Annotated in this window: 63 protein-coding genes (1 of these 63 only partly in view); 20 read left to right on the top strand and 43 right to left on the bottom strand. The window is 45.0% G+C overall.

The genetic code is table 11. The features are described from left to right. The 11 genes from smc to MKX34_RS14030 all read right to left on the bottom strand — a co-directional run. Nucleotides 1-2,655 carry the 5' portion of a chromosome segregation protein SMC gene (smc, locus tag MKX34_RS14080; RefSeq protein ID WP_036686496.1) on the bottom strand. 915 nt of this gene lie to the left of the window's left edge, so only the first 2,655 of its 3,570 coding nucleotides appear in the window; it begins with the start codon at nt 2,653-2,655; the stop codon falls past the left edge of the window. A gap of 273 nt (nt 2,656-2,928) precedes the next feature. Beyond that, entirely contained in the window at nt 2,929-3,633 is a 705-nt protein-coding gene (gene rnc / locus MKX34_RS14075) for a ribonuclease III (protein ID WP_038570606.1), read from the bottom strand. Between the two features lie 15 nt (nt 3,634-3,648). After that, a complete protein-coding gene (gene fabF, locus MKX34_RS14070) occupies nt 3,649-4,884 on the bottom strand; it encodes a beta-ketoacyl-ACP synthase II (RefSeq protein ID WP_076101782.1) in 1,236 nt (411 codons plus the stop codon). Between the two features lie 218 nt (nt 4,885-5,102). Then, nucleotides 5,103-5,336, bottom strand: a complete 234-nt coding sequence (locus MKX34_RS14065; protein WP_036686493.1) for an acyl carrier protein — start codon at nt 5,334-5,336, stop codon at nt 5,103-5,105. A 125-nt stretch (nt 5,337-5,461) separates the two neighbouring features. Beyond that, the gene (gene fabG, locus MKX34_RS14060) at nt 5,462-6,211 is read right to left on the bottom strand and encodes a 3-oxoacyl-[acyl-carrier-protein] reductase (protein ID WP_036686492.1); all 750 of its coding nucleotides are present in this window, start codon (nt 6,209-6,211) and stop codon (nt 5,462-5,464) included. A gap of 54 nt (nt 6,212-6,265) precedes the next feature. Next, complete coding sequence (fabD, locus tag MKX34_RS14055) at nt 6,266-7,189, bottom strand: ACP S-malonyltransferase (RefSeq protein ID WP_076224162.1); 924 nt, start codon at nt 7,187-7,189, stop codon at nt 6,266-6,268. 21 nt (nt 7,190-7,210) lie between these two features. Further along, nucleotides 7,211-8,200, bottom strand: coding sequence for a beta-ketoacyl-ACP synthase III (locus tag MKX34_RS14050; protein WP_139329841.1), 990 nt, complete (start codon nt 8,198-8,200; stop codon nt 7,211-7,213). Between the two features lie 8 nt (nt 8,201-8,208). After that, nucleotides 8,209-9,198 carry a phosphate acyltransferase PlsX gene (gene plsX, locus MKX34_RS14045; protein ID WP_038570599.1) on the bottom strand — a complete coding sequence of 330 codons (990 nt, stop codon included), beginning with the start codon at nt 9,196-9,198 and terminating at the stop codon, nt 8,209-8,211. After that, on the bottom strand, nt 9,182-9,778 hold the full coding sequence (gene fapR, locus MKX34_RS14040; RefSeq protein WP_036686484.1) for a transcription factor FapR: 597 nt from the start codon (nt 9,776-9,778) through the stop codon (nt 9,182-9,184). Before fapR ends, plsX begins: the two co-directional genes overlap by 17 nt. Before the next feature lie 358 nt (nt 9,779-10,136). After that, on the bottom strand, nt 10,137-10,310 hold the full coding sequence (gene rpmF / locus MKX34_RS14035) for a 50S ribosomal protein L32 (protein ID WP_019911234.1): 174 nt from the start codon (nt 10,308-10,310) through the stop codon (nt 10,137-10,139). Between the two features lie 69 nt (nt 10,311-10,379). After that, a complete protein-coding gene (locus MKX34_RS14030) occupies nt 10,380-10,892 on the bottom strand; it encodes a DUF177 domain-containing protein (protein ID WP_036686482.1) in 513 nt (170 codons plus the stop codon). Nucleotides 10,893-11,101: 209 nt separating this feature from the next. Between MKX34_RS14030 and MKX34_RS14025 the strand changes: the two genes are divergently transcribed. Further along, nucleotides 11,102-12,340 carry a nucleotidyltransferase gene (locus MKX34_RS14025; RefSeq protein WP_036686480.1) on the top strand — a complete coding sequence of 413 codons (1,239 nt, stop codon included), beginning with the start codon at nt 11,102-11,104 and terminating at the stop codon, nt 12,338-12,340. Here MKX34_RS14025 and MKX34_RS14020 read toward each other — a convergent pair. Then, nucleotides 12,330-13,367 carry a SepM family pheromone-processing serine protease gene (locus MKX34_RS14020; RefSeq protein ID WP_036686478.1) on the bottom strand — a complete coding sequence of 346 codons (1,038 nt, stop codon included), beginning with the start codon at nt 13,365-13,367 and terminating at the stop codon, nt 12,330-12,332. The genes MKX34_RS14025 and MKX34_RS14020 overlap by 11 nt on opposite strands. Nucleotides 13,368-13,519: 152 nt before the next feature. Between MKX34_RS14020 and MKX34_RS14015 the strand changes: the two genes are divergently transcribed. Then, the gene (locus tag MKX34_RS14015) at nt 13,520-14,746 is read left to right on the top strand and encodes a nucleoside recognition domain-containing protein (protein ID WP_051491461.1); all 1,227 of its coding nucleotides are present in this window, start codon (nt 13,520-13,522) and stop codon (nt 14,744-14,746) included. Here MKX34_RS14015 and coaD read toward each other — a convergent pair. The 11 genes from coaD to nirB form a co-directional block, all read right to left on the bottom strand. Next, entirely contained in the window at nt 14,724-15,236 is a 513-nt protein-coding gene (gene coaD / locus MKX34_RS14010) for a pantetheine-phosphate adenylyltransferase (RefSeq protein ID WP_036686476.1), read from the bottom strand. The genes MKX34_RS14015 and coaD overlap by 23 nt on opposite strands. Continuing rightward, nucleotides 15,220-15,828 (bottom strand): 16S rRNA (guanine(966)-N(2))-methyltransferase RsmD, encoded by a 609-nt coding sequence (rsmD, locus tag MKX34_RS14005; RefSeq protein WP_036686473.1) that lies wholly within the window; start codon nt 15,826-15,828, stop codon nt 15,220-15,222. The genes coaD and rsmD overlap by 17 nt, the downstream gene beginning before the upstream one ends. A gap of 363 nt (nt 15,829-16,191) precedes the next feature. Beyond that, nucleotides 16,192-17,148, bottom strand: a complete 957-nt coding sequence (locus tag MKX34_RS14000; protein WP_036686471.1) for an alpha/beta hydrolase — start codon at nt 17,146-17,148, stop codon at nt 16,192-16,194. Nucleotides 17,149-17,376: 228 nt separating this feature from the next. After that, nucleotides 17,377-17,481, bottom strand: coding sequence for a sporulation protein YjcZ (locus MKX34_RS13995; RefSeq protein WP_080742482.1), 105 nt, complete (start codon nt 17,479-17,481; stop codon nt 17,377-17,379). Nucleotides 17,482-17,604: 123 nt separating this feature from the next. Continuing rightward, nucleotides 17,605-18,027, bottom strand: coding sequence for a hypothetical protein (locus MKX34_RS13990; RefSeq protein ID WP_036686469.1), 423 nt, complete (start codon nt 18,025-18,027; stop codon nt 17,605-17,607). A 112-nt stretch (nt 18,028-18,139) separates the two neighbouring features. Then, the gene (locus tag MKX34_RS13985) at nt 18,140-18,424 is read right to left on the bottom strand and encodes a holin (protein WP_036686468.1); all 285 of its coding nucleotides are present in this window, start codon (nt 18,422-18,424) and stop codon (nt 18,140-18,142) included. Nucleotides 18,425-18,444: 20 nt separating this feature from the next. Beyond that, nucleotides 18,445-19,254, bottom strand: a complete 810-nt coding sequence (locus MKX34_RS13980) for a glycoside hydrolase family 73 protein (RefSeq protein WP_036686466.1) — start codon at nt 19,252-19,254, stop codon at nt 18,445-18,447. A 437-nt stretch (nt 19,255-19,691) separates the two neighbouring features. Continuing rightward, a complete protein-coding gene (gene cobA, locus MKX34_RS13975; RefSeq protein WP_036686464.1) occupies nt 19,692-20,459 on the bottom strand; it encodes a uroporphyrinogen-III C-methyltransferase in 768 nt (255 codons plus the stop codon). After that, nucleotides 20,456-21,331 (bottom strand): formate/nitrite transporter family protein, encoded by an 876-nt coding sequence (locus MKX34_RS13970; protein ID WP_036686462.1) that lies wholly within the window; start codon nt 21,329-21,331, stop codon nt 20,456-20,458. Before MKX34_RS13970 ends, cobA begins: the two co-directional genes overlap by 4 nt. A 28-nt stretch (nt 21,332-21,359) precedes the next feature. Then, nucleotides 21,360-21,677, bottom strand: a complete 318-nt coding sequence (gene nirD, locus MKX34_RS13965) for a nitrite reductase small subunit NirD (RefSeq protein ID WP_170914222.1) — start codon at nt 21,675-21,677, stop codon at nt 21,360-21,362. Between the two features lie 13 nt (nt 21,678-21,690). Then, nucleotides 21,691-24,117: a nitrite reductase large subunit NirB gene (nirB, locus tag MKX34_RS13960; protein WP_141118497.1), complete on the bottom strand. Its 2,427-nt coding sequence runs from the start codon at nt 24,115-24,117 to the stop codon at nt 21,691-21,693. Nucleotides 24,118-24,400: 283 nt separating this feature from the next. Here nirB and MKX34_RS13955 point away from each other — a divergent pair, with 283 nt between their 5' ends. Then, complete coding sequence (locus MKX34_RS13955) at nt 24,401-24,997, top strand: ANTAR domain-containing protein (protein WP_036686455.1); 597 nt, start codon at nt 24,401-24,403, stop codon at nt 24,995-24,997. A gap of 9 nt (nt 24,998-25,006) precedes the next feature. Next, nucleotides 25,007-26,062: an anthranilate phosphoribosyltransferase gene (locus MKX34_RS13950; protein ID WP_076224159.1), complete on the top strand. Its 1,056-nt coding sequence runs from the start codon at nt 25,007-25,009 to the stop codon at nt 26,060-26,062. 441 nt (nt 26,063-26,503) lie between these two features. On the opposite strand, the gene MKX34_RS13945 is transcribed toward MKX34_RS13950, so the two are convergent. After that, nucleotides 26,504-27,112, bottom strand: coding sequence for a pentapeptide repeat-containing protein (locus MKX34_RS13945; protein WP_036686451.1), 609 nt, complete (start codon nt 27,110-27,112; stop codon nt 26,504-26,506). Between the two features lie 123 nt (nt 27,113-27,235). Here MKX34_RS13945 and MKX34_RS13940 point away from each other — a divergent pair, with 123 nt between their 5' ends. After that, nucleotides 27,236-27,616 (top strand): PilZ domain-containing protein, encoded by a 381-nt coding sequence (locus MKX34_RS13940; RefSeq protein WP_036686449.1) that lies wholly within the window; start codon nt 27,236-27,238, stop codon nt 27,614-27,616. 111 nt (nt 27,617-27,727) lie between these two features. Here MKX34_RS13940 and MKX34_RS13935 read toward each other — a convergent pair whose 3' ends face one another. The 5 genes from MKX34_RS13935 to MKX34_RS13915 are packed head-to-tail and all read right to left on the bottom strand — an operon-like array spanning nt 27,728 to nt 31,237. Continuing rightward, nucleotides 27,728-28,456 carry a hypothetical protein gene (locus MKX34_RS13935; RefSeq protein ID WP_036686447.1) on the bottom strand — a complete coding sequence of 243 codons (729 nt, stop codon included), beginning with the start codon at nt 28,454-28,456 and terminating at the stop codon, nt 27,728-27,730. Continuing rightward, nucleotides 28,450-29,151, bottom strand: a complete 702-nt coding sequence (locus tag MKX34_RS13930) for an ABC transporter ATP-binding protein (protein ID WP_170914223.1) — start codon at nt 29,149-29,151, stop codon at nt 28,450-28,452. The genes MKX34_RS13935 and MKX34_RS13930 overlap by 7 nt, the downstream gene beginning before the upstream one ends. 13 nt (nt 29,152-29,164) lie before the next feature. Then, on the bottom strand, nt 29,165-29,539 hold the full coding sequence (locus tag MKX34_RS13925) for a GntR family transcriptional regulator (protein WP_036686443.1): 375 nt from the start codon (nt 29,537-29,539) through the stop codon (nt 29,165-29,167). A 2-nt stretch (nt 29,540-29,541) separates the two neighbouring features. Beyond that, nucleotides 29,542-30,288: an ABC transporter permease gene (locus MKX34_RS13920; RefSeq protein ID WP_076297746.1), complete on the bottom strand. Its 747-nt coding sequence runs from the start codon at nt 30,286-30,288 to the stop codon at nt 29,542-29,544. Next, the gene (locus MKX34_RS13915) at nt 30,281-31,237 is read right to left on the bottom strand and encodes an ABC transporter ATP-binding protein (protein ID WP_235219535.1); all 957 of its coding nucleotides are present in this window, start codon (nt 31,235-31,237) and stop codon (nt 30,281-30,283) included. The genes MKX34_RS13920 and MKX34_RS13915 overlap by 8 nt, the downstream gene beginning before the upstream one ends. Nucleotides 31,238-31,432: 195 nt before the next feature. Between MKX34_RS13915 and MKX34_RS13910 the strand changes: the two genes are divergently transcribed. The 3 genes from MKX34_RS13910 (at nt 31,433) to MKX34_RS13900 (ending at nt 33,234) form a co-directional block, all read left to right on the top strand. Then, on the top strand, nt 31,433-31,804 hold the full coding sequence (locus tag MKX34_RS13910; protein WP_036686439.1) for a hypothetical protein: 372 nt from the start codon (nt 31,433-31,435) through the stop codon (nt 31,802-31,804). A 101-nt stretch (nt 31,805-31,905) separates the two neighbouring features. Beyond that, nucleotides 31,906-32,742 (top strand): sulfurtransferase, encoded by an 837-nt coding sequence (locus MKX34_RS13905; RefSeq protein WP_076104273.1) that lies wholly within the window; start codon nt 31,906-31,908, stop codon nt 32,740-32,742. Nucleotides 32,743-32,790: 48 nt separating this feature from the next. Continuing rightward, nucleotides 32,791-33,234 carry a DoxX family protein gene (locus MKX34_RS13900; protein ID WP_256717701.1) on the top strand — a complete coding sequence of 148 codons (444 nt, stop codon included), beginning with the start codon at nt 32,791-32,793 and terminating at the stop codon, nt 33,232-33,234. Nucleotides 33,235-33,504: 270 nt separating this feature from the next. Here MKX34_RS13900 and MKX34_RS13895 read toward each other — a convergent pair whose 3' ends face one another. Further along, a complete protein-coding gene (locus MKX34_RS13895) occupies nt 33,505-34,197 on the bottom strand; it encodes a Crp/Fnr family transcriptional regulator (protein WP_076104274.1) in 693 nt (230 codons plus the stop codon). Between the two features lie 171 nt (nt 34,198-34,368). On the opposite strand from MKX34_RS13895, the gene MKX34_RS13890 reads away from it, so the two are divergent. Genes MKX34_RS13890 through MKX34_RS13880 form a run of 3 tightly spaced genes read left to right on the top strand, consistent with a single transcriptional unit; the run spans nt 34,369 to nt 35,840 of the window. Further along, the gene (locus MKX34_RS13890) at nt 34,369-34,707 is read left to right on the top strand and encodes a cupin domain-containing protein (RefSeq protein WP_076104275.1); all 339 of its coding nucleotides are present in this window, start codon (nt 34,369-34,371) and stop codon (nt 34,705-34,707) included. Between the two features lie 16 nt (nt 34,708-34,723). Then, on the top strand, nt 34,724-35,071 hold the full coding sequence (locus tag MKX34_RS13885) for a cupin domain-containing protein (RefSeq protein WP_038570575.1): 348 nt from the start codon (nt 34,724-34,726) through the stop codon (nt 35,069-35,071). Nucleotides 35,072-35,084: 13 nt separating this feature from the next. Further along, nucleotides 35,085-35,840 (top strand): class I SAM-dependent methyltransferase, encoded by a 756-nt coding sequence (locus MKX34_RS13880; protein ID WP_036686429.1) that lies wholly within the window; start codon nt 35,085-35,087, stop codon nt 35,838-35,840. Between the two features lie 375 nt (nt 35,841-36,215). Here the strand turns inward: MKX34_RS13880 and MKX34_RS13875 are convergent, their stop codons facing one another. After that, nucleotides 36,216-36,683, bottom strand: coding sequence for a hypothetical protein (locus MKX34_RS13875; protein WP_076104277.1), 468 nt, complete (start codon nt 36,681-36,683; stop codon nt 36,216-36,218). An 84-nt stretch (nt 36,684-36,767) separates the two neighbouring features. Here MKX34_RS13875 and MKX34_RS13870 point away from each other — a divergent pair, with 84 nt between their 5' ends. After that, entirely contained in the window at nt 36,768-37,148 is a 381-nt protein-coding gene (locus tag MKX34_RS13870) for a hypothetical protein (protein WP_076297745.1), read from the top strand. On the opposite strand, the gene MKX34_RS13865 is transcribed toward MKX34_RS13870, so the two are convergent. From MKX34_RS13865 to MKX34_RS13855, 3 genes are all read right to left on the bottom strand, one after another. Further along, complete coding sequence (locus MKX34_RS13865) at nt 37,149-37,607, bottom strand: hypothetical protein (RefSeq protein ID WP_076101754.1); 459 nt, start codon at nt 37,605-37,607, stop codon at nt 37,149-37,151. A 208-nt stretch (nt 37,608-37,815) separates the two neighbouring features. Continuing rightward, nucleotides 37,816-38,001, bottom strand: coding sequence for a hypothetical protein (locus MKX34_RS13860; RefSeq protein ID WP_076273836.1), 186 nt, complete (start codon nt 37,999-38,001; stop codon nt 37,816-37,818). Between the two features lie 257 nt (nt 38,002-38,258). Beyond that, complete coding sequence (locus tag MKX34_RS13855) at nt 38,259-39,257, bottom strand: ABC transporter substrate-binding protein (RefSeq protein ID WP_339205242.1); 999 nt, start codon at nt 39,255-39,257, stop codon at nt 38,259-38,261. Nucleotides 39,258-39,485: 228 nt separating this feature from the next. Between MKX34_RS13855 and MKX34_RS13850 the strand changes: the two genes are divergently transcribed. Beyond that, entirely contained in the window at nt 39,486-41,549 is a 2,064-nt protein-coding gene (locus MKX34_RS13850; protein WP_036686418.1) for a methyl-accepting chemotaxis protein, read from the top strand. Nucleotides 41,550-41,715: 166 nt separating this feature from the next. Here MKX34_RS13850 and MKX34_RS13845 read toward each other — a convergent pair whose 3' ends face one another. Then, the gene (locus MKX34_RS13845) at nt 41,716-43,956 is read right to left on the bottom strand and encodes a M56 family metallopeptidase (protein WP_076224153.1); all 2,241 of its coding nucleotides are present in this window, start codon (nt 43,954-43,956) and stop codon (nt 41,716-41,718) included. Nucleotides 43,957-43,961: 5 nt separating this feature from the next. After that, nucleotides 43,962-44,339: a BlaI/MecI/CopY family transcriptional regulator gene (locus tag MKX34_RS13840; protein ID WP_038570550.1), complete on the bottom strand. Its 378-nt coding sequence runs from the start codon at nt 44,337-44,339 to the stop codon at nt 43,962-43,964. Nucleotides 44,340-44,541: 202 nt separating this feature from the next. Here MKX34_RS13840 and MKX34_RS13835 point away from each other — a divergent pair, with 202 nt between their 5' ends. The 5 genes from MKX34_RS13835 to MKX34_RS13815 all read left to right on the top strand — a co-directional run bounded on the left by MKX34_RS13835 (nt 44,542) and on the right by MKX34_RS13815 (nt 49,607). Beyond that, nucleotides 44,542-46,032, top strand: a complete 1,491-nt coding sequence (locus MKX34_RS13835) for a 4-hydroxyphenylacetate 3-hydroxylase N-terminal domain-containing protein (protein WP_076297744.1) — start codon at nt 44,542-44,544, stop codon at nt 46,030-46,032. Between the two features lie 212 nt (nt 46,033-46,244). Continuing rightward, nucleotides 46,245-46,904 (top strand): response regulator transcription factor, encoded by a 660-nt coding sequence (locus tag MKX34_RS13830; RefSeq protein WP_036686413.1) that lies wholly within the window; start codon nt 46,245-46,247, stop codon nt 46,902-46,904. Between the two features lie 61 nt (nt 46,905-46,965). Beyond that, nucleotides 46,966-48,279 carry a HAMP domain-containing sensor histidine kinase gene (locus tag MKX34_RS13825; RefSeq protein ID WP_339205239.1) on the top strand — a complete coding sequence of 438 codons (1,314 nt, stop codon included), beginning with the start codon at nt 46,966-46,968 and terminating at the stop codon, nt 48,277-48,279. A 60-nt stretch (nt 48,280-48,339) separates the two neighbouring features. Then, the gene (locus tag MKX34_RS13820) at nt 48,340-49,149 is read left to right on the top strand and encodes a hypothetical protein (protein ID WP_076297743.1); all 810 of its coding nucleotides are present in this window, start codon (nt 48,340-48,342) and stop codon (nt 49,147-49,149) included. Nucleotides 49,150-49,229: 80 nt separating this feature from the next. Next, nucleotides 49,230-49,607, top strand: coding sequence for a PilZ domain-containing protein (locus MKX34_RS13815; protein ID WP_036686410.1), 378 nt, complete (start codon nt 49,230-49,232; stop codon nt 49,605-49,607). A 134-nt stretch (nt 49,608-49,741) separates the two neighbouring features. On the opposite strand, the gene mnhG is transcribed toward MKX34_RS13815, so the two are convergent. The 7 genes from mnhG to MKX34_RS13780 all read right to left on the bottom strand — a co-directional run bounded on the left by mnhG (nt 49,742) and on the right by MKX34_RS13780 (nt 56,326). Further along, nucleotides 49,742-50,140, bottom strand: coding sequence for a monovalent cation/H(+) antiporter subunit G (gene mnhG / locus MKX34_RS13810; RefSeq protein ID WP_036686408.1), 399 nt, complete (start codon nt 50,138-50,140; stop codon nt 49,742-49,744). Continuing rightward, nucleotides 50,115-50,408, bottom strand: coding sequence for a Na(+)/H(+) antiporter subunit F1 (locus MKX34_RS13805; RefSeq protein WP_036686407.1), 294 nt, complete (start codon nt 50,406-50,408; stop codon nt 50,115-50,117). The genes mnhG and MKX34_RS13805 overlap by 26 nt, the downstream gene beginning before the upstream one ends. Beyond that, complete coding sequence (locus MKX34_RS13800; protein WP_076101747.1) at nt 50,408-50,881, bottom strand: Na+/H+ antiporter subunit E; 474 nt, start codon at nt 50,879-50,881, stop codon at nt 50,408-50,410. Before MKX34_RS13800 ends, MKX34_RS13805 begins: the two co-directional genes overlap by 1 nt. Nucleotides 50,882-50,885: 4 nt before the next feature. Beyond that, nucleotides 50,886-52,364, bottom strand: coding sequence for a Na+/H+ antiporter subunit D (locus MKX34_RS13795; protein WP_076101745.1), 1,479 nt, complete (start codon nt 52,362-52,364; stop codon nt 50,886-50,888). After that, nucleotides 52,361-52,696, bottom strand: coding sequence for a Na(+)/H(+) antiporter subunit C (locus MKX34_RS13790; protein WP_036686402.1), 336 nt, complete (start codon nt 52,694-52,696; stop codon nt 52,361-52,363). The genes MKX34_RS13795 and MKX34_RS13790 overlap by 4 nt, the downstream gene beginning before the upstream one ends. Beyond that, a complete protein-coding gene (locus tag MKX34_RS13785; RefSeq protein WP_038574415.1) occupies nt 52,696-55,560 on the bottom strand; it encodes a Na+/H+ antiporter subunit A in 2,865 nt (954 codons plus the stop codon). The genes MKX34_RS13790 and MKX34_RS13785 overlap by 1 nt, the downstream gene beginning before the upstream one ends. A gap of 127 nt (nt 55,561-55,687) precedes the next feature. Further along, nucleotides 55,688-56,326 carry a universal stress protein gene (locus MKX34_RS13780; protein WP_232061321.1) on the bottom strand — a complete coding sequence of 213 codons (639 nt, stop codon included), beginning with the start codon at nt 56,324-56,326 and terminating at the stop codon, nt 55,688-55,690. Between the two features lie 348 nt (nt 56,327-56,674). On the opposite strand from MKX34_RS13780, the gene MKX34_RS13775 reads away from it, so the two are divergent. Beyond that, complete coding sequence (locus tag MKX34_RS13775; protein ID WP_036686399.1) at nt 56,675-57,007, top strand: metalloregulator ArsR/SmtB family transcription factor; 333 nt, start codon at nt 56,675-56,677, stop codon at nt 57,005-57,007. Nucleotides 57,008-57,058: 51 nt separating this feature from the next. Next, a complete protein-coding gene (locus tag MKX34_RS13770) occupies nt 57,059-57,595 on the top strand; it encodes an SRPBCC domain-containing protein (RefSeq protein ID WP_038570543.1) in 537 nt (178 codons plus the stop codon). Nucleotides 57,596-57,671: the final 76 nt, after the last annotated feature.

The following is a 57,671-nucleotide window of genomic DNA, read 5'->3' as shown; positions in this document are numbered from 1 at the left end:
CTTCTTCAACCGGTAACTGTTCAAATCTTCCTTCTGCTTCACAGCTTCCAAAGCATTGTTAGCCAGATCTTGTTCTATCGTATGTAACAGATTTCGATTCTGGCGCAGCTCCTTGTCCTGTGAACCCACATCTTGTCTAAGGCGACGTAACTGCTCCTCCAGGGAGAATATCTCCTGATCAAGCTTGCCTTCCGAGACTTTCATACTGGTCAACTTGCCTTGCAGCTCTTCCTTAGCTGATTCATTCGCTTTACGCGCAGATTCAGCGTTACGGATACCCTCATGGGCTTCCTTTTCTTCCTTTTCAAGGCGTTCAAGCTCAGCAGTGGCTTGTTTCCGCGTCTCTTCAAGCGCACGTACTTCACTCTCAAAGCCGCTGCGTTCCGCACCTGTGCTCTCCACTTGCTCCTGCACATGCCGAAGCTCATGCTCGAGCTGCTTCAAATCACCGGAGACTCTTTGCTCTTCCAGTCTCTTCTCGTCACCATCACGGCGCAGGTCCTCCAGCTTCACGCTAGCGTTCTCCTGCTCCTCACGAAGTCTGGCAATGCCTTGCTTCAGCTTCACTATTTGACGTTCGCTTTCTTCAATTTCACTGCTTAATTGATCCAGCTGACGTTTGCGGCTAAGCAAGCTATTGTTCTTCTTATGCTGGCTACCCCCGGTCATCGAACCGCCGGCATTAACTACATCGCCTTCCAGTGTAACTACCCGATAACGATATTGGCATCTAGCGGCAATGCGGTTCGCTTGCTCCAAGCTCTCCGCAATAACCACATTGCCGAGCAAACTGCCGATAATGCTAGTATATTTATCATCGTAACCAACGAGTTCGGAACCAATTCCAACAAATCCGTCAGCATCACCCACCATACCACGGTCACTGCCAGAAATCTGGCGCGGCCGGATAACATCTAGCGGAAGAAAGGTAGCTCGTCCCAGCTGACGTTGCTTTAGAAATGATATCGCTTGGCGGGACACAGTCTCATTATCCATGACCACATGCTGAAGTGATGCACCTAGAGCAGTCTCAATCGCCATTTCCAGCTTCTCCGGAACGGAGATCAGCTCTGCAACCGCACCATGCACTCCGTTGAGCTGTCCTTTCCGGGCGCCCTTGAGCACTTCTTTAACCCCAAGCATGAAGCCATCGAAATCATCCTGCATCTCTTTCATGGTCTCATGACGAGAGACTTGCGCTTCCCGCTTCTGTTCCCACTTCCGAAGACCGGACTGTGTTTCTTCAATCAGCTTCTGACGTTTACTGAGCTGTTCACTTTCAGTGATGTAAGCCCCGCGAAGATTGCTAAGTTCCTTCCCTAGCTGGGCAATCTTGTCCTTCAGCCCTTTCTGGTTGGCAGACAACTCTTCATGCCGGGCTGTCCATTTGCCGCTTTCTTCTTCACTGCGGCTCATACGACGTTCCAGATTCTCCTTCTGTTGATCCGCGTAACGAATTTCGTTACGTGCATTCGCCATAAGGTTCATTAACTCCAAAAGAGCACTTTTGAGCTTTTCTTCCTGGCTCTGGCTAATCCCGTCTGCCACACCTTCAAGCCTTGTCTCTTCATCTTCGATCTGTTTCCGAAGATCCACAAGCTTAAGCCGCGATTGTTCAAGCTTAAGCTCCAGATCCACGACTTCACGCTGACGATCTGCAGAACGCTCGCCAACCGAACCTAACGTGAGCATTAACTGCTCACGATTGCTTTCCAGATTTCGCTTGCGTTCCCTCAGCACTTCACCGTAACCTTCGCTCTTCTCAAATGCTTCGCTATAACGCAGCAATTGCTCTTGCTGCTTCTCGATCTGTGCTTCGAGTGTGCGCAGTTCAGAGCGTCCGCTCTCCAGCTTGGCATCATGAGCCGAAACAACGGTAGACAGCTCCAGCTGCTCGTCCTTCAACGTTTCAAGCTTTGCGTTACCTTCCTGCCAAGCGGTATGAATGCCTTCAATCTGGTGTACGTATACTGAAATTTCCTGATGTTTTAATTGTTCGCGAAGTTCCTTAAAGCGGATAGCTTTCTCGGACTGATCCTTAAGTGGCCCAATCTGATCCTCAAGCTCACTGATCAAATCATGAATACGAAGCAGGTTCTGCTCGGTATCATCCAGCTTTCGACTTGCGTCTTTCTTGCGCGATTTATATTTTACAATACCTGATGCTTCTTCAAAGATGCCTCGCCGATCTTCGGAACGAGTACTTAGAATTTCTTCAATCCTACCCTGCCCGATAATCGAATAGGCTTCACGTCCGATACCGGTATCCATAAACAGCTCTGTGATATCCTTCAGACGGCAGGATTGCTTATTAATTAAATATTCACTATCTCCACTGCGATGAACTCTCCGAGTCACTGTAACTTCGCTAAAATCCAGCGGAAGTGTGTGATCTTCATTATCAAGCGTAAGTGATACTTCGCCATAATTCACGGCTTTACGCGCATCACTTCCAGCAAAAATGATATCCTCCATCTTGCCGCCACGCAGTGATTTAGCACTCTGTTCGCCGAGTACCCAGCGTATGCCGTCAGAAATATTGCTTTTGCCGCTTCCGTTCGGGCCAACTACAGCCGTTATACCGCGCACAAACTCCATTTCTGTTTTGTCGGCAAATGATTTAAAACCAGCTAATTCTATCCGTTTCAAAAACATACTTGCCAATCACCTCTGACCCATTATACCATAGCGTTTGTACCCTAAAAAACCATTAAGATGCAGCTTATTCTATCCTTCAAGCATAAACGCTTTCGCTTAACTTCCCTATAAGGACGGCAAGTGTCTAAGCGAGAAATAGAAGGCTACTTTATAACGTGGACATATAAGTTCTTATATTGTCGAAAAAGAGCAGCAACGGTCTGAGCTCCGCCTAAACGCCGGTATTCAGACCTTTGCTGCTCTCCTCCGCTTGTCCCCTTGATGCAAAACTCAGGCACCGTCCTCTTTCAGATGCAAGAGTGCAGCTGCCGCTGCCTGCTGCTCTGCTTCCTTCTTGGACCGGCCGCTTCCTTTACCAAGTGAACGGTTAGCCATATACACCTCTGAGACGAATTCACGCTCATGTGCGGGTCCCCGTTCTTCTATAATTCGATATTCCAATGTACCCATATTGTGCTGCTGAATTAGCTCTTGCAGTTCCGTCTTATAATCGGTCATCTGCATTTGCAATTTCCCATCCGTTTCCACCAGAGGAAATACGTGATTATCAAGAAAACTTCGCACCGTTTCCAGTCCTTGGTCGAGATAAAGCGCTCCCACGAAGGATTCGAATACATCAGCCAGCAGGGCCGGGCGAGTACGTCCGCCCGTAAGTTCTTCCCCTTTGCCCAACAGTACATAACGGCCAAAACCTAAACTCTCCGCAAATTTGACCAGTGAAGGCTCGCATACAATAGCGGCCCGCAGCTTGGTCAACTCTCCCTCAGGTCGGTCTGGCAATAGATTGTACAAATATTCAGAAACCGTTAACTCCAGAACTGCATCCCCAAGAAATTCGAGACGCTCATTGTCCTGATGCTGATTGAAACGGTGTTCATTCACATAGGATGCATGGGTAAAGGCCTGCTTCAGAAGCACAGAATCGTGAAATTGGATTTGAAGTTGCTGTTGTAACTGCTTCAGTTCTCCTTTCACCGCACTGTCCCCTTACTAATTATATTTTTTTAGAATAACTGTTGCGTTATGTCCCCCGAAGCCGAACGAATTCGACATTACAATATCAAGATCAGCTTTACGTGGCACATTTGGTACATAATCCAGATCACATTCCGGGTCTTGGTTGTCCAAATTAATCGTTGGCGCAATCATCCCTTTTTGCAAGGAAAGGCCACAAATAATAGCTTCTACTCCACCAGCGGCACCCAGAAGGTGACCTGTCATGGATTTCGTTGAACTGATTGCCACTTTATATGCATGATCACCCAATGCTTTCTTAACAGCAGCAGTTTCTGATCTATCTCCTACAGGCGTTGAAGTACCATGAGCATTGATATAATCAATATCTTCAGGAGAGATACCAGCATCCCGGATTGCCATCTTCATGCAGCGAGCTGCACCATCTGGATCAGGCTCAGTCATATGATGAGCATCTGCGCTTAGACCATAACCGATAACCTCAGCATAGATCTTCGCTCCGCGCTTTTCAGCATGTTCGAGTGATTCCAGAATAAGAATCCCGGCGCCTTCACCCATAACAAAACCATCGCGATCCACATCAAACGGACGACTTGCCTTCTCAGGCTCATCATTGCGAGTGGACATTGCTCTCATTGCACAAAAACCAGCCATACCTGTTGGACGAATGGTCGCTTCGGAACCACCGCAGATCATTGCATCTGCGTCTCCACGTTGAATCAAGCGGAAGGATTCCCCAATGGAGTGACTTCCTGTAGCACAAGCAGTTACTGTCGTCGTATTAGGACCCTTTGCTCCAAGGTTAATGGACAACTGTCCAGAACCCATGTTAGCGATCATCATCGGAATGAAGAACGGACTAACCCGCTTCGGTCCTTTTTCAAGCAACAAGTTATGATTGTCTTCCCAAGTTCCAAGACCACCAATACCTGATCCTACAGATACACCTATTCTTTCGGCATCAATATCTTCACCGATCTTAAGTCCGCTATCTCGCAACGCATCCTCACCGGCAGCCACTGCAAATTGTACAAAACGGTCCATTTTGCGGGCTTCCTTACGACCAAAAAGTGCCTCTGGATCAAAATCTTTAACAGAGGATGCTATTTGCGTAGTATACTCACTGACATCAAAGGTCTCAACCTGTGATACACCGGATTTGCCGCTCATAAGATTATCCCAGAACGTCTCCAAATCTTTGCCCAATGATGTAACTACGCCCATCCCGGTAACAACCACTCTATGACTCAAACACAATCACCCCATCTATAGGTTGTATACATTATATTCAGAACTTATATACTTTCTGTTGCTACTATATGAACAGCGATAACCGCATCAATAACCATCCTGCGGTTCTGTTATATCCCTTATATAGTTGCTCAAGGCAACCTTTGATTCCTCTTTAATGCTCTATAAATGAGGAGAAGTCCCGCCCTAGCAGGAACGGGACTCTCAATCATATGACTCTAGGTATGAGATTGTATGTACTTCACAACTTCACCCACGGTCGTAATCGTCTCTGCATCTTCATCAGAGATTTCCATATCGAATTCATCTTCCAATTCCATAACCAATTCTACTACATCAAGAGAATCAGCACCTAAATCATCTTTGAAAGACGCTTCTAATGTTACCTCAGCTTCATCGGCACCTAAGCGGTCGATGACAATGCGTTTTACACGCTCTAATACATCGGACATCCGGTTCACCTCCTCTTTTGGTATTATACGAGATATGAGTTCAAAATACCATAGAGCGTCAAAAACGCTTTCTTTATCCCTCACATTTCAGCATTAAAACAGTGTAATTTCTCCTTGACGGAGAGTTACATATACATCCCGCCATCCACGTGTAGTGTCTGGCCGGTCATATACGCAGCGCCTTCAGAGGCCAGGAAGACTACAGCCATAGCAATCTCTTCAGGGCGCCCCAGACGAGCAAGTGGAATGCCCTTCTCAAGCTCACTGCGCACTTCCTCAGAGAGCTCACGCGTCATATCTGTATCAATGAAGCCAGGAGCGATACAGTTCACCGTGATCCCCCGTGAGGAAAGCTCACGAGCCGATGCCTTCGTTAAACCGATGACACCTGCCTTAGCTGCGGAGTAATTAGCTTGTCCAGGATTTCCTGTTACACCTACTACGGAAGAAATATTGATAATTCGCCCGTAGCGTTGCTTCATCATAGGGCGTGTAGCTGCCTTTAGGCAGTTAAACACCCCTTTTAGATTCGTTTCGATCACTTGATCGAACTCTTCTTCTTTCATGCGCATAATCAGGTTGTCTCTGGTAATGCCGGCATTATTGACAACAATGTCAATACGTCCCCAGGTATTCAGAACCTCTTTGACAAGGTTCTCGGCCTGTTCACTATTGCCGACATCGCCACGAAGGGCAATACCCTCCGAGCCAAGCTCGACAATCCGAGCTACGGTCTCTTGTGCGGCTGCTTCACTGCCCGCATAGTTCACGGCCACCTTCACGCCATGTTCCGCGAGAGCAAGTGCAATACTGCGGCCGATGCCGCGAGAGCCACCAGTTACAAGGGCCGTTTGACCCCGCAATGCTGAGAACATCATTTATTCCCCCTTCGATCATATTGCTATTGATAAACAATGTTTGAACGTATCTTACAAGACAGCTTGCACACTTTCTAGCGTGTTAATGTTGATTACTTTGACCGTTTTGTCTATTTTGCGGATCAGACCTGCCAGAACACTGCCAGAACCAATTTCCACAAAAGTATCCACACCATCAGCAATCAGCCATTCAATACTGTCTTGCCAGAGCACAGGGGAGTACACCTGGCGGACAAGCAGTTCACGGATTTCTTCAGGATCCGTTACAGGTGCTGCGGTAACATTGACAATAACAGGTACAGCCGGAGCATTAAAAGTAACACTCTTCAGCTCGTCTGCCAAGCGGTCTGCCGCAGCCTTCATCATCGAAGAGTGAAAAGGTCCACTTACTTCCAGCGGAATAGCCCGCTTTCCGCCTGCTTCCTTAACACGCTGCACAACACCGTTAACCCCGGCTTGTGAACCAGAAACAACAATCTGTCCCGGGCAGTTCACATTCGCCAGTTCTACCACGCCGCTCTCCTCGGATACGCTCCGGCATAATTCTGCCAGAGCATCCCGCTCCGCACCAAGCACTGCAGCCATAGCTCCCTGTCCACCTGGAACAGCTTCCTCCATAAAACGACCGCGTAAACGCACAAATCTTACAGCATCTTCATAGGACAATACGCCTGCCGCAACCAGTGCGCTGTATTCTCCTAGGCTATGACCAGCTACATAATCCGGCTTCATCCCTTGATCACGTAATGCTTCCAGATAAGCCACACTTGCTGTTAGCAGAGCTGGTTGCGTATTTACGGTCTGTTTCAAATCACTGTCAGGTCCTTCAAAAATCAGCTGGCTCAGTGGAAATCCGAGCACCTCATCACCTTTTTCGAATACCGCGCGGCTGTGCGGAAGAGCTTCATATACATCTCTACCCATTCCAACTGCCTGTGCACCCTGACCGGGAAAGACAAATGCGATTTTACTCATAAGTAAGAACTCCTTCCTCTATTACCAGATCAATACGGACGCGCCCCAAGTCAAGCCACCGCCGAATCCAACCATCAGAACCGTGTCGCCTTCCTTCATGCGTCCTTCTTCCGCTGCTTCAACTAGAGCTAAAGGAATAGAAGCTGCTGATGTATTAGCATATTTATCAACATTGATTACACATTTCTCCGGTGGCAGGTCAAGCCGCTGCATAGCGGATTGAATGATACGAATATTCGCTTGGTGCGGTACGAACAAATCAATATCTTCTTTACCTAATCCGGCTTTAGTAAGCACACGTTCTGTAGCTGAGCCCATAACACGAACGGCAAACTTAAACACTTCACGGCCATTCATATAGATAAAATGTTTCTTGTCTTCAACCGTCTGCTGAGATGCAGGCAAGCGCGAGCCCCCAGCTTCCAGCTTAAGCAAGTTTCCTCCAGAACCTTCAGCACCCAGATCGAAGGATTGGAAACCGCGTCCCTCTGGAACCTCACCGATGATTACTGCTCCTGCACCATCGCCAAACAGTACACAGGTGTTACGATCCGTATAATCAGTGATGCGGGATAAAGTGTCCGCACCAATTATGAGTGCATTATTGTACATTCCGTTCTGAATAAAGCCAACCGCAGTAGCTAGGCTGTATACAAAACCAGAGCAGGCTGCTGACAAGTCAAATGCCGCAGCACCTTTTGCTCCAAGTTTATCCTGCAAAATGCAGGCTGTGGAAGGAAAGGAGCTATCAGGGGTTACCGTTGCAATAATAATAAGATCCAGATCTTCGGCTTTCATGCCTGCAGAATCCAAAGCTTTAAGTGCAGCTTCATAGGCTAAATCAGAAGTTGCCTCATGTGGTGCAGCGATATGTCTTTCACGGATCCCTGTCCGACTGACGATCCATTCATCGTTAGTCTCCACTATTTTTTCTAGATCACTGTTTGTTAAAATTTTCTCAGGTACATATTTACCCGTACCGATAATCCCAACCGGCCGCAACTGTTTCATTTCGTCACTCACTTCCCGCTAATTTCCTTGGATATACTTGGCACAAGATCGGCTTGCAGAGCAATCCGCGCTTGTCTTACCGCATTTTTAACCGCATTTCCGTCTGAAGATCCGTGCCCCTTAACTACCAATCCGCTAAGACCAAGCAGCGGTGCACCACCATGCTCTTTGTAATCCATCTTGCCCTTCAGGGCTCTAAGCTCCGGCATCAGCATAGCCGCTCCAAGCTTAGTTTTCAGAGAACGACTGAATTGCTCCTTCAGCAAAGAGAACAATGCACCTGCTGTACCCTCAAGCGACTTCAATAGGATATTACCAGCAAATCCATCGCAGACAAGCACATCGCAGTTTCCTGTCAGTACGTCGCGTGCCTCAACATTACCGATAAAATGAATGCCTGGCAAGTTCTCCAGCAGTGGATAGGCTTCTTTGGTCAGCTCGTTGCCTTTCCCAGGCTCCGTTCCTACATTTAGAAGTCCAACCCGCGGCTTAGCAATACCGTGCACTTTATTCCGATAAATGCTGCCCATCAGCGCATATTGCACCAGATGTTCAGGTTTCGCATCCATGTTAGCACCAAGGTCAAGCGCAAGCACGCCAACATCATCCAGCGTCGGAATCATAGGTGCCAGCGCAGGACGTTCAATCCCCTGCATACGGCCCACTACGAGTAACCCTGTAGTCATAAGCGCCCCTGTGTTACCTGACGAAATCATAGCATCTGCTTCGCCCTCACGCACCATACGTCCAGCTACAACCATGGATGAATCTTTTTTGCGGCGAACCGCCTTAACCGGCTCTTCATCAGAACCAATAACATCTCCTGCATGCCGCACACTCAGGTTGGACGGCTTGTCCTTCAGCAGCGGCTCTAGTCTGGCTTCGTCACCTACGAGCACAATCTGCGTATCTTTCCATTCCGCGGCCGCGGACAACGCCCCCTCGACATTACATTCAGGAGCGTTGTCCCCGCCCATGGCATCAATGGCGATCAGCACTACGGTTACCCCCTTCACTATACTCTTCATTAGCGGAACGATACACTATAAAGTGGCCTTGAAATACCAATTCTTCTCCGACATAGGTGAATACGTCCACCTCTGCTTTGCCACCTCTGCCTGCAAGTGACCGCACTTGAGCTTTAGCAATGCACTTCTCACCAAGCAGAACCATACGAACAAAGCGTATGTCGGCTGAAGCAGTCAAGGCAATTTCATCGTTAATCACAGCAACCGCAAGCGAGTTGGCTTGAGCAAACACGTAGTGGCCACGGGCGATCCCATTTCTGGAAAAGACATGATCCTCACGAATTTCAAAGATCGAAATCCCGCTCTTATCGAGCTGTAAATCCACAATATCTCCGATCACTTCATCCGCAGGCAAAGAGCGCACCTGATCATAGGAATGCTCTGCCATTTGTTTCATTCTTTCACGCAGTTCTGGTATTCCCAGCTCCATCCGGTCTAACCGAATCGTCTGAATGCTCACCTTCAGCTGACGAGTCAACTCCCGATCAGTCACAAAAGGATTGCCTGCAATTATATGTAGCAGCTGTTGCTGACGTTCTTTCTTGGACATCCGCTCGATAGCGGCTCACCTCCTGGCACATGCCAAGCGTAAACGCCTTCGGCGTCCTAATAAGGACGGTAAGCGTTTAAGCGAGAAATATAAGACATAAAGTATAGGTGCATAACTTATACTTCCTTATATTTTAAAGAAAGCATCCGGCCTCTTGAATGGCCGCTGTTATATTAGGTCAAACAATCATAAATATTATTTAGAACCAGGTACTAATATGTAGTATAAAGCATGCCGCACCAAAAATAAAGCATTGACTTCTGAGCGGAACATAAAGTATAGGTGCAAACCCTATCTTTATTAGATTTGGACAAAAAAATAGTACCTCACCGAAGTGAAGTACTACTTATTTTTGAAACTATTGTTTGATGATTTCTCTTGCTTTGTAAGTTCCGCAAACTTTGCATACGTGGTGAGCTAGTTTCAACTCTCCGCATTGTTCACATTTCACCATGCCCGGCACAACCAACTTAAAGTGGGTGCGACGTTTGTCACGGCGTGTTTTAGACGTTCTACGTTGTGGTACTGCCATGTGTTCCACCTCCTCGTGATATTTCTGTCAGCCTGCTCCTCAGAGCAGGATGTGTTTTGTTGTAATGTTTCATTTGAAAAAGTCTTTCAACCCAGCGAGTCGAGGATCGATCACTGTGTTGTCGCAACTGCAGGTGCCTTCGTTCAAGTTCTGTCCGCATTTCTGACAAAGACCAAGACAGTCTGCCTTGCACAATACCGAATCCGGTAAGTGCAGTACGAAATTTTCTTCCACATACGGGATAAGATCCACAACCTCATCCTTGACGTAAATGAGATCCTCATCTTCGTCATCATCTGGAAGAACTGGCTGCTTAAGCCACTTGAAAGTCTCAGCAAAAGGAATGTTCAAATCACTTTTGACCTCCGTGAGACAACGTGAACATAACATGTCCACATCTCCACTCAGTTTCCCCACCACGTTCACACAATCGGTTCCCGCGGGCAGCGCTTTAAGGTCTACTGAGAGCGGAGCAACAGTTAGAATATCCTTGCGCCCTTTGACTACCTCGCTGACATCCACAACATCGTGAATATGTAACGGTTCGTCGGCATTCGCTAATTTGCGAAAGTGAATCTGCATACTTATCACTCCCAAACAAACAAAATTTATTATACCTAGTATTCTATACCTTTGTCAACCATTTTCCCTTTATATTGTTTCAGAAAATGCGGTGAATTATGATATAACTATTAGTGTAAATCAAAAGATCAGCTTGTGCTAACAGTATCTCTAGAAATCTACCCTACTAAACTCAATAAATATACCTTACTTATCGGAGGGAAGCCACAGTGACAACGGTTGGAATCATCGCAGAATACAATCCTTTACATAACGGACACGTGCATCACTTCACAGAAGCCAAAAGACTCTCCGGCGCAGAGCGCACCATCGTCGTCATGAGTGGTCCCTTTACCCAGCGCGGCGAGCCGGCGGCGGTTAGCAAGCAGGCCCGGACAGAGATGGCGCTGCATATGGGCGCCGACCTCGTCATTGAGCTGCCGGTGGCCTATGCCGTCCAGCCAGCCGAGTGGTTCGCGTTCGGAGCAGTTGCACTGCTGGAAGCGACCGGGGTCGTGGACAGCTTGTGCTTCGGCTCCGAAGCCGGCACTTTGGGCTCGCTGCTCCCGCTGGCCAGATATCTGGCTGAGGAAAGTAGCGAGCTTCAGAGCGAGATCCGCCGCCGCATGGCGCTCGGAGCAAGCTTTCCCGCCGCCTACAGCGCAGCGGCGGCGGTGGCCTTTGAAGGGACTCTCCCGGAAACGGAGAGTCCCGGAGATGCAGGCGAGCTGCTACGCCAGCCGAATAACAGCCTTGGCCTGCATTATCTTATCGCCTTGCAGCGGCTGCACAGCAAGATAATGCCACTAACCGTTCCGCGCACGGCAGCAGGCTTCCATGATCCATTACAAGCCGACTCTTCTATTGCAAGTGCGACGGCCATCCGCAAGCTGCTGCAAGAAGGTGGCTCTCCTGCTGCTTATATGCCGGATTATAGCGTGTCCATTTTGGAAAGAGAGCATGCAGCCGGAAGGGGTCCTCTGAGCTTAGAGAGCTTCAATATCCCTCTCCGCCATCTGCTGTCTACCCATACCGCTGCCGAGTTACAAGCAATCCACGATATGAATGAAGGCTTGGAAAACCGGATACTGCGGCTTTTACCTGAGTTGGAGCAATTCTCTGTTTCAGGCCTGCTTCACACCCTTAAGAGTAAGCGCTACACGCATACACGGCTCCAACGGCTGCTGCTACATGTTCTGTTAAATCATTCTAAAAAAGAAATGACCCCTTCCATACTAGCAGAGGGGCCCGGATATATTCGCATTCTTGGTTTTAGAGAAAGCGGACGAGCACTGCTTAAAGAGATGAAACAAAAAGCTACGTTGCCCATCGTCATGCGCCCGTCCCTTTGTTCCCATCCGCAGCTTGAGCGAGATCTTCAAGCCGCTTCCGCTTTCGCGGGAGCTTTTAAGGAACCCCGCAGAATTGATATGTACCGCGATTATTTGGAACCTCCGGTCATGGTTTGACCGGCAGTTCCTCCATATACTTCAGCGCCTCATCCAGCGTAGATACAGGCACCAGCTTCATAGATGTGCCGATTTTATCAGCTTTTGCTTTGGCTTCGTCATAATTCTTAACAGGCACGAAAAAAATCTCCGCCCCTTCTCGGTCCGCAGCCACGATCTTGTGTTTCACTCCACCGATAGCACCTACCACACCCTCAGCGTTAATCGTACCCGTCCCTGCAACCCTATGGCCTTTAGTTAAATCACCAGAAGTAAGGCGATTGTAAATTTCCATAGTGAACATTAGCCCTGCCGAAGGTCCGCCAACATTTGTATCTACAAAACTGACAGCTTTCCCTGCTTCTTTTGGTTTTACTTTTTGAACGGCGGCAATAGTGACTCCAAAACCAGGTCGAACGGCCGCGCCCTCTTTATCCTTTATTTCAACCAGCGTCACTTGTTCTTTAACTTCCTTGCCATTTCTTTGCAAAACAACAGCGACTTGATCTCCGATTTTTTTAGTGGAGAGCAGTTTAGACAGTGCTTCAGGATCGGGCACTTTTTGTCCTTCTACGCTAATGATTTTATCACCCGGCAGAAATTGTCCCTTATTACTTTCTACAGGAACCGAAAAGACGTAGAGATAATCCACTACATCCTCATATGGAATTCCCGCTGCATGATAAGCGGCCTGAACAGAATAAGACTGTGAGCTATTCATGTAAAAAACCTGCTCCGCAGCATATTCGTCTTCTGACTTATCCCCTAGCCGGGTTTCTTTTCGCACAACCTCTGAATTGGAATTAAAAGCAGAGGCGACCAATAAGGCCACATTAGCATAACTAGCAGACACCGTAGTCATCATAAACGTTCCTTCTTCAGCCGGATCGGCATTCTCCACCTTAATCATAGGGGCAACTTCAGATGCACTGCCTGGCTGATATACGATGTACGGGGTGTTCATAAAGACAAATACATACACGATAACTACAAACGTAAACAGATAAGCTGTGGCGCGGAAACCCGGCCGATGCTTCAGTTGCTTCACTGCTCTTCCCTTCTTTCCCGCGGCACATTTAGGATATGAATGATTGAACTTCATTACCGCTTCGACTAGTGGTTTGGCATGATGGTTGTCTACTCTGCATAAATTGATAACACATCGTCCATGCCTTAAGTTATGAAGAGGTGATCTGAGAAATGAAAAATATTCAAATACGCCGACTAGCTACACGCTCCACACCATTTATACCCGGGATTATGGCAATCCTGATAGCCATTGCAATTATTATCTCACCGGAGAGCTCCTTTGAGGCTTCACTCCAAGGATTGAAGCTTTGGTGGACACTCGTATTCCCTGCCCTGCTCCCCTTCCTGATGCTGTCAGAGATGCTTACCGCTTCGGGTTTCGTGCATGGTTTTGGAGTGCTTCTGGAGCCATTGATGAAAAAGGTCTTTCGTCTGCCCGGTGCCAGCGGCTGGACCTTGGCACTCGGAATCACAGCCGGATTCCCCGGTGGAGCTGGAGGGGTCATGCAGCTACACAAGCAGAACAGCATCTCTGACAAGGAAGCCGCTCGACTTGCAGCACTTACACACTTCGCCAGCCCAGTAACCATGCTTATAGTAATTGGCATAGCTTTTCTACACAGTAATTCAGCAGGTTATTTCCTGCTGGCCATCCATTGGATCTCTGGACTTCTAGCCAGCTATACCGATGCTCTGTTAAAGGGACGGTCAGCGAACACGAAACCAGTTGATAAGATTTCTGCGGACACCAAACGTCCTTCTTTATATAGTCGTGTTCAGCTTGCAGCAACAGATGCCAGAGCAAAAGACGGTCGCAGCTTCGGCAAGCTTCTCGGTGAGTCCGTAGCTAATGCCGTGCAAAGTCTGATGGTCGTGGGCGGTTACATGATTATGTTCGCTGTAGTCATCAATATCATCACTACTGTACTTCCCGCATTGCCAGCTGCTCTGCCAGCAAGCCTACTGGAAATTCATTTAGGCGCCGACGCAATCAGCAAAGGGCTGGAAAGCATTGGAACAGGTCCCTCTAGTATGCTCGGGATAGCTTTGCTGTCTGCTGCACTGGGCTGGAGCGGACTATGTGCACAACTACAGGTGCTGACCATGCTCAAACAAGCCAGAGTCAGATTTCTACCCTACGCTACGGTTCGTCTGATGCATGGACTTTATGCTTTTCTGTTAACTTTATTGCTCTGGAAACCATTGCTGGCTATCCGTAAAGCTGCTTTACCAGCACTTGCAGACTCACGCCCGACTCCAACCGGCACCATGAATGTTACGGACATATGGAGCTCTTTTCCACAGCTGCTAAGTCTGCAAGCACTTCTGCTCATCATACTGTTGGGATTATCTGCTGGAACTTATCTGGTAAGTACTATTCGCCATCGACTCGGTTAAATTTACGCTTCATCGCTTGTTCAACCTCAGGCGTCACAAAATCAGTCACATTCCCGCCGAAATGGGCGATCTCTTTAACAACACTGGAACTTAAGTAGGAATATTTCGGATTAGTCATCATAAAAATCGTTTCCGCATCGGGATCCAGGCTATGGTTGATCGATGCGTTTTGCAGCTCATATTCAAAGTCAGTAACGGTACGGATACCCCGAACTATGACCTGAGCATCTTTTTGACGAACATAATTCACTAACAGATCACGGAAGCTGTCAATTTCCACATTGGGAATATCAGCGGTTGCCTGTCTTAATAGCTCTGTCCGTTCATCTACAGTAAACAGCGGGTTTTTACTCAAATTATTAAGCACCGTTACAATCAAACGGTCGAATTGCTTGGATGCGCGCCGAATAATATCCATATGTCCCATAGTCACGGGATCAAAGGTACCTGGATAAATGGCAACACGTTCTTTTCTAATTTGCTGACTCATTCTCTACCTCCTCACCAGCTTCACTTTCCTCTGTAGGATTAGCTTCATACTGGTAAATAGAAATTGTCGTTTCTCCGTATACGGCCTGACGCAGCCTATAAAATCCTGGAATATCTTCAGGATAGGCATAACTTGATTCATGCTCCAGAACAATAATCGCGTCCTCTTGCAGCATTCCTTTTTCGACCATCATAAGCATAAGCTCATCCCCGTGCTTCAAGCGATAGGGAGGGTCCAAAAAGACCAAATCAAAAACTTTTCCCCGCTTCTCCAGCGCACCTAGCGCCCTTCCAGCTTCATTACGGTACACCTGCGCTTGTTCTTCCAGCTTGGTAGCCTTCAGATTGGCGCGGATCGTGTCGATACTTTTAGGATCCATATCAACAAATACACCGCTTTCCATCCCTCTGCTTAAGGCTTCGATCCCCAAACCGCCAGTACCGGCGAACAAATCCAGCACCGCTCCACCTTCGAAATATGGGCCTACCATGCTAAATACAGCTTCCTTCACCTTATCGGTCGTAGGCCTTGTCCCACTTCCCGGAACACTCTTCAGTGGCCTTCCTTTTGCACTTCCCGATACCACTCTCACTGTTATTCACCCGCTCTATATCTCTGTTTGTTATGCCCAAAAGGGCATAAGTCCACGCCTATCGTAACACATTTGCGCGATGAAATAAAAAATTTGTCTAGATATGAAATAAGAAGGCGAAACAGCTTATTCAGAGAAATAAGTCATCTTAATGTATAAGATTGGACTTCCAGGGACATCATGTAATTATCGACACCACAAATGTCGTAGACAACCGCGGAGCAGGCTTACGTTTCCCCATAAGCTCTTCGTCCGGTTTCTCCTCTCCCATGAAAGGGGCCCTAGAGATAGGGCCCCGAATTTATGTTTAACGGTTTTATAAACACAAAAAGACTACCCTTTCGGCAGCCTTTTCAGCAGCAACTATTTCACAAATCTTCCGATAAACTCAGAAACTACGCTCTCATACTTAACCGGATCCATGCGGAAAGCTTCTCCGTGACCCGCATTAGGAACGATGTAAAGCTCCTTCTCGACCGGACTATTCTCATATACCGTATGAACCATTTCCGTAGGAACAAAAGTATCATTATCGCCATGAATAAACAGGGTTGGCGTTTTAGATTTCTTCACCTGTTCTAAGGCTGAGGCTTCACCAAAGGAATAACCTGCCCGAATCTTTGTTAGCATACTGGTCGTATCTACAATTGGAAAGGCGGGGAGATGGTACATTCTTTTTAATTGAAAGGTAAGCTCGTCCTTCACTGAGGTATAACCGCAATCTTCCACAATTGCTTTAACATTAGCTGGTAAATCCTCTCCGCTTGTCATCATAACGGTAGCTCCCCCCATGGAAACACCGTGCAGGATGATCTGTGTATCCTCACCATTTGCTTTTAGGGCACTCTGAATCCACTTCAGGTAATCCTTACGTTCAGGCCATCCAAATCCGATATAGTCACCGCCACTTTCACCATGTCCTCTGGCATCCGGCAGCAAAATATTATATCCAAGTCTCTCATAATACATTCTGGCATATCCACTCATTTGAGTTGCATTTCCAGCATACCCATGAGCAACAATAACTGTCTTATCGGAATGTTCAGGGGCAGCTAAATAGTACGCTTTAAGCTGTATTCCGTCATCAGAATCTATCTCCCATCTATCAAAGCTCTGGGTATCCCACCACTCTTGGTCTGCCTTCGAGGTATCTTTAGATTGTTCTACCTCTGGACTGGACTGCAGGTCAGGGCTTTCATTTAAGAAATCCTTTGAAGCACGTGCAATAGCAACATGATAGAAATAAAAACTTCCCACAGTCACAACAATGATTAAAAGTACAATAACAGAAGAAATTCCGATCATCATTTTTTTCTTCAAACTAGCTCTCTCCTAAATAAAATTTAACAGTATTAATCTATGTTATCAGACTAAGATACCATGTATATTTGAATATTCAAAATCACAGTATTGTAAACTCATGTTATTCACTACGTGATTAGTATTCTTTTAATTCATTAATTTATATAGCTTTAATGGACACAACATTTACAAAAAAAAGCCCCAAGTCGGCAAAATGCCAACATGGAGCCCTGCTATTTTAGAAATTTAGAACATACATGCACTTGTAATAATTACTAATAAGATGAACAATACTAAGATTGCGCCTGTAGAAGTAAAAGCGCCACCAACCTGACCATATTCAGCACCCATGAGAAGACCTCCTCCGTATTTAGAATACAATATATAATATGTATTTATCCCCCTAGAAGATTGGGCGTACGGTTAAAAAAAAAGACCTCCACTGGGCTACCAGCGAGGTTATGAGCTCAACATCTAATCAGAAACTAAAATACCATCAAAGCTTTCCGGACCCACACGTACTGTACCGAGAAGATTAGAAGATACAAATGCTGTATAAGTGAGCTGAGGTGTAATGGCTGGTAAGAAATCCGCTGCTGAAAAGGTTATTACTTGCGGAGCCAGAAGACTAAGAGAAAAAGTAGAAGTAGCAGAATACACTTTTGGATCAGTAGCCAAGGTTCCTCTTACAATCGTAATTGTGATACCTACTAAAGCTAACGGAAGCGTTACAGATATCGTTCCTTTAAGAAGAACGCGTGGATTGGTAGTCACTCCAGCCGTTAACAACCCAATCTGTCCAAAGAGCTGCGGCGTGTTAAGTACCGTAATAGGAATAGATATAGAGTTGGCGAGGCTGGCATTTTGAGATGTTCTTGCATCAAGGTAAGTTCCCATCGTTGCACCCCCTTTATATATTGGCATACCATAATATATTAGTGTTCTCGATAGAATGCATAGCCACATTACCAGTGTAAAACGATTGTTTTATAAAACTCATAGGCAAAATCTATTTATCATCTTTTTTCGTCCCATCCCTTTTATTAAACGCCAGTTCAAACAACCCGGTCGCTGATAGTCCCGCAAGCCCCCCCGCCCAGAGTCGCAGAATCAGATTCATATCAGTGAACGGATAGGCAACTGCTCCAACCAGCAAGCCAATACCCAACCCCACAACTGGCACAATGTTCCGCGGAAGTTCAATGCTATTCTTCACAAGTTGTACTAGTGCCATTACAAAAACAGCTAGGACTGAAGCAAAGGCAAGCACACTGTTGAGAGCATCGTTATACATGTTTTTTAATCCTCCTTATTTCATTTTTTACTTTCTGTTACAAGTAAACCTGCACGGTTCAGAACCGTTAATATGCGATAGAAATCGTAACTGCCACCCGATGGAGTATCGAGAAGTCCTGCCGCAGTCGCTGTTTTCACAGCCGCCTCAGCCCATGCAGGGACATTCATGACTGCTCGATTTTCAATTAATGCCACCCGATCTCTAAGCTTAGTGATCGACTGCCCCTGTTCTTGCACACCTGTTTTCAGCGTATCCCTGCTAGCTGTAAGAACTGCAATAAGGGCACGCAGTTCCTTTACTTCCGATTCTAGACTAACAAGCTTTTGCTTATCCTCTGCGGACATCTCATCATCTCCTCCCATGGATTTGTCGTCATATTGATACAGATTATAGGTATTCATAATTTGAATCAGCTTAGCTGCATAGTTCGGATCAGTAGCGTAGCCAGCTGCGGCAATCTCTTGTGCGGCCGCCTTGCCACTCGCACCGAGAACCTTGCTGTAAAGGTTGCGATTCCATGAGACTCCATTCACAATCAATTCGGAGTGATCCGCGATAGATTCTCCCCAGTTGTTGTAGGCTCGAAAAGGGGCATTAACTTTAACAGCTTTACCGTTAATATATTCAGTAGTTTGTACAGTAATGCTGCCAGCAGGTCCACTTCCTTTGATCCCAAACAAATTATTCGCTTTCACAGTCAATCCACTGCTGCCCCAGCCTGACTCCAGAGCCGCTTGAGCAATGGTTAACGAAGCGGGAACCTTAGTGAGCTGCATGTCCTTTACAGCAAAATTTGCAATCTTCGCTATAAACTCGCCTTCTGTCATCTCATCACATCCTCTCCATTTATTAAATGCGAGGCATCATAAAATGACTGTGCTTATCCCCTACTAACATTGTGTTTTTACTAGATTCGTATCCGCTATAGGACTCAGCTGACCTTATACGCAGCATTAGCTCACATTTGGAATGTTAACGGACTCCATAGCCGCAATTGGCACCAAAATCACTCAATATCATGCTCTTCATATGGAATAGTGTCACTGGGGTCCGAAACCATGCTCAAATGGTTAAATACATGCTAATAACGTCATCCGGGTCCTTAAGCTTAAGCAGACTGAATATGACTCGGCGGTGTAAAAGCAGCCAAACAACGCTCCAAAAAAGGAGCAGCGGTTCTCCTATTATTGGAGAACCGCTGCTCCTTTATCTTTTCATGACATCGACATCTGCTATCCACTGTGATCAAGCACTTTTCCCGTGTTTAGCTAATTTCCGATCTCACTAATCCCTGTAAATGTATCAGTTGCTCTCTCACCTTCACAACTTCCCCTACTATAATAAGAGCAGGATTTTTAATCTTTGTGGCCACTGCCAGCTTATCGATATTCTCCAGCGTGCCTGTCACTGTTCGTTGGCAAGCAAATGTACCATTCTCAATCAACGCAATCGGTGTTTGGGCATCTTTTCCGTGTATTAAGAGTTGTTCACGAATATGGCTTAATTGACTAACTCCCATATAAATAACAAGAGTATCTACACTATGCGCTAACCGGTTCCATTGTATAGGAGCAACATGCTCAGGGCAGCGACTACCCGTGACGACGGCAAAAGACGCTGCAATACCACGATGTGTCAGGGGAATTCCAGCGGAAGCGGCTACACCGATTGCGGAAGTTATACCCGGAATGACTTCATAAGGAATACCAGCTTGCACGACAGCCAGTGCTTCTTCCCCGCCTCTGCCGAATACGAAGGGGTCTCCACCCTTGAGTCGGACCACTCTATGGCCTTCGCTAGCATATTGAATGAGCAGCCCGTTAATTTTCTCCTGTGACATTGAATGCTGGCCTGGAGATTTACCACAATAGATTACTACTACTCCGGCTTTGGCATAGTTAAGCAATTCTTCATTTACCAAGCGATCATATAAAATAACGTCTGCTTCTTGGATTCGCCGCATTGCTTTTATCGTTATAAGTTCTGGATCTCCCGGTCCCGCTCCAACTATAGCTACGCATCCCGGCTTCATATCGTTTTCTCCAACACAACCTGTTCCAGCACAACAGAATCTCCGCGACCCGTCGATACATCAGACGCAGGAGTTAAGCGACTGCCCTTGAAACTTTTTTGAGAGAGATAGAATAGAATTCCAGTAAACAGAACACCTCCAATAAAATTTCCAAGGAGAACAGGAATGCCGTTCCATAACCACCAGTCACCAAAGCTAACACTCGCTCCCAGCATCATCCCTGCAGGGATCACGAACATATTTACGACGGTGTGCTCAAACCCCTGTCCAAAAAAAGTTAGGATTGGCAGCCACATGGCAATGATTTTACCGGAGGTAGAGCTCGAAGTCATAGCCATAACAGCCCCTAAGGTAACCATCCAGTTACAGAGCATGGCTTTAATAATAACTAACAGCATTCCGTCTCCACCCATATTTTTATAGGCAATGGTCTTGGCCTCACTTGTATTAATGAGGGTTTGAATCATTGGATGACTCATATCTGTGCCCATTTTTGTAATCGTAAGGCCATAAAGAACAGCGTATACCGCACAACCGAGCAGATGTCCGAATATAACCCATAAATAGTTGTTCAACATCCGCTTCGTTGTTGTCTTCTTTTCCAGAACCGCCAGAGGGATCAGCGCAAAACTGCCTGTCACTAGCTCTAGACCAAGTAGAATAATCATTACGAACCCTACCGGAAAAATAATAGCTCCTACCATAGGAATCCCGGTCTGCGCCGCAGCTGTAAATGCAAGTGTAGTAGCACAAGCCAGAATCGCTCCACCCAGACTACCTCTCACCAATAACTGCAGGATAGATAACTCTGCTTTGTTCTTGCCGCTTTCAATCATAGCGTTCAGCACTTCACGTGGTTTGATATAATCCATGATTAATCCCCCTTCAACGGTCTTTTCTTTAAATGGTTACATAGATCGAACCACTATTAGGATCAATTTCTACATCAAATGTAACAACACAGCCTTTATCTGGCTCCATAGCAACTCCACTATGCAGGTCAATCTTCCAGTCGTGCAGAGGACAGTGAACCTTCGTACCACATACCATCCCTTCGGATAATGCGCCACCTTTATGAGGACATTTATTCTCTACCGCAAGAACCTCACCATCTGAAAGTCGAAATAACGCGATCTCCATGTCATTGACCCTAAAAGTTCGTGAACCCCTTGTATCAATATCAGTTACTTTACCAACGAGCATTTTGGTTATAGTCATCATTAGCCCCCCTTTAAACACTCTCTATTTGTGCAATAGCTTCGAAATTCTTACGTAGTTCTGGCTCATTCACAATTTGTTTCCAAGGATCAGTAGTGAGCCCCAGCACTGTCTCAATTCGTTCTTTGAGCGCCAAGCGCTCCTCCTGACTTTCAAGAGCTTTCTTTATATTGTCTACCCCTACTCGTTCAACCCAGTGTGCAGTTCTCTCATTCCAGCCGGCCTGCTCACGGTAATATTGTAAGAACGCACTTGCCCATTCGACTACCTCTTCTTCAGTCTTCACCACACATAGAAGATCCGTGGCCCGCACATGTACCCCTCCATTCCCACCAATATGCAGTTCCCATCCACCATCTATCGCCACAACACCAAAATCTTTAATCGTCGCTTCCGCACAATTACGAGGACATCCGGAAACCGCAAGTTTCACTTTACCCGGCGCATTCAGGCGTTCGAATTGTTTTTCCAGTGTAATCCCCATACTGATCGCATCCTGAGTGCCAAATCGGCAGAAGGTAGACCCCACACAGGTCTTCACTGTACGTAACGTTTTGCCATAAGCATGCCCGGAAGGCATATCCAGCTCCTCCCACATCTTAGGCAAGTCTTCCTTCTTAACGCCAAGCAAATCTAGTCTTTGTCCTCCAGTAAACTTCACCATAGGAACAGCAAATTTCTCGGCAACCTCTGCAATCTTCTTCAATTCTGCAGGTGAAGTTACCCCCCCATAGATTCGCGGAACCACAGAGTAAGTCCCGTCCTTCTGAATGTTGGCGTGATATCGCTCGTTTGTATAACGAGACTCTTTCTCGTCTATATATTCCTCAGGCCACAACATGCCCAGATAATAGTTCAGCGACGGGCGGCATTTCGCACAACCTTCCTCCTGACTCCACTCCAGAACATTCATCACTTCTTTAACTGTCATTAGCTTCATTCTTTTTATCTCAGAAACAATTTCATCACGGTTCAGCGTTGTACAGCCACATATTCCTTCTTTAACTACGGTGACCGCATCACCTGCATAGAGTTGCAATAACCCTTCTACAAGTGGTTTACAGCCCCCACAGGAAGCGGATGCTTTGGTGCACGCCTTAATTTGCCCTACACTGGTACAGCCTCCAGACTCAATCGCTTCAGCAATAGTCCCCTTCGAAACACCATTACATCCACAAATGATTTCATCTTCCGGCATAACTTCCAACCGATTCCCTTGCGTCGATGAGAACACATCCGCTGAGATTCCTAATAACAGTTCCTTTTCTCTTCCACTAATATTTTCTTTATTCTTAATTATCGAGAACAAGTGAGCACCGTCGCTGGTATCACCAAATAGTACTGCCCCGATTAACATGTCATCTTGTATAACTAGCTTTTTGTAGACTCCTTCTATTTCATCCTGATATCGCAGCGCCCTGGACCCGTCCGGCTCGGTGAATTGTCCTGCTGAGAATACATCAACACCAGATACTTTCAGCTTGGTAGAAGTTACAGAACCCATGTATCCTTCAACCTTAACTCCAGCCAGCCTTTTTGCTAATACGGCACCTTGTTCATATAAAGGAGCTACCAGACCATAAGCGATTCCTCGGTGCTCGGCACATTCCCCCAGAGCAAAGATACCGGGGATATTCGTCTCCATATAATCATTTACGATAATTCCGCGGTTGATCTGCACACCACTTTTCTTTGCCAATTCAACATTTGGTTTAATCCCAACTGCCATGACAATAAGATCCGCATCGGCTGTGCTACCATCTGTGAATAGTAAACCTCTTACTCTCTTCTTACCTAAAATCGCCTCGGACTGCTTATGGAGCAGAAATCTCATTCCTTGAGCTTCCAGCTCTCTTCTGAGCATTACTGATGCAGCTTCGTCCAGCTGGCGCTCCATAATATAATCGTGGATATGCACTACAGTGACTTCCATTCCCAGATGTAACAGACCTCTAGCCGCTTCCAGCCCTAGCAGGCCTGCACCGATGACAATCGCCTTTTTATAAGATCCTGCAGTCTCCTGCATGATCTGGCAATCCTTAATATCACGAAAAGCAATGACCCCTTCTTTATCCGCACCCGGTATCGGCAACATAAAGGGATTCGATCCTGTAGCTAGGATTAACTCATCGTATTCGGCAGTGATCCCCTTATCGGAATATACCTTTCGACTCTCACTGTCTATTGAAGTCACCGTATGTCCCATATACAACTTAATACCTTGGCTGTGATACCACTCCAGATCATTGATGATGATCTCACTCATATTCGCTCCACCAGCAAGAACGGAAGATAACATGATCCGGTTATAGTTAGGATAAGGTTCCGAACCAAAGATGGTAATCTCATACCCCTCAGGATTTAATTTGAGCAAATGTTCAATCGTACGAACCCCCGCCATTCCATTGCCGACTAACACCAGTTTCTTGCGCGCAGCTATCATCTATATCTCTCCTCTCCGTTTGGAAAACCCAAAAAGCCCGCTCCACTCCACACGGAAACTTACATTTCCATTGCGATAAGTGAAAGCAGGCGCCATTGCCGCTTCAGTCGAATACACCGTTGTATTCGTGAATGATTAATTTGTTAAACCGACTATACAACAGGAATCAGAGAACGTCAACAATTATGACATATAAAATTTAAAAATCTTAAATTCGTCGACAACCCATCGTTTCTGTGTTATATAAAATAACATAACGATTAAGAAAGGGCGTCGAACTATGCATTCCCTGTTGATTATTCAGAATAGCACGACAGAGAAGGACACAGCCGAGCGCTCAAATAGTAAAACGGATGCCATTCTCCGTTCCTCCGGATATATTGTCACAGTAGCCGTTACACAAGAAGAAGCTGTGGCACGGATCAAAGACGCTGATGCTTCCATACTCCATTTACCCATCACAGAGATCAATAGCTGGGGTACTTTACTAATGAGTCATAAGATTGCACCAATCCTTTGGTGGTGTACTGACGAAACAGCCACACTTTCACTTGCTGCATGTGAAGATAATATCATGGTGGATGGTGTATTATCGCCTTCCATGCTCTCACAGGAGATCCATTGGATCCTTCATTTCAGTGCCAAGCAATGTTTCGAAAGACAACAATGGCGTAAAGAGCGAGAACAGCTGCATGCTCGAATCGAAGAACGGAAATGGATTGATATGGCTAAAGGTATCCTGTCCAAGGTCAAGAATATTTCCGAATCTGAAGCTTATGATCTTCTCCGTAAACAAGCAATGAATGAACGTAAACGTATGGTTGATGTAGCTACTTCAATCGTTAGAGTCTATCAATTACTGCAAGATCAAACCTAAGGGGGGAATATACCTATGATCAACATTTTAAAAGAAGTCGCCCGAGGCAAAAGAGGCGCCCGAGATTTAAATTATGAAGAGTCTACATATGCCGCAGAATCTATACTCGGACGAACAGCATCTCCTGCTCAGATTGGAGCCTTTCTGGCTGCTGAGCGGATTAAGCTAGAAAGCGTAGAAGAACTTGAAGCTTTCGTCTACGTTTTACGTAAATATGCGCATCGCGAACCCCTTTTTGCGGAAGGTCTTGATTGCGCCGGACCCTATGATGGTAGAAAATCCTCATTCATCGCAACTTTTCCCACTGCATTTCTATTGTCCGCGGCCGGACTGCCAGTCACACTACACGGTACTGCTTCTCTGCCTCCTAAATGGGGAATCACTTTACAAGATATCATCTATCAATCTGGGATTGAGAAAACTGCGCTAGAACGTACAAAAGCCATTTCAGCTGCTAACAAGAGTAATGTACTATTTGCCGATGCTGAAGAATGGTGCCCTCCTCTAGGCGACCTTCGCAGCATCCGTGAGGAAATTGGTATGAGAACCTTATTCAACACCGCCGAGAAGCTGATTGACTACGCCTGCTCTCCTTTTATTATCTTCGGGATATACCATAATACAGTCTTTGACCGATTATCTAGATTACTCATAAAGCTTGGTTATCAAAAGGCGTTAATTGTCCAAGGGGTGGAAGGCTCCGAGGATCTTTTCATCGACCGACCTACCCGCGTTTACACTGTCGAGAACGGTGTGGCGGCTCTTGATATTATTGATCCGGAAGGATTTGGTTTGGATACAATTGTTCCTGAAGTCCATTGGACACCACATCAACAGCTAATGACAGCTGAGGCAGTTCTACAGGGCGGCGGTCACATGGCTTTCTATAATCAAACTCTGCTGAACGGTGCAGCAAGATTACATCTAGCTGGAAAAGTCAACTCTATCGAGGAAGGGCTGTATACCTGCAAAAGCTTATTGGATAATGGTGAAGCTTGGAGCGTATATGTGAAATGGAGGGGTGCACTTCTCGGTAGCACAAGCGGTGCCTTAGGTCCTGCATAATGCATTATCACCTCATTTTACCCGGACAATATGTAATTATTAGTAAATCTAGCTTGTGAATCCCGTAGAATTAGCGTAATATATAGTAATAATTTACTATATAGGAGGGTCTAACAGACTATGCCTTCATATTATTTTAAAGAAGTATGGACACCCTTACGCTGGGTAGGTATAAAGTTTTTTCGTGATGATGATGGATTCTTATGGATCAAATGGTGGGCAAAACCCAGAAAACGGTTACGTTAACGCATAATATTTCATATGCAATAATACATAGGTTCAGCAGTGAGTTAATTATAATAATCTGCGTTTGCCACCACCTCCGCTCTAAGCATTGGTTTGCTAGCGGAGGTCTTTAGGCATCTTTCCTGATGAAATCCTTCAAATTCAATTAAAAAGAGCACCCATCGCTAAAGTACTAGCAACTGATGCCCCTATTTACTAATTCCCTACTTTTGCCCCAAATGAACGTGCCAAGAGTACCGCCTGTTCCATATCCATCCGCACTCCCTGTAGATCCAGACTCTTTAAATCAATGCCTTCAACAATCGCTTCCCGCATATCCGCTCCCTTAAGCTTGCATTGAGACAATTGTACACGGCTCAAATCCGCTCCACGCAAGTCACTTTTTTGCAAATTACAGCCCATTAAATCCGCTTCTGTAAATCGAATCCCCCGCAGATCCTGTCTGCTTAGATTGGTATGTCTAAGGTTCGTGTACGACCAGTCCCCTCCAAGCAGCGAGATTCCGTCCAAATAAGCGTTTGAGAAATCCGATCCTACCATCTTGCAATCTTCAAATTTAGATACAAACAGGTTCGCTCCCGTAAATTTACAATTGGTAAAAGCTGAACCTTTATGGTGAGACGCATTAAGCATGGCTCCTGTAAAATCACAATCAATAAATCGACAGCCAATAGAGTTCATCTCTTCCATAGAAGTGCCTTTGAAGGAGCATTGCTCGAATGTGCAGTTGTTTAACTCACCATCCTGCAAGCTTCCTTGGTCAAAATTGTGATTACGGAACGTTTCATTAAGGTATTGGTACATATAAGTCTCATCACCTTCATCAGTATTAAAAAAATTAATTCTTAATTAAAAATAGCACTTTAGTAGATTGTTCTCAACATTCCCTTTCGATATAATAGCAAATAAACAATGGGGAGGTAAATTATGGATGTGTCCAGCAGGAAAGAACCATTCCGTTATGTTATGAACCATCCGCTTGAATGCTGGATTGAAGTTCCGCTTAACAATTCCGGTCCAGGTGCTGGAAAGTTAACAGAGGCTGTATTACTCGATCTTAGCCGTTCGGGTTGTAAAGTACGCACCCCTTTGAATCTTCGATTCACGGCAAGAGATACCAGGCTTATTATTCATCTTCGATTAAATGAAGAGAAGCTTCAGCTCTTATGCAGCGCCCGTTGGGGTTGGATGTTTGGACTTGGCCAATATCAATATGGAGTTAAATTCCGCTTGGACGAGAATGAGGAAGACCGCCTAATAAGAGAGCTTGAGACATGGACCGCCACCCTTCGGGTTGAAGGTCTGTAGAACTTACCATAACAGATGCCCTTCACTTAGAAGGACGTCTTTTTTTTGCACAAAAACGAAGACAAAGCTAAATCGCTCTGCCTCCGTTCTAAAAACTATTCCGCCATGTGGTTAGGCGTCCACTCTTTTTTTAACGAGCTTGATGATGACTGCTATAAGGAGAACTGCTATCACCGCTTCAAATAGAAGAGGAGCTAGATTCAAATGACCCTGTGTAAGCTGTATCCCACTTCGGGTATCGGTCTCAGCTATGACCTCGAACTGGAATACACTTTCCCAAGCAGTGAAGTTACTATTGAAAATCAAATATTCCAAATAGGATATTCCATTCTGTAACAAATACGCAGTGGCCAGCCCAATCCATACTCGCCCCTTAAATTTCATACTTCGCGCAACCGTAATGGAGACCATCAAGGTAAGCATGATATAACCGGCAAACCAATATGCCTGCAAAAGAACTAACAATCCCACTGTCCAGAAATTCTCTGGAAGAACTAATGTGGAATACATCGAGAGATACACGCCTAAATGCATCAAAGCTATTAAAATAATACCCAGCAGCAGAGCTAAAAAAAGTACTAACGGAGAAAGGACTGTGTTCAGGGTTCTTACGGGCAATAGGCGACGATTATAGGAATTTATATTGTTAAAAAAGGTTCGTGCTGCCATGACAAGAAAGATCAGCCCTGCGATGACATAAGTTAATCCGTTCAAAATAAACCTTTCATAGTCATGTAATTTAGTGAACCCCAACCCGATCTGCGCCAGAATTATGATTACAAAAACAGCAAGGAACTTATCCCTATCTCGTCTAAAATCGTACTTCACTAGCTTTAGCATTCTGCGTACACCTCTCTGAACAGTTCATCTATGCTTTTGCCTTGGCGAAGCCGGATATCCTCTACCGCCGTATGCATCACAATTTCTCCCTCTTTTATAAAAATCACATCATCAAAGATCCGCTCAATATCCGATACTAAATGGGTTGATAAGAGAATGGTACTGTCCTCTTCATAAAACTCTACCAATGCATTAAGAATTTTTGTTCTAGCTACCGGATCTACACCACCAATGGGTTCATCAAGCAAATAAAGGCTAGCTCGGCGTGATAGAGCAAGTGTAAGCTGTAAACGTTCATTCATCCCTTTGGACAGATCCTTTACCTTATCTTGCGGACTTAGCTTCATAAACTCCAACATTCGCGAGGCTTTAGTCAGATCAAAATCAGGATAGAAGTCAGTTTGGAACTTTAGAGCATCAGAAACACTCATCCAAGATTCTGTAAGCGGCTTATCAGGCATAAACGATACCACCGCTTTACTTTCTGTTCCTACAGAACCCCCAATGACCGATACACGACCGGTCGTAGGCTGTGACAGCCCGGCGATAATTTTCATAAGTGTACTTTTGCCGCTGCCGTTACTGCCTAACAGTCCCGTGATCTTACCCGCACTCAGATTAAAAGATACCTCGCGGAGGGCATGCTTGGAACTATATTTTTTTGTAACTTCATGAACCTCAAGTATATTTTCCAACTTGCGTATCCCCCTATTCTCCATCCTTATTGCGGATATTCTCCGCCACCGCCGCTAAAATATCTTCGCCTTGAAAGCCAAGATCCTGCATACCACGAATGAAACGATCCAGCACATCTTTGGCCATTTCTTTTTTGATGGTCAGGATAGTACCTTCATTACTTGTGACGTATCTTCCCATTCCACGCCGGGTTTCCACGATTTCTTCACGCTCCAGTTCCTGAAAAGTTCTTTGCACCGTATTCGGATTAATCTGCAGCTCACTGGCAAGTTCTCGTACCGAGAGGATTTTATCTCCTGGTTTCAGCTTACCTGTGACGATTTCACCTTTGATGTAATTCATGATCTGTATATAAATCGGCAGGTTGTTATCGAATTCGATTGTCATGATTAAGCAACATCCCTTCGTCTAAAGACGGAGAAACCTATGAGAAGAAAGACAACTGTGTATACGGCAAGCATCACGATGGAAAAGGTCAGTGTCATTCCAGGCATAGGTGCTCCTCCACCTTCATAAGCAGATAAATTTAAGTTTGGAAACAGAACATATTTGTAAAAATCACGAGAAATAATCAATTTGTCTATCATTAACGCAAACATAGTAGCCCCAATCGTTACTCCCGTTGAAGTGGTCAATATCCCCAGCATAAAAGCAAGTGTTCCATACACAACTGTACTAACGAGATTATACAATAGGTTTGTAAGCATCTCACTCATACCCGCTTCTCCACCACTTAGTCCAAACCACAAAGCCCCTGTTCCAAAAACGGCTATACCTCCAATGACAGTCAAAGTCAAAGCATACAACAGTACAACCACATATTTGGATGCGAGGATTGCTGTACGGCTTCTGGCGCGGATAAGCAGGAACTTAATGGTTCCTTGACTATACTCTTTTGAGACAATACCTGCTGTTCCGATGATCGCAAGAATTGTAATCACTTGGCCAATCCCTTGGGAAAGCAGCATCATAGCTGAAAAATCATAAGCTGATTCAAACATGTCAGGTGAAACAGAATGAACAATATAACCTAATAGCAGGGATAATAGAATTAATATCACATATGGCACAATAAATGTGCGTTTCTTTGAGATCTTGAGCCATTCATTAACAATAAGATTATTGAAGTTACGCAATGCGGTTTCCTCCTGTCCATTTCAAGAAATCTTCCTCAAGACTCTGTTTATTCTCCGTAATCCGGAAAATTCCCACACCTTCATCACTAAAAGCAGATACAAGCTCCGGTACTCTGCTATCAAGCAGACTTACTATCACTTCAGAACGAGCGCTGTCCATGGAGGCCAATTCCGCATAATCTAAACGCTCCAAGAGGTTTATCGCCGCTTCAACCGATCCTACACGGATGGTTAGCTTTACTTGTGCGGTTGCTTCCTGCTCTTCACCAATCGCAGTTACGGTTACCAGCTTACCATTCTGGATTACGATAGCCCGATGGCATATTTGTTCAATTTCAGTGAGCAAGTGGCTGGAAATTAGAATAGAGATGCCTTCCACTTCGGCGATGGTACGCATATAATCACGCATTTCCCGTATTCCAGCCGGATCAAGTCCGTTCGTAGGCTCATCTAAAATCAATAACTTGGGCCGATTGAGTAGCGCCTGAGCAATCCCTAGACGTTGGCGCATGCCCAGCGAATAAGCCTTTACTTTTTTATTCATCGCTTCTTGAAGTCCTACCAGTTCTACAACCTCATCTATTCTGCCAGCCTCAATATTATCCGTCATTCTTTGGTACTGCTTCAGATTATCAAGTCCAGTCATATACGGATAAAACTCTGGATTCTCAATTATCGCACCGATATGGCCAATCGCCTGCTTAAAATCATTCCTTACACTGTGACCTTGGATAATCACATCGCCTTCACTCATCCGTATTAAACCCGTCATCATTCGAATCGTTGTGGTCTTACCTGCACCGTTTGGACCTAACAACCCAACAATTTCACCCTTACGGATATCAAATGTCAGCTTATCCACAATCGGTCTTCCTTTGATAATCTTACTTACCTCATTCATTTGCAGAACGACTGAATCTTTCATCTCTACACCACTCCCCTGTTTCATGCGGATCCTCCCTGCCAACTAATGTATTGTTCATTCGTTTTATTGTGTCAGTGTTATAGTTGAATAGTACACTAATATGTTATTGAAGTAAAGCCCAAAATGATAAGTTAATGCAAATAAGGGCTTTCTATTAGACTATTAGCCAAGCAAAAAATTTATATGAACATAGATTAGATAACAAAGGAGGAATTACAAATGAAAAAAGAAGTTCATGTATCGCAGACTTACCCTCGCTTGACCGTGTACGATGAAGAAAACTTCAATGGACGCCGTAGAATATATACTGGCAACCTGGGTATTCGTAATACGGACAACATCCTCGATGGTATTGAGAGCCTTCGGTTCTTCTCTACTAGCAGCAATGCTACACTGGTACTTTTCACTAGAACACGGTTTAGAGGGAACTTCCGTGTACTTCGCGGGAACCGCAACATTAGGGATCTGGATGATTTCATTTCAGGTAATGACGTGGAGTCCATTATTTCTACTAACCAACGCTTAACCCTCGAACAAATCCGTAATATCCGCAGCAGCGGTAACTTGCCTTCGGGATATCGTTTGATCTAATTTTTAGAGGACGCAGTTTAAGCCATAAGCTTAAGGTGCGCCCTCTTTTATTTTCCGCTATAATGACTCCATACATATTAAACAGGAAAGAAGGCTACTTTATGGAACCGATCGTTTCTACTCGATGGCTGCTTGCTCGGTTATACGAGCCTGAACTTGTTATAGTTGATTGCCGTTTTTTACTTACTGACCCGGAAGCTGGACGTAAAGCCTATACAGAAGATCATATTCCCGGCGCAGTTTATCTACATCTGGAAGAACAACTCTCCGCTCCTGTAAGCTCACACGGGGGACGCCACCCACTGCCAGAAATTTCAAAGCTAACTGCCGCACTTAGTAAGGTTGGTATTAACAGAGATAGTATTGTTGTTGCTTATGATGATCAAGGTGGTGCCTACGCTTCCCGTCTGTGGTGGATGCTTAAATATTTGGGGCATGAACGTGTGTTTGTAATGGATGAAGGCTACTCTGCTTGGAAAAAAGCATCCTTCCCCGTCAGTGATCATCAAGCGGTTCGGATTCCTAGCCAGTATGAAGCAGATGTTCAGAAGAAGATGCTTGCTAGCATGGAAGATGTGCAAAATGTAGTTAACGCCGGTGGCGCACTATTGATTGATTCCCGCGAGTCCCGTCGCTATGAAGGTTTGGAAGAACCGATTGATCCGAAGGCAGGTCATATTCCTGGTGCGATCAATAAGTTCTGGAAGGATGTTCTCGATGAGCAAGGGCGCTGGAAATCAACTGAGGTGCTGAAAGAGCATTATGAAGGAATTGATCCTGAGCAAGAGATTATTGTGTACTGCGGTTCAGGTGTAAGTGCCTGCCCTAATGTGCTCGCGCTAGGCAAAGCCGGGTACAAGAATGTTAAGCTGTATGCGGGAAGCTGGAGTGATTGGATTTCATATGAGGAGAATCCGGTGGCTACGGGAGAGGGTTAAGCGTTCGTTTTTATTTGTATATTTAAGAAAAGGAAAAGCCCGCAATCTTTGCGGGCTTTTTTAGCTTGCGCTATATACCGAAACGTTTACGGCAAGAAATCGATTTTCCGAAGGTCGGATACGTTTGCCTCTGCTTCGTCTTCTTCACCGTACAGCATCGTACATATCGTATTGGCGGCAGGCTTCGTATATTCGGGATGGATGAAAACCGTTCGTATTGAGTCGTCAAAAAAGACATGCGCCTGGGTAAATGATGTGCCGAAAAGACTAGTTGTTCTGATCGGAATCGCGGAGCTACTCGGAGCGCTGGGCCTTGTTTTGCCGTGGGCATTGAACATAGCTCCGTTGCTAACGCTGATCGCCGCGATCGCTTTGGCTGCGGTTGCACTGCTCGGGATGCTGTTTCATATTGGGCGAAAAGAGTACCGGGAGCTCGGCGTAAATATCTTTTTTGTAGTTCTGGCGTTGATCGTGGCAATTGGAAGACTATAAAGGAAGTTGTATGCGGGTAGTCGGAGTAATTGGATTTCATATGAGGAGAACCCGGTGGCTACTGGAGGAGAGTAACATACAAAAGCCCGCGTCCGACGCGGGCTCTTGTATTTATGAGTAACTCCGATAGATAGCTAAAATCAACAAATCAAAACTCAAGTCAACAGTTAACTAACTTCAACTACCTCTTTTATGCTGTTTAGATCGGTCAAATACTTTTCTAGTGCATTTTCTAGCTGCGTACTCTTTTCAAGGTTTGGAGGAATTATTCTAAAAATCGCTGATCCGCAGCTGATTCTCCGCGTCCAACAGCTCAAATTGATTTCGATTAAACCGGATCAGCCCGTCCTGCGCCATCCGCTGCAGCTCTCTGGACAAGGCGCTGCGGTCAACAGTCAAATAATCAGCCAGGTCGCTGCGGGTAAACGGAATTTCAAAACAGGCGGAATTGTTTTTTTTGGTCTGGAGGGCTAAATAATGCAGAATACGGTCCCGCAGCGATTTGTGGGAGACCAGATCCAGCTTTTGATAGATGGACCGGTTGTTCTCAAGCAGCAGGGTCAGCATATTCTCAATGATCCGGCCCCTTAAATGGCAAGTGTCCTGGCCGGGCCGGACAATTTTATTTATTTTGACAAACAGAATCCGGCATTCCGAACCCGCCACCGCTTCATAGCCGCTGTGTTCTTGGACAAGGCGAAGCGCCGTTTCGCCAAAGATTTCCCCATCCCCGAGCTCCGAGAAAATAAATCTCATGCCTGAGATATTATCTTTGCACAGCAGAACATTGCCATGGATAATAATGCCCGCCGAATCCAGAATATCGTCTTTTCTAAAAATAACCTCCTTCCGCGCAAAATCCTTGATTGTGCCCTGCAAACAGCTCAGCGCTTGCTGCACCTCCCGCTCCGCGAACCCCTTAAACAAAATAGTGCTCTGTATCCTGCTCAGATATTTCTGCAATTTTCTCAGCCTCCTGTTGCCATGGCAACAGAGTCATGATAAATACTCTGCTACAATAAAATAAATGAGAATAATTCTCATTGGTCATTCTCATTATATCAAATTGCAGGAATCATTCAATCAAGCAATTTGGAAATAAACAAAATGCTGTACTTTGAACAGGGGGATCGTATGAGTGGAATTACAGCAGGCAAGGTATTTTTTTTAACAGATATGATCAGCGTTAAGCCACACCGTATTGCGAGCCGAGTGCTGGCATTGCCCGTATCTGCAGCCGAAACAGCGGCACAACCGGAATGGGTATTGTATGCCATGGATCAGGAGGAGACCATCAGTTCAGAGACCGCCCCCAAATCTAAAATCATCCATGTGCTGGAAGGCGAGCTTCATCTGCTGGTGGCGGAAGAGCCCTATCAATTGACAGCCGGCGCATCCGTTATCGTCCCAGCGGGCACTTGGCATGATTATTCCGCCCGCAGCAGCTGCAAATTTCTGCAAATCAGTATATAAAACGGAGGTAATCAAAATGGAAACAGGTTTATTCATTAAAAAACTGCCGCAATCCGCAGTCATTGATTTGAAGGACATCATCACAATAGAGGAACAGCAGGTTTCCAGTCTGACCCTTGTACAGCGGCCAAATCTGGCAATGACCCTTCTTTCGCTGGACAAAGGCTCGTCGATTGGGGGACATTCTTCCCCGGGAGATGCCATGGTCAACATTTTGTCCGGGCAAGCGGAAATTACAATTGGAGAAGACAAGTACACTGTTCATGCCGGGGAGACCCTCGTTATGCCGGCCAATATTCCGCATGCCCTACACGCAACAGTGGCGTTTCAGATGCTTCTGGTTGTAGTCAAGCCGGATAAGTAATGGGGTGAATGCGATGAAAAAGGAAGTAGGCCATAATTTTTTGGCGCGGCTGGGAAAAAAACGTTTGCGGCCCGGCGGCGTTGCAGCAACCAACTGGCTGATCCAGCAAGCCAATCTGAGTACGGACAACCAGGTATTGGAGGTAGCCTGCAATATGTGCACCACCTCCATTCAACTGGCCGGTAAATATCACTGTCAAATTACCGGTATTGATATGGACCCGCGGGCGCTGGAAAAAGCAAACCGAAATATCAAAAATGCCAACTTGGAAAACTATATCCGTGTCCGGCAAGGAAATGCACTGAAGCTACCTTTTGAGAATGAGAGCTTTGACGTTGTCATTAATGAAGCCATGCTCACGATGCTTAACCAGCCTGCGAAGGAAAAGGCAGTCGCCGAATACTATCGGGTACTGAAACCTGGCGGCATTCTGCTTACCCATGATATTACCTTTGCCAAGGAAAATATGGAAGAACGTCTGGCCGAGCTGCGCCGCACCATTCACATCAATGTCGAACCACTGTCTGTTGGGCATTGGGCGGGATTGTTCCACTCCGCAGGCTTTAAGCAAGTAGACAATGCTACCGGTCCCATGTCCTTGATGAGTATCAATGGACTCATTCGTGATGAAGGGGTTATCGGGGCGCTACGTATTGTGAAAAACGGGCTCAAGAAAGAGAACCGGGAACAGTTCAAAAAGATGTATACCTTTTTTAATACGACGGGTAAAGATCTGAATTATATTGCCGTTTGCAGCAGCAAACAATAGTTGTGCGCAGGCCTATCATGTCTTATGATAGGTTTTTATTTCCGCTGACGTTGAGAATGATTATCAATATAATTCATCGATATTACCGTCTAGAAGTCAAAATAACCGCTTGAAAGGAACTCACGATGAAAGCTAAATCTGTTTATGCCTTGTGTCTCAGTTTGCTGTGTTAAGTGCCCGTTCGCAACAAAAAAATGAAAGTTCGCCCAAATCCGCTGCTCCCTCCGAAATTCTGGAGCAGCTGCTGACGGCGCAGTAATTGCCTGAATGAAGCAGAACATTTTAAAATCAAATATATAGAAAACGCGAGTCCGGGTGGCACTGCCCTGAACTCGCGTTTTTTTGCTAAGTTATTCGGTTATGTATTTCTATCGCCTATTTTGCCGGGTATCGCTTCAACTGCTGCTCAAACACGGTATTGTAGTAAAATTTTCGCGGATAGGTATCCTCCTTCAACAACTTGTAAAGTACAGATTGACCTTCTTCATAACGGACCGCAAATTCACATTCATCATAAAAACGCCGGGACAGCTCGCGGATCAAGTCTATCTCGGACGAACAGCGCCATCCGAAATAAATCATATCTAGCTGGTCCAGCGGATCACGGTAAGTGTCGAGGACAATACAAGCGTTTGGCTGCACTGGATTACTGTAAACAAGCACATGTCCGTTGTGAACAGGGTTGGCAAAAAAATGTTCATAAATCTCCGCAACGGGTACTGTAATGCCCAATTGATCCATGATGATCTGAAAATTCGGGTGCGCAATGTAGGCATCATTCTGCTCATCCGGGTACTCCACCAATTCTGTAATGGATGCCATGATCCCAAATTCATACTTCATATGAACATCCTCCCTGTTGATTGCTTGAAAAATATCCCTATGCTTGCTATGATAACAAAATTATTGGGATGAGAGGCGATTATTATGAAAAAAAAGCTGCGTTCTATCACGCTCAGGGGACTGGAATACAGCTACATACTGGGCATGCGAATCCATGACAAACGGAGTCTGCTTGAATTAAAGGTTTATCATAAAAATGTAAAGCTCCACCCGCTACGCATCCAAATCCTAACATGGGATGATCCGATAGCCGGTTGTCCGCTGAATACAGGCTATCTGCTGCAAAACCATAAAAGAGGGTTTGATGTTGTCTATAATCTAAACCATCCACAGCGTATCCGCGAATGGATCGAATATGGAACGGCTAAAGGCTGGGACGGCACCCGGACAATAGAAATCATATATGGATTGGATGCTATGCAGGAAATGGGCTACGATATTACTTCATTGCGCACTTCTATATAATCAGTCAAAAACCTGTTCCAGTGCTTGCGGATTATAAGGACTGATAATTTTATATGCATTCAAGTGAGGATTGCTTAAATCATTGTCATAGATGATCATATGCTGTCTGCTTTTTAAAATAATATCAAATCGTTGCTTGCGATCAGCCTGAACTATCGTAATATAATAGCTGAAATTTTTGTCAGAACTGACATTTCGGGCCGATTTCATTAATTGAACATGAGAGAAATCAGTAAAGATCCGCTCAATAACAGCAGGATCAGTAATAATGATGTCTTTCTTTTCACCGGGAACTGAAGACAATCGCGAGATTTCTAGAGAGGCGATTTCTTCCAATCGGATGGTATTGGCTACGATTCGTTTAAACGAAGTATAGCGGCTTGCTGTATAGGCCATCAAAGAGACACCTACCCCTGTCAGAAGCGCACCGACAAGCATGTATTTTCTATTTTTATCCATTTCCCATTCCTCCCAGTAATACGATTCTGTAAGCTACAATTATAAAACTATAAAGACATCGGTGCAAATCTGCTTATTTTAACTTCTACATAGCACACGAGCCAGGGGTCAGAAGGAAATACTTAAGTCAAGTCAGCCCCCAAGCTGTTTTGTTCCTAAACTAGCGCAGAAAAGCCACTCTATGGGTGGTACGATGGACGTCTTGCCCCTAATCCTCTAGCTCGTCCAGCTTCGCTTCCAGTTCAGCCAGCTTACGATTCGCTTGATCCAATATTTCCTGAAGCTCTGCAGCTTCTGCTCGTTTTATTTCTTTTTTAACGGTTTCAATCTGCTGTTCCAAATAGAGAATATCGGCTTCATTTCCTGAGTTGTTCCAAATCTGTGAGTAAGTCATAGTCAGCCTCCGTTTATCTGTGTCCACGATTCAATCATAACCCGCATTCCACTTCTTCAGATTAATCGATGCTACTCTTAGCGTCTAGCTAATCAACAAAAATCAATGAGCCGATTACTTTCCTATATTCAACACCCTCTACTTTATAAGCAAAACAAAGAAGCAGCGAGTTACTTCACTGCTTCTTTGTTGAATCTTACTTCTCTCATTCAAAACGGTCATTAGACTTCACGTCAAGGGTTAACCTGAGATCTCATTTATTTAGCCAGCAGTTTAGGGAACTCATCCAGCAGCATGCTGCTGGTCAGCATATCGTCATAATTCCATTTGGTCTCCACAAAAGTAACTTTTCCGCTCTTTACAGCAGGGAGCGAGCTCCACAACGCAGTTTTCATTAACTCATTAAAGGAATTTTCCGCATCAGCATTGGCCGGATAAATGACAAACAAATGGTCACCAATAAGCATCTTATGCATTAGCTCAGGGGAGACCTCAATATAGGGCGCGCCTTCTGCCGGCTCGATTTCCTTCACTGCCTCGGACATTTTGTAGCCCTGCGGCTGATACAGCAGTGCAGGAATGCCACCAGTTTTCATCAAATACATTGTCTTGTTCCAATAATAAATCAGCACTACCGCTGTTTCTCCTTCGGCAAGTTTGCCTTCCTGACGCAATCCGCTCCACATATTCTCGGCCTTGCGATTATATTCGGACAACAGTTGCTCTGCTTCAGCCTTTTTACCCACTATCTCACCAATGACAGGCAGACGCTCAGACAAGGGTTTACTCTGGTCAAATACAACAGTAGGTGATATTTTGGACACTTCTTCATATTGTTTGTCCATCACATAACCTAGCATTGTTAAATCCGGTTCCAGATCCAAAACAAGTTCCAGATTTGTAGGAAATCCGATATCCTGTGCCGGGGTTGTCTCCTTGTCCAAATAGACGGATTCTTCAATAAACCGGCGGTCGACACCGACCGGCTGAATCCCGAGTGCCAGCAGGTCTCCGATCGAATTACCCTGCAGCACAATCCGCTGTGGACGCTCTGGAATATCAACCTCATGCCCCTGACTGTCTTTATATACTCTTGTAGATTTTGAATTGGTGGCTGAGTCCGGTGGACTTGTCTCTGTTTGCACAGAGGATACCGGACTAGGGCCAGCATTCGCAGAATTAACAGGACTGTTCCCTGAAGAGCAAGCACTAAGCATTAAAACAAGACATAACAGCATCGCTGCTCCCATTGACATTTTTGTATTTCTAACCATCGGTAAATCCCCAAGTGAACAGACTAATTGTTAAGATCTCCCTCGCCCCCCACCATCTTGAAATCCCGCACCAGTCAAGGGTTTATCCTGTGCGTTATCCATTTTAATTTAATTTTTTTATTCTCAAAATTACTATTTCGAAAATCTCACTATCTTCCGATATGTTCTTATGAGCTATTTGCTCAGAGACAACTTGGGGGAGATGGTAGCATGTTAAAACAACTAAAAAAAAGGCGGTTCGGTTCATCAAGCATAGCAAATACTTTGTCCATTGTACTTTTAGTTATTATTGTTGTCGTCTTCTCAATCTTGGGAACCTTTATGTTTTCCAGCACTCGCAGCATACTTGTGAAACAACAAGAATCTATGCTTCAGACCAAAACACAGGCACTTGTCAGTCAATTTGATGCACTATTTAAGGAAAAGGGTTCACTGGTCAAGCAAATGTCAACGAATAACTTATTCAAACAATACATCGAAACCACCAAATCTCCAGAAATGGCCAAGACTTCACCGCATGCCGCTGAAGTAGCAAAGACACTAGCTGCCATTGTAAAGGTGGAACCCACTTTTGCAGATGCATGGATTGCTAGTACTGCCGGCAAAGGTTTTTACATCCTCAACAATGGTACGACATCAGATGCTGCTTTTAACATTAAAGAACGGCCGTATTATAAGCCAGCAATCGAAGCAGACGGCCTGTACTACTCCGATCCTTATATTGACATCACTACAGGCGATATGCTGATGGGTATTTTTTATCCGATAAAAAATGACAACAATACATTAATCGGTTTTGTCGCGGTTGATATAGCGTCTAAAAATATCCCTGAGATAATGGAAAGCTATAAGCTAGGCAGCACTGGTTATTCCATTCTCGCCTCCAAAACAGGTGATATTCTGTATCACCCAGACCAGTCTAAGGTCACAAAGGAAAAGATTAATGAGCTGCCAGGTGATCTTGGGGGGATCGGCAAGAAAATGATCGCTGGTGAATCCGGCGTACATCTGATTAATGACAACGGAGAACGCCGTTACATCGGCTATGCTACAAGTAAAGATACCGGCTGGTCCGTAGGTTTAACTATTTCAGAGCGTGAAGTGCTCTCCGAATTAAAAAAGTTCACCTGGATAACGATTGGCGGATTTGTGGCAGCGGCGATTCTGCTCGTTCTATTTTCGTATATCACACTCCGTTATCTGCTCAGATCCATACCGAAGCTGCTCACCAAAATCAAACGGGTGGAAAATGGGGATTTGACTGTTCAATTTGATGCCTATTCCAACAACGAAATTGGACAAATCTCCAACGGAATATTCAACATGGTCCAGAAAATTCAAGGGATGCTTCAAATAGTGGGTACCTCCGCTCAGGTATTAAACCAGTCCTCAAAAGATCTGCAATCCATTTCTTCCCGTACAGCTATAACGATGAATGATACAGCAACGGCCATTAATGAGATTGCGAATGCGACCAACTACCAGTCGATTGAAACGGATACGATTTTGCAAAAAACCGGATCATTATCTGGTCAAATTGACGAAATCGCAAATGATGCTATAGCCATAGAGACGATGGTGCAGGCTTCTGCCGACCAGAGCGAACTGGGGTTGGGTGTATTGAATCAGTTATCGAAATGGGCAGAAGAAAATCACAACTCCACTCATTCGATATCGTCTGCCATTCATGATATTGATCAAAGCCGTCATGAAATTTCAAGTATCGTGGACACGGTACATCAAATCGCTACGCAAACCAATCTGCTGGCGCTAAATGCTTCCATTGAAGCAGCACGTGCGGGAGAACAGGGGCGCGGATTTGCCGTTGTTGCCGGAGAGGTTCGCAAGTTGGCGGAGCAGACCGCACAGGCCACACAGGAGATTGGCAGAAAGGTTCATGAAATCGAGGAAAAAACTAGAGCATCCGTGGAATACACAGCCCAAGGACTTGAAATTGCCGAAGAAAATGCAAAATCCGTGGAGGCTACGAAACAGGTATTCTTTAGCATCAACAGCGATTTGGAGGCTTTGAGATTACGTATGATTCAAATCAGCAGCAACACCTCCAAAGTCCATAAGCACAAAGATGAGATCCTACAGGCACTCGAAATCATTTCTTCAACTACAGAAGAGAATTCCGCTTCGACGGAAGAAGTTAGCGCAAGCACGCAGGAACAATTGGACAGCATTGAACAGGTTGCCGAGCTATCCCAGCAGCTCAACCAGTTGTCCAAAAAGCTTCAGGACGAATTAAACCAGTTCCAGGTCGAATAGCCCTCTAGTCATCCGTAAGTTACGCAGTCATGAGACTATCCTCCCTTCTAGAAAAATTAAGCAGCCAGTGCATGCCGATAATCCATCGGCGCGCACTGGCTGCTTTTAGTTTCAATTCGCTAGTAATGGTCTCTTCAATCGTACGGTACAGACCTATGATAATTAACTATTTATACGGGTCAGGAATTTCCTCCCACTGACCAGTAAAGACATCTACTTTAATCGTGAATTCCCTGCTTCCTTGCCTAACATCACTGAACAAATAACCATCCCCGATAAACCCTGAAATCCAGTCCGTACCTGTTGGCTTGAAACCCTCTGTATCAAAGATAGGTTGGAGTAACTTATACAGTTCCTTCTGGTATTCTGTACCGTTAGAGATATCCCACAGATCTATCGCTTCTCGGTTTACAAGACTTCTCAGTGGACTGCCAGAAGTTACGTCATGAACCGTTCCGGTAAGCGGATTAATTTTATAGCTGTTGCCTTCCCCTACGCCATTCAGTGGATCTATATCCACCCTATATTGATCTCCGTCTTTGCTAAAGGTCCAACCGCTTGCCGGAAGCTGTTTTTCCATCATGGACTTGATGTCCTGTTCACTGAGCGGTGGAGATATAAACGAACCATAGTACATCTGTGCGCTCTCAATGGTCAGATTCTTCCCGTAAACGGCAATAACTTCGAGCGGAAACTCAGACATAGAGGCTGCACCAGCCAAGTGGGCTATAATTTGGTCATCTATCAGCTCGTATGAAACTATTGAGCCAAATCCGACCTTCTCTCCCCAAGCTCCCTCAGTGTAATCATATACTTTGGTCAAATGCTTTCCGTCCAGTTCAGCAGATACATAGGTATGGTTATTTCGGTGTATAATGGAGGATTTCAGCCTCTGATTCAACGTTTCGATCGGATCTTCGACCACAAGCTCTTCCAAGGTAACAGGCTGGAGCACATGAATCTCACTCATAGAGAGTCCGGTACCCGTGCCGGTCGTAATGCGTATGAAGATTTCTTTAGTCCCATCCCCGTTCACATCTGCTTCTTCAATCAATGGAGGCCGAGTTTCATCTTCCCCGGCATTCCACAAGAACGTACGGCTTACTTCACCACGCACATCTACCGTGATTTTATGCAAAAGTGCATTCTCCCCAGTGGGATTAGCAGATACCGTGATTCCGTTTTTTTCCGCCAATAGAGTGCCTTTAACGCTGGAAGCCGTGCTCTCTTTATCCTGCGCTTCTGCCCGAAAAGTAGCAGGAGCGCTCTTTGCCGGGGCTGATGCAGAATTCAGCTTTGCCCCTGTCAGGGTACAGCCACTTAAGATCATAATTACAGCTAGGCCCAGCAGTGAGTTTTTTGCCGTAAATTTTTTGTGTCTGGTAATCATGATAATCCTTCTTTCCATTTCCTTTTTACTGCTCGAAATGCCAGCTGTACCTGCCAACCGGATCGGGTCGGGTAAGGTTTCTAACAATTTGAGAAGTGTCAGGGCATAACTTCTGTGGCACGCTGGTTCAAGATGCTTCAAGGCCAGAGCATCACAGGCAACCTCTTGATCCTCTTTCATTTGGCGTACGGCATACCACAACAGAGGATTAAACCAATGCATGGCCAGCAGCAGACCTGTCAGCAGATTTAGCAAAATATCACGGCGCTTCACATGCGCCAGCTCATGAAGGAATATATGACGGAGCCCGTTCGTCTCCAGAGTGTGTAAGGTAGAGGTGGGCAGCAGCAACATGGGCCTTATAACGCCAAGTAGTGTCGGTACGGCAATCTGCTTCGTCTCGATCAGCTTGACTGGGCGCCGTACCTGCATCTCCTGCTGACAGGTTCGGAACAACCGTTGGATTTCTAAGGAATGAATCTCTGGTTCCCTTCGAACCCGTGCGGTAAATCGAAGTTGTACTCGAACTGACAAGCCCAGTACCACCGCGGCTCCGCCAAGCCACACCAAAACCAGTAAATGTAGAGGCTCCCACCCTGAATCGGTCGCCCTGGAAGAACTGTCTATTTGCGGATTGACTTGTGCCACATCATCCGATGCTGATGCTCCCGGCAAAGGTCCAGTTTCTGCAATTCCAGTAACTGACGCTGCTTCCTCTTCCTCTCCGGTCAACCCGGGCATATAAGTAAAGCCGATTTCCGACTGTACTGACGGAAAAATGGTACTCTGCGCCGCTTCTTTCTCCAGCGGCAACAGATTAAAAATACTAAATGTGCTTTCTGGTGCCCAAGGTATTGCCAGCCTCACGATCAGTGGTATCCACAGAAGATACGTCCAGGTAGGTTTTAGACGATCCTTGAACAGGAACCGGGTCAATAAGATCAGCAGAGCCAGCACGCTCGCCATGGCAGACAGCGACAATACCTTGACGAACAGATTGTATGCAGCTTCCAGCAAGCGGCTCAGTCCTTTCGTTCATCCAAAATTCTCTTCAATTCTTCAATATCTTCCCGGGACAACTTTTCATCCTGCAAAAAATTGACCAACATCGGGCGCAGAGTTCCACCGTAGATCCGCTTCAGAAAGGATCGTGTCTCCGATTGGACACATTCCTCTTCCCTCACCAGCGGATAATATGAATACACCCTACCTGTCTGGTTATAACCAATAGCCCGCTTCTCTGTCAGACGCTTAATCAACGTCCGTACCGTCTTTGGGTTCCAGTCCCTGCTGCCTTCTAGTGCTTCAACAATCTCACCTGCAGTGCGCGGGGCACTTGCCCACAGCACCTTCATCACTTCCCACTCGGCATCCGAAATCCTTGGAGTTTCCTTAGACATAATACTATCCACCATTCTTTCCTGGCATGACTACATTTGTAATCCAATATCCAAAATATACAAGTCAGCTTCGTTTATGTCAACCCCAAACTCCCTGTTCACACACGGTATATGGACAATGTACACGTAGATTCATGGTCACGTACATTAATAGCAATAATACGGCTTATTAGTCAAAGATGACTTCAATGAGGTGGAACCTATGCCTATAAAAACAGGTAATCAATACATCGAACGAATCGACCGGCAAAAGATCAATATCTGGTACAGAGGAACACGTATTGAAGGTCCTTTATCCAAACACCCTGCCTTTCAGGGTCTCATACAAACACAAGCTGAAATGTATAACATGCAGTGTGATGAACGTTATTTGGCGCAGATGACCTTTCCTTCACCTGATACTGGAGATCCTGTTGGTTTATCTTTTCTTCCACCCAAAAATGCTGAAGATTTAGAACGCCGGAGAAAAATGATTGAACTCTGGTCCAATAGACATCATGGATTTTTAGGACGCTCCCCCGATTATATGAATACAGCCATTATGTCTCTCTTCACAGCTGCTGATATCCTTGAGGACCTTAATCCGAAATATGCTGAGAACCTCAGAAAATACTATGCCTACTGTCGTGATTATGACATTACCTTATCCCATGCCTTCATCCAGCCTCAAGCCAGCAAAATATCCGGCCAGATTGATGCTACAGAGGATTCTATCGCTGCTAAAGTCGTAGAAATCAATGATGAGGGGATGATTGTTACCGGTGCTTTTATGATGGCAACACAGGGAGCTACCTGCGATGAAATGCTTGTATTCCCGACTCCCTCACCCTCACTTGTGGATGATGATAATCCCTTTGCGTTTGCCTTTGCGGTGCCTAATGATCTGCCTGGAATGACTTTTTTTTGCCGTGAAAGCTACGCTGCCTCATCTACTTACGACCATCCGTTAAGTTCAAGATATGAAGAAATGGATACCCTTGTTATCTTTGACCGTGTACTTATCCCTCATGATCGTATATTTTATTATGGCGATGAGATGTACTGTTCCCGATTATTCGGCGAGAGTAATTTTCATACGCATATGGCCCACCAAATTGTCACCCGCTATATTGCAAAAACCGAGTTTTTTCTTGGTATGCTAGAGTCTTTGGCTGAAGAACAAAACGCTGTCCTTGAGTCCTACACGATTCTGCCTATTTCCAGAATATTAACCTATTTAGAAACATTCAAAGCCTTAAGACTTGCAGCGGAAATAGGGGCTTCGCTCGACAAATTTGGATATCTCGTTCCAGACAAGGGACCACTATTGGCTTCAACCATTCACTTTTCAGAGTTTTATCCAGAAATGGTTGAAATGGTTCAAAACCTCAGTTCAAGCGGTCTCATCATGATCCCCTCTGAAGCCGACTTTACATCAAGCGCTGGTTCTTATCTTTATGAGTATTTGAAGGGGAATGTCTCGGATGCATGGTATCGAAATGCCTTATTCCGGCTGGCGTGGGAACTAGGAGCGGGTGCATTCGGAGGTCGTCAAACCCAGTTCGAGCGGTTATTTTTCGGCAACTCCCAAACGGTGGCCTGGCGTATGTACAACAGCTATGATAATCACGAATATTTCCGTCAAATCGTTCACGATTTTATTGCCCCCGATACCCCCTTGCCTAAGTCAACAACGGATGGAATTTCCAATTAATAAAGAGTTGCAAAGGCTTATAATGATGTGTTTTAGGATTGATTAAGAGACTGCTTTCGTTCTCTTTCAGTCCTTTTTGAGCTCTATTCACAATCAAAATTATGAAGAACTAGATGCTTTTTCATACCTTCACTGGACAATTCTGTAATAAGTTGTTTATAGTTTATTAGCATTAGGAAGTGATTTGCTAGCTTAGGAGGGAACAATGAACTATGGGCCATATCATAGTCGTAGAAGATGAACGTGCAATCAGTGACTTAATTACTATGAATCTAAAATTAGTCGGACATACCTATAGCAAGGCTTATCGCGGGCTGGAGGTTATTGAACTGCTGGAACGTGAAAAGGCCGATTTAATTCTGCTCGATATAATGCTGCCCGAACTGGATGGTTTTGAGATCATGCAGCGGATTGCTCACTTACAAATTCCGGTGATTCTAATCACCGCTAAAGATTCACTGGCTGATCGCATCAAGGGCTTTGAGCTGGGCGCCGATGATTATATTATTAAACCTTTTGAAATCCTTGAATTGTTGGCAAGAATCAATGTGGTGTTACGCAGGAGTGAAAAAGGCACTTCCAATTTTCTTTGTGAAAACGTTGAGGTACGTTATCTTGAGAGGCTTGTCATGGTGGATCAACTACCCGTAGATTTAACCGCTAGGGAATTTGAGCTTCTTGAAGTCCTTATCCGCAACAGAAACATTGCTTTATCAAGGGAAAAGTTGCTGGAATTAGCTTGGGGCTATGATTTTGAAGGAGATACCCGTACCGTAGATGTACACATCAGGCAGCTGCGCAAAAAACTAGGCTGGGAAGAACGAATTAAAACCGTATTTAAGCTTGGTTACCGCTTGGAAGTTCAGGTCTAGTATGAGATTCTGGCATAAAATTCTGCTGTCAGTCCTCGCCTTCTTCATCGTCGCCCTAGATGTGAGTGTAATAATGATTATGAAAAAAAGCTGGCAGCTGAACATGGACAGCGAAATGCAGCGTGCTTCAAGCGAACAGCTATTAATTGCAAACAACATTTATGAAAATCTTGAATCAATTCAGACCCGTGGGGCCACACTTACCTCTACTTTAATCTCCAGCGTGGCTCAATCCTATGGTGAATTTTATCATAAGCAGGGAATCGGACTACAGCTCTGGGAGAATGACCAGCTGGTTTATCCAAATGCCGGAGTCCCATCAGTCTCAACACCGGAATCACATTCTATTCAACTCTCTACTGAGCTCCCTGCTCCCTATCAAGCTTTGACGATCGTTTATCAACGTGATATCAGTGACCTGTATGCTAAGCAGCATGAGCTGAACCGTTTTTTTGTAATGATTAACTGGATTATCGGTCCAATTCTGCTCCTATTACTCTACTTGCTGATCCGGCAGTTGACCAAACCACTTAAACAGCTTTCAAAGACTACAAAAACGATCGCTGAAGGCAAATATACCGAGCGTGTGCAGTTGCGCAGTAAAGATGAATTTGGTGAGTTAGCCCTGAACTTTAACCGAATGGCAAACGCAGTGGAACAGCACGTGATCGAACTGTCTAATATGGCCGATGAAAAGCAGAGAATGGTAGATAACCTCGCCCACGAACTGCGCACACCTTTAACCAGTATGCAGGGATTTGCTGAATTTCTGACTTCCGCGAATATAGGCCAGGAAGAACAGCAGATGGCTGGTCAATATATCCTTAGTGAAACCTTACGCCTGAAGAATTTAGCCTTCAAACTGCTGGATTTGTCCGTCCTACGGCATCATCCTCTGACTCTGAAACAAGTAGACATATCAGATTTGTTCAAATCGGTTAAACAGATTGTGCAGCTTAAATTGGACGAAGCAGGCATCAAACTAGAAATGGATTATTCGATCCCTGCGGTTTGGGGTGATCATGATCTGCTAGCTTCCTTCTTGGTTAACCTTGTCGAAAATTCCATTCATGCATCTCCGCAAGGGAGCACCATCCGCTTGCTTGCCTATGCATTGCAAAATGAAGCCATATTGGAAGTATGTGATTCGGGATTTGGGATGACCCCGGAACAGAGCGCGCGTGTTTTTGAACCCTTTTATCGAGGTGAAAAATCGCGCACACGCGAATACGGGGGTGCGGGTCTTGGTTTATCTTTATGCAAGCAAATCGCAGATGCACATCAAGCCAGAATTTCACTGAATTCTACTTTAGGTCAAGGAACAAGTATCCGCATCTTTTTACAACTCCATAACATCTGTTCACCTACTCTATAACATCTATAGTTTAAGGTTAGGAAGATTCAGCATCATCCGAAGCAAATGGAGGTTATTCAAGTGAATAACAAAAAATTCCCCACTGCTTTAGCTGTACTCCTGTTCTCGGGGAGTCTGCTAATCGTCAGTGCAGTCATTCAAAACACCACCCATTTAGCTTTAACCAGCATCAAAACCCCAGGGGTGAAGTTGGAAGCACCCACGCGGGTGTCCACAGAGAATGACGATCTACAACCGCAGACGAGCCCTAAAGAAATACAACAAATTAACAATTTCATAGACATGGCTGGTAATGAGACTTCTGTATCCAAACGGAACACTGTTACACCGCCTGCTGTAGGGCATTTGAGTCAAAGCGATACCGTTGCTCTCGCTGCTTCAAGCGTTCGCAAATTATTCGAAGTGGACATGGGAAAGCTGCAGATGCGGGTTATTCTGAGTGATACCCGAACCTCGCTGCCGTGGACATGGGCTGTACATTTCAGTCCATATAACGCCAAGACCCTAGAAGGGCAAGGTAAGGAATTCTGGGAATACGATGTACTAATTGATCCCATAAACGGTATGGTAGTGAATACGACCGCGATTAATAATTCTCTGAAAAGAACACCAATTAGCCCTTCTGCTGCCAGCGCCATCTATAAAGATGCTAGTTGGATCAATACGGCCATTACTATCCTTACAGATAAACAAAAAGAAAGCCGAAAAATTGTTACAGCAACACTAATCAACACTGAAACCAATGATAAACGCGGCATGGTCGCTGTTCAGATGATGCTGGAAGATGGCAGCAGCTACACGGCAGAAATGCGTTATCCTGATCAAAGTCTGCGCTGCCTTACCTACGAGACTGCTCAAGTAGTGAAATAAATCAAAAATAGAATCAGCTCTTCACTAATCCTACTTTTATGTCGATAATTTATAATACATGGAAAAGTATGGAGGAGCATATGAACACTAATCGCAGAACCGAACCTTTTCGATATACCCTTAAAGAACCTGTAACATTTGATCTTCATATTCTTACTATTAACGGCATCCAGGTTCCTTCCAAGCCTGTAAGGGCTGTATTGTTCGACATCAGTCGATCGGGTTGCCACTTATCGTTACCCCTCAATATCAACCCAGAAAATAACCTAGTACGCATTGGCATGGAAATGAATCTTACGGATGAATCTATGTACATAGAAGGAATATTGAAATGGAACAAAGAACAACAAGGCAGTTTCCACTACGGCATTCAGTTGGACATCCCTGAGAATGACGGTGAACGACTCCCAAGGGTACTTCGCATACTTGCTGGAGAAGGCAAAATATTAGTTCGTTAAGATAACAAAAAAAGAGTAGTTTTAATCTAAAAAAGCAACAACCCCGCGTTTTCATGCAGGGTTGTTGCTTTTTAGCTATTGCGATCCAAACTTATTGTTGTAATCCGAAATTACAGACTAACATTTCCTGAATTTTATTCTTGAGGCACATCCCGTTCAGGGGATGCTGCTACAGCTTTTTCTTTCTCCAGTACCTCTCTTAAATCATCCTGAATTCTGCGATTCCATAAGGGAACCCCTGAGCGATAAGCAGCTCTACCTGTCAAATGCGCAGATAAAGGTGAGGTCATAAATACAAAGACAATCCCCAGTAGCAGCTTAGCACTTATATGATCTAGAAAAAATGCAAAATATAGAAAGGCCCCGCTCAGAACACATAAAACACCAAGGGTTGCACTTTTAGCAGCGGCATGCGATCTCAGATAAACATCAGGCAGCCGAATCAGTCCATAAGCACTTACAGCACTAAGCAATGCCCCCATCAGAATTAACAAAGCAAACAGCAATTCACCGACTGTCTTGATCGTTTCCATGTTCTAGCACCACTCCCCTTTCGATGTATCTGGCAAATGCCGTCGTGCCGATAAAGGAAAGAATGCCTATTAACAAAATAATTTCGATAAAAGCCTGCGTTCGGAGTAAAACAGAAAGAACGGCTACCATGGCTAACAGATTAATTCCAATCGTATCCAGTGCTGCTACCCGGTCAGGCAAAGAAGGTCCCTTCAACAAACGCCAGGCGCATACACCAATCGCCAGCGCCATAATCGTAAGCGAGAGCATAAGAATAAAATGGATCATTAACGGGTCACCTCCAATATCGCACGCTCAAAGGTGTCACGGATATTCGCTCTGAACTGTGCGGGATCATCAACATCCATGGCATGAATATACAAAGTCCGGTTATCATCCGATACTTCAAGTACCACAGATCCGGGAGTAAGGCAGAGCAATGTGATCAAAGTAGCCACTTCCCAATCCGATTTCAGCTCTGTAGTATATTTCAAGATTGCTGGACGTATATTAAGCTCCGGTCTCAGAACGGCTTTTACCACTACATAACTTGAAACGACCAGTTCCCGCAGCAGCAAAAGGATTAGCTTAATAATTGCCCACACTTTTCCTAGATATAATCTGGGCCAAAAACGTCGCATTCCGAGCAAAATGAGGATACCGATCAAGAAACCAATGACGAAACGTGGCCCAGTCCAGTCATTGTGCAGGAACATCCACAGGAATGCTATCATGAAATTCAATAATAGTTGAAAAGCCATAGTATCACTCCTTCATGACAGCGTTAATGTATAGTGCTGGATCAGCCAGTACGGCTCCGGCTTGACTCACAAAACCGTTTACCGTCTCCGCACCTACACCCATCAGAATTACAATCACGAACAGAACAGCCGCCGGTGCCATCATGGCTTTATAATGAAGCGGTTTGACTTGTTCCTCCCTTTTCTCGCCACCCCAGAATACTTGCTGGAATACCTTGATCAAGGAATATAACACTACAAAGCTGGATGCAAGTGCAATCAGCGCCAGAGCCACGTGATTCTCTCCAAATCCACTACGCACCATCATCACTTTTCCAGCGAAACCACTAAGGGGTGGAACACCAACCAATGCCAAAGTCAGTACAAAAAACATCCAGCCGGTCCACGGATAACGTCGGATCAAACCACCCATTTCTTTTAATCGGTCGGTGCCCGAAGCTGAGATAATCATCCCACCCAGGAAAAATAATAATGCTTTGGCAACCATGTCATGCATTAAATAAAACACTACACCATTTAACGAATCCTGAGTCGCGACAGAGATCCCAAAAGCAATAAATCCTACACTGATGATGATATTATAATTAAATATTCGGCCCAGATCGTTGTAAGCCAATGCCCCGATTGCCCCAAGTATCATTGTCGCCCCCGCCATCCAGGCAATCAATGTATGGGTGAGTCCCGGTTCTTGAATAAAAATCAAAGTAAAGGTACGTGTAATTGCATACAATCCGACCTTGGTTAACAAAGCCCCAAACAGGGCTCTAACAGCCAATGGCGGTGCACTATAGGAATCGGGAAGCCAGAAAAAGAGCAGCAAACCTGCCTTAATCGAAAATACAATTAGCAGCAGGACCGCAATGACGTTCATTACACCGCCTTGTCCCGCCTCTGCTACACGCATAGATAAATGCGCCATATTCAGTGTGCCTGTCGCAGCATATAAATAAGCAATCGTCGCCACAAACAAGGAAGAGGAAATCACATTAATTAATACATACTTTAATGTCTCTCGCAGTTGACCCTTGGACCCACCAAGTACGATCAAAGCGTAAGAAGCAACTAACAGCACCTCAAAGCAGACAAACAAGTTAAACAGGTCCCCGGTGAGGAAAGAGCCAAAAACCCCGGTTAATAAAAAATGGAAAAACGGGTAGTAATAAAACCGTTCTCTGTCTTCCCCAATGCTAGCGAAGGAAAAAAACAGACAAGCTGCACCAACAATGGCCGCTGTCAACACGAGCAATGCCGAAAACATATCGGCAACAAACACAATGCCATAAGGTGGACGCCATCCCCCCATATATAAGGTCTGGATACCGTTTGTATTTACCTGATACACAATGAATCCTGCAACAAAGATATTTAAAAACACACTGACGGCACTTATGATTCGTTGCAGACGTACTCGTTCTTTCAGAAAAATGAGTATAACTGCCGTAATGGCCGGAATCAGCAGAGGCAGCACTAACAAGTTGTTCATCGTCTCTCCTCCTTGGTTCCTTCCACATCATCGGTACCCGTCGAGCGGTAAGTCCGGTATGCCAAAACAATAAAAAATGCTGTTACTCCAAAGCTAATTACAATAGAGGTCAAAATGAGCGCCTGCGGCAAAGGATCGACATAAGCTTCCGCTTCCTCACCCAGCAATGGTGCAGCACCTGTCTTGAGGCCAGACATTGTCAGTAACAACAAATGAACGCCGTGCGTTATTAAAGTGGTTCCCAGAAGGATACGCAGCAAGCTTTTGGAAAGAACTAGATAAACACCTACGGAAAACAGTACACCGATCGCCAGGGCAATAATAAGCTCCATTAGCTATCCCTCCCGATCGTAAATATGATATTCATAGTGACACCAATAACAGCTAAGAAAACACCGAGATCAAAGAACATTGCTGTGGTCAGTTCTGTTTTGCCCATAAGTGGCAGTTGGAAATAGCCAAACGCTTGGCTCAGAAAAGGTACATCGAATAAAAACGAACCTATTCCTGTAAGAAAAGCTACAGATACCCCTATCGCGATTAACTTACGGTAGTCGATAGGCAATACCTTCTCAACCATATCAATCCCAAAAGTAATGGCGAGTAGTACCAATGCGGCTGATGCCATCAATGCTCCAATAAATCCGCCTCCCGGATTATTATGTCCGGCGAAAAACAGATAAAGCGAAAATATTAGTATCATAACGAAGGCTACTTTAGCTACCGCTTGTAGTAACACATCATCACTTACAGAAGAACGTGGTTTATTATCCTTCACAGCCCGCTTCAGTGGGGCAATAGTTCCATCCGTATCCAACTGCAGTTTGATCATGGAATAAATAGCAAGTGAGGCAAGGCCAAGCACTGTAATTTCAAACATGGTATCAAAGCCGCGGAAATCAACGAGCAGAACATTAACAATATTTTTACCGCCACCCAAGGTATAGCTATTCTCCACATAATATTTCGAGATGGATTCGAACGGACTACTGCCTAAAGCAGCAAGTGCAACCAATGTCATGGTTATTCCCATCCCGATGGAAATAATTAGCTTAGGCAAGCGGGACCGAAGTTTGAACGGTTCTTTCTCCAGCTTAGGCAAATGCCGAAAACATAGCAGGAACAATGTAACGGATACTACTTCGACAATCATCTGCGTAAGCGCCAGATCAGGTGCCCGGAACAGAACAAAGAGTAAAGTAACCATATAACCAACCATTCCTGTTAACAAAATGGCTGTGATTCTGGAACGTACAAATGGGATAGCCAAAGCGCCCACAAGCATAACCATAACAACAATAACTTCAAACAACGAAAACGGAGCATATTCAGTTGTCCCAAGCGTAATTCCATCGGTATACCACACGGCTCCACCAATGGCTACGATCAGGAAAGCGAAGATATACATCAAGTAATGGCGCATGGAACCTGTCATATAGGTGCCAGTCAACGCCCTAGACGATTTCTCGACCAGCCGGATTACTCCGTCATAGACTTGATTTAAAGTGTAGCCACTGCCCCATTCTTTATCGACCAGACTCCAGCGGCCATAGATTCGGTATACAATAATACCAAGAATCACAACACCAAGTGTCATCCATATTTCTGGTGTAAAGCCGTGCCAGAAATGAATATTCACAACAAAGGGTTCTCCGGTCTGCAAGATTGGGTGAATAGCATTCATTGCAGGGATAATAAGTGTATTGGATAATATATTCGGGAAAAAACCGATAAATATAGACAGCACTGCTAGCAGGCACGGGGCAAGCAGAAGTCCAAATGGGGCTTCATGCGGTTTTTTGTCCAGCTTCTCAGGCTGATATTTTCCGAAAAAGGTGTGAAAAACCAAAATCATACTGTATGCAAAAGTAAACACGCTGGCAATCCAGGCCAAAACCGGGAAGAGCGTAAACAACGAGGGAACAGACAATATATCCAGGTTTCGGATATTCAGAACAGCTGTAAAAAACATTTCTTTACTTAAAAACCCGGAAAATGGCGGCAAACCAGCCATCGAGAAACTGCCGATCATCGCTACCGTAAAGGTAACCGGCATAATGGAAATCAGTCCGCCCAACTTCCGCAGGTCGCGGGTACCCGTCTCATGGTCAACTATACCGACCATCATAAACAAAGAGCCTTTAAAGATGGCATGGTTAATAAGGTGAAAGATAGCCGCTGTTGTTGCAGCAGTGTAAAAGACTGAATCTCCCCCTACATAAAATGCCGCTGCCGATCCCATTCCCAGCAATCCCATAATCAGTCCAAGTTGACTAATCGTTGAATAGGCTAATAGAGCCTTCAGGTCCGTCTGCTTCATCGCCTGGATAGAGCCATAAATCAAGGTGATCAAACCGACGCCTGACACAACCCAGAACCACTCATATTGCCCCGCAAAAACAGGGCTGAAACGGGCGACAAGATACAATCCAGCTTTAACCATCGTTGCCGAGTGAAGATAGGCGCTAACGGGTGTAGGTGCCTCCATGGCATCTGGCAGCCAGATATGAAACGGGAACTGCGCTGATTTGGTGAAGGCGCCTAAAAGAATTAGTAGCATCGCCGGAATAAATAAAGCATGCCCGCTAATATCGCCAACCTCACTCCAAATTTCCCGGATACTAAAGGTGCCTGTCATTACATAAAGCATTAAAAAGCCGGCAAACATCGCTAAACCACCAAATACGGTAATCAACATAGATTTGAGAGCACCATACCGCGATTTTTGCCGCCGATGCCAAAAGGCAATTAACAGAAATGACGAAACACTTGTTAATTCCCAAAAGCCGTATAACACCATCAAGTTATCCGAGAGCACAACGCCAAGCATCGCCCCCATAAACAACATTAGATAAATATAAAAAGGGGTTAACGCTTCTTTTCGCCGGTCAAGATAATAAATTGAATAGATAATTACAAGACTACCCATCCCAGTGATTAGCAAAGCAAACAACAAACTTAATCCATCCAGATGGAAAACCAAATCAATTCCTAGTGAAGGAATCCATGAAATGGTTTCATATCCCAAATCTCCACCCTTAATAACGGGAATCCGGGTTAAGAAATAAACAAACAAAACGAGTGAACCAGGGAAAACAAGCCATCCTCTATGAAGGTTGGGTGCTCTCTTGGACAAAAGTGCGATTACTAAGGCCATTAGAAACGGAACAAGTATGATTACATGCAGCAAAGGCAGTCCTCCTTTTCCACTTGAGCTTATCAAGTTGTGAACTTTAGTACTTACTTTTTCACCAAAAGCCAAAGATCATATGATTGGTAGGGCCTTATATACAAGGCCCCAATGTTGATAAGGGCAAGCCCGATTATAAAGAATCGGTCAATGTGCCATCACAAATATGCAGATATCTAGCCTTTCCATCTTCCTGCTCAATTCTGAATAAACCGTTCTCAAATTCTGTGTGTAGTTCGTGAAAGAACTTTCCCTTAAGCGAATACTCTCCCTGAGGTTCATCACTGAGCTGATATTCAGCCCCGTTTTTGACCAGGTAGGCGATAACGCCTTCCTCATGGGTTTCTTCCAACCCGGCGCGCATCCGCTGCACAGCCACGACATGCAGATCCATCATTTTCATTTTACCAATGAGTTCATTGATGAAATTACGTTTGGTAAGCTCCTGCCACCGAGTTTGAGCAGATTGTCCAATGACGATCTGTGTAACCTCATTCTCTTCAGCAACTTCTACAATAATATCTGTTGTTTTTCGGCCTTCACGTTTCCGAATGATAAACTCTGCGCCAGCTTCATCGGCAAGACGTTTCCAGACCGTCATATACATTTCTTTGCTCTGATTATATTCATCAATATCCGAACTATCGACATTTAATACAAACAATGGCGCCCCTATAATTTCAGATAGTTGGACACCACGCCGGATTAAACGCTCCCCATGCGGACCATAATGAACACAAACCATAATCTTTTCATTGTGTATGACCTTCACCCTCCTGTAACATGGCCAAGAAATACAAAAGGAGCCCACTGGCGTTAGGCCCCTTGCGTATTACTAAAACCCGATAAGTTATACTTAATTATATCTATTCCTATGTTTTTTGTAAAGTTTGATGGTTATCATGGAACATATTTCTTTTTAATGCTTGTATCATGCCCTTCTTTTGCAGGTGTCATTCAATGCATTTTATACATTCCTTTACAGGAATATTCCTGTCATGGTATATTAAAATTAATATTACAAACAGGAAATAACAAAAAGGAGGCGCTATAGAGCCGTTTAACCATGGTGCGTCATAATAGAGCGAATGAATTTAATGAATCGAAGTGATCCTCGTTTATGAATACTAACGTTATGAGTGCCTTAGCTGAGCCCCACCGCATGCAGATCGTTGAACTATTACGGGTTAATCCCTTAACCGTTGGGGAGATTGCAGAAAGTCTTCAGCTACGGCAGCCTCAAGCGTCCAAGCATTTGCGCGTCCTTAGTGAAGCGGGCTTAATTGAAGTTCAAGCTGTTGCTAACAAGCGCATTTGCAAGCTACGTCCTGATCCATTTAAGGAAATAGACGATTGGTTAGACTCCTACCGCCATATATGGGAAGAACGATATGATCGACTGGATGATTATTTGCAAAAGCTACAGAGCAATGAAAACAATAAAAAATCATAGTCTCAGGCTGAAATTGGCAGGAAGCATACAAATTTGAGGAGGATCTATCCCATGACAAATTCTAACCCGTCCAACCAAGTGGTATCCAAAATTGTTGATGGCAACACATTAGTATTAGAGCGCGTATTCCAAGCTCCACGTGAACTTGTATTCAAAGCTTTTTCTGAGGCTGAGCATTTGAAGCACTGGTGGGGTCCAAAAGGTTGGACGCTTCCCGTATGTAATGTCGATTTCCGTCCAGGGGGTACTTGGCATTATTGCATGAAGTGCGAGGATAAGAATCAAGGTGATTTCTACGGTATGGAGTCTTGGGGCAAGGCATTGTATAAGGAAATTACAGTCCCAGAACAAGTCATTTATACAGATGGGTTCTCAGATGCAGAGGGTAATATTTCAAAAGATTTGCCTGAGACGCTTGTCCAACTAGATTTTATCGACCTGGATGGTCAAACGAAGCTGGTGAATACCGGTAAATACTCTTCTCCGGAAGCCTTGCAACAAGTTATTGATATGGGGATGTTAGAGGGGATTTCCCAAACCTTCGACAATTTGGATGCCCATCTCGAGAATTTACAGAAGAATAACTAGAGCAGCTATGTGCTAGCCATGACCCTTTTCATCGATAAATAGGACGAAGCAAGGCTACTCTCTCCCGCTCGTCCTA

The sequence above is a fragment of the Paenibacillus sp. FSL R5-0636 genome (assembly GCF_037974255.1).
GTDB lineage: Bacteria > Bacillota > Bacilli > Paenibacillales > Paenibacillaceae > Paenibacillus_AQ > Paenibacillus_AQ odorifer.
The sequence above is the reverse complement of the archived record's forward strand: the minus strand, read 5'-3'. Positions and strand labels throughout refer to the sequence as shown.

What these genes read in the sequence shown, in the direction of transcription:
- MKX34_RS14065 (WP_036686493.1), bottom strand. Translation starts at nt 5,336, where the DNA reads ATGTCCGATGTATTAGAGCGTGTAAAACGCATTGTCATCGACCGCTTA.
- coaD (WP_036686476.1), bottom strand. Translation starts at nt 15,236, where the DNA reads ATGAGTCAGCAAATTAGAAAAGAACGTGTTGCCATTTATCCAGGTACC.
- MKX34_RS13910 (WP_036686439.1), top strand. Translation starts at nt 31,433, where the DNA reads ATGAAAAAAGAAGTTCATGTATCGCAGACTTACCCTCGCTTGACCGTG.
- MKX34_RS13925 (WP_036686443.1), bottom strand. Translation starts at nt 29,539, where the DNA reads ATGACAATCGAATTCGATAACAACCTGCCGATTTATATACAGATCATG.
- MKX34_RS13980 (WP_036686466.1), bottom strand. Translation starts at nt 19,254, where the DNA reads ATGACAGAAGGCGAGTTTATAGCGAAGATTGCAAATTTTGCTGTAAAG.
- MKX34_RS13985 (WP_036686468.1), bottom strand. Translation starts at nt 18,424, where the DNA reads ATGTATAACGATGCTCTCAACAGTGTGCTTGCCTTTGCTTCAGTCCTA.
- mnhG (WP_036686408.1), bottom strand. Translation starts at nt 50,140, where the DNA reads ATGGAAACGATCAAGACAGTCGGTGAATTGCTGTTTGCTTTGTTAATT.
- MKX34_RS13790 (WP_036686402.1), bottom strand. Translation starts at nt 52,696, where the DNA reads ATGGAGCTTATTATTGCCCTGGCGATCGGTGTACTGTTTTCCGTAGGT.
- MKX34_RS13880 (WP_036686429.1), top strand. Translation starts at nt 35,085, where the DNA reads ATGAAAAAGGAAGTAGGCCATAATTTTTTGGCGCGGCTGGGAAAAAAA.
- MKX34_RS13875 (WP_076104277.1), bottom strand. Translation starts at nt 36,683, where the DNA reads ATGAAGTATGAATTTGGGATCATGGCATCCATTACAGAATTGGTGGAG.
- cobA (WP_036686464.1), bottom strand. Translation starts at nt 20,459, where the DNA reads ATGAAGCCGGGATGCGTAGCTATAGTTGGAGCGGGACCGGGAGATCCA.
- fapR (WP_036686484.1), bottom strand. Translation starts at nt 9,778, where the DNA reads ATGTCCAAGAAAGAACGTCAGCAACAGCTGCTACATATAATTGCAGGC.
- MKX34_RS13955 (WP_036686455.1), top strand. Translation starts at nt 24,401, where the DNA reads ATGCATTCCCTGTTGATTATTCAGAATAGCACGACAGAGAAGGACACA.
- MKX34_RS13850 (WP_036686418.1), top strand. Translation starts at nt 39,486, where the DNA reads ATGTTAAAACAACTAAAAAAAAGGCGGTTCGGTTCATCAAGCATAGCA.
- MKX34_RS13995 (WP_080742482.1), bottom strand. Translation starts at nt 17,481, where the DNA reads ATGGGTGCTGAATATGGTCAGGTTGGTGGCGCTTTTACTTCTACAGGC.
- fabG (WP_036686492.1), bottom strand. Translation starts at nt 6,211, where the DNA reads ATGTTCTCAGCATTGCGGGGTCAAACGGCCCTTGTAACTGGTGGCTCT.
- MKX34_RS13835 (WP_076297744.1), top strand. Translation starts at nt 44,542, where the DNA reads ATGCCTATAAAAACAGGTAATCAATACATCGAACGAATCGACCGGCAA.
- MKX34_RS13990 (WP_036686469.1), bottom strand. Translation starts at nt 18,027, where the DNA reads ATGGGAACTTACCTTGATGCAAGAACATCTCAAAATGCCAGCCTCGCC.
- MKX34_RS13815 (WP_036686410.1), top strand. Translation starts at nt 49,230, where the DNA reads ATGAACACTAATCGCAGAACCGAACCTTTTCGATATACCCTTAAAGAA.
- MKX34_RS13775 (WP_036686399.1), top strand. Translation starts at nt 56,675, where the DNA reads ATGAATACTAACGTTATGAGTGCCTTAGCTGAGCCCCACCGCATGCAG.
- MKX34_RS14015 (WP_051491461.1), top strand. Translation starts at nt 13,520, where the DNA reads ATGAAAAATATTCAAATACGCCGACTAGCTACACGCTCCACACCATTT.
- MKX34_RS13870 (WP_076297745.1), top strand. Translation starts at nt 36,768, where the DNA reads ATGAAAAAAAAGCTGCGTTCTATCACGCTCAGGGGACTGGAATACAGC.
- MKX34_RS13945 (WP_036686451.1), bottom strand. Translation starts at nt 27,112, where the DNA reads ATGTACCAATACCTTAATGAAACGTTCCGTAATCACAATTTTGACCAA.
- MKX34_RS13840 (WP_038570550.1), bottom strand. Translation starts at nt 44,339, where the DNA reads ATGTCTAAGGAAACTCCAAGGATTTCGGATGCCGAGTGGGAAGTGATG.
- MKX34_RS14030 (WP_036686482.1), bottom strand. Translation starts at nt 10,892, where the DNA reads ATGCAGATTCACTTTCGCAAATTAGCGAATGCCGACGAACCGTTACAT.
- MKX34_RS13890 (WP_076104275.1), top strand. Translation starts at nt 34,369, where the DNA reads ATGAGTGGAATTACAGCAGGCAAGGTATTTTTTTTAACAGATATGATC.
- MKX34_RS13865 (WP_076101754.1), bottom strand. Translation starts at nt 37,607, where the DNA reads ATGGATAAAAATAGAAAATACATGCTTGTCGGTGCGCTTCTGACAGGG.
- MKX34_RS13860 (WP_076273836.1), bottom strand. Translation starts at nt 38,001, where the DNA reads ATGACTTACTCACAGATTTGGAACAACTCAGGAAATGAAGCCGATATT.
- MKX34_RS13805 (WP_036686407.1), bottom strand. Translation starts at nt 50,408, where the DNA reads ATGATCCATTTTATTCTTATGCTCTCGCTTACGATTATGGCGCTGGCG.
- MKX34_RS13795 (WP_076101745.1), bottom strand. Translation starts at nt 52,364, where the DNA reads ATGAACAACTTGTTAGTGCTGCCTCTGCTGATTCCGGCCATTACGGCA.
- MKX34_RS13940 (WP_036686449.1), top strand. Translation starts at nt 27,236, where the DNA reads ATGGATGTGTCCAGCAGGAAAGAACCATTCCGTTATGTTATGAACCAT.
- MKX34_RS13970 (WP_036686462.1), bottom strand. Translation starts at nt 21,331, where the DNA reads ATGGATTATATCAAACCACGTGAAGTGCTGAACGCTATGATTGAAAGC.
- MKX34_RS13855 (WP_339205242.1), bottom strand. Translation starts at nt 39,257, where the DNA reads ATGTCAATGGGAGCAGCGATGCTGTTATGTCTTGTTTTAATGCTTAGT.
- MKX34_RS13935 (WP_036686447.1), bottom strand. Translation starts at nt 28,456, where the DNA reads ATGCTAAAGCTAGTGAAGTACGATTTTAGACGAGATAGGGATAAGTTC.
- MKX34_RS13885 (WP_038570575.1), top strand. Translation starts at nt 34,724, where the DNA reads ATGGAAACAGGTTTATTCATTAAAAAACTGCCGCAATCCGCAGTCATT.
- MKX34_RS13830 (WP_036686413.1), top strand. Translation starts at nt 46,245, where the DNA reads ATGGGCCATATCATAGTCGTAGAAGATGAACGTGCAATCAGTGACTTA.
- MKX34_RS13770 (WP_038570543.1), top strand. Translation starts at nt 57,059, where the DNA reads ATGACAAATTCTAACCCGTCCAACCAAGTGGTATCCAAAATTGTTGAT.
- MKX34_RS13915 (WP_235219535.1), bottom strand. Translation starts at nt 31,237, where the DNA reads ATGAAACAGGGGAGTGGTGTAGAGATGAAAGATTCAGTCGTTCTGCAA.
- MKX34_RS14050 (WP_139329841.1), bottom strand. Translation starts at nt 8,200, where the DNA reads ATGAAACAGTTGCGGCCGGTTGGGATTATCGGTACGGGTAAATATGTA.
- rpmF (WP_019911234.1), bottom strand. Translation starts at nt 10,310, where the DNA reads ATGGCAGTACCACAACGTAGAACGTCTAAAACACGCCGTGACAAACGT.
- MKX34_RS13905 (WP_076104273.1), top strand. Translation starts at nt 31,906, where the DNA reads ATGGAACCGATCGTTTCTACTCGATGGCTGCTTGCTCGGTTATACGAG.
- fabD (WP_076224162.1), bottom strand. Translation starts at nt 7,189, where the DNA reads ATGAGTAAAATCGCATTTGTCTTTCCCGGTCAGGGTGCACAGGCAGTT.
- MKX34_RS13800 (WP_076101747.1), bottom strand. Translation starts at nt 50,881, where the DNA reads ATGGCTTTTCAACTATTATTGAATTTCATGATAGCATTCCTGTGGATG.
- nirD (WP_170914222.1), bottom strand. Translation starts at nt 21,677, where the DNA reads ATGACTATAACCAAAATGCTCGTTGGTAAAGTAACTGATATTGATACA.